General features: G+C 69.0%; 42 protein-coding genes and 5 pseudogenes. 35 read left to right on the top strand and 12 right to left on the bottom strand.

Translation table 11 applies throughout. The features are described 5' to 3' along the window. Positions 1-372: pseudogene (locus EAO75_RS23480) on the top strand (hypothetical protein); the annotation flags it as partial. A 58-nt stretch (positions 373-430) separates the two neighbouring features. Here EAO75_RS23480 and EAO75_RS23485 read toward each other — a convergent pair. Then, positions 431-736 (bottom strand): ferredoxin, encoded by a 306-nt coding sequence (locus EAO75_RS23485; RefSeq protein WP_147997025.1) that lies wholly within the window; start codon positions 734-736, stop codon positions 431-433. Between the two features lie 245 nt (positions 737-981). Between EAO75_RS23485 and arc the strand changes: the two genes are divergently transcribed. The 6 genes and pseudogenes from arc (at position 982) to prcA (ending at position 6,888) form a co-directional block, all read left to right on the top strand. Beyond that, on the top strand, positions 982-2,748 hold the full coding sequence (gene arc / locus EAO75_RS23495) for a proteasome ATPase (protein ID WP_147997027.1): 1,767 nt from the start codon (positions 982-984) through the stop codon (positions 2,746-2,748). Between the two features lie 245 nt (positions 2,749-2,993). Continuing rightward, complete coding sequence (gene dop / locus EAO75_RS23500; protein WP_410092472.1) at positions 2,994-4,505, top strand: depupylase/deamidase Dop; 1,512 nt, start codon at positions 2,994-2,996, stop codon at positions 4,503-4,505. Positions 4,506-4,703: 198 nt separating this feature from the next. Continuing rightward, positions 4,704-4,922, top strand: a complete 219-nt coding sequence (locus EAO75_RS23505) for a ubiquitin-like protein Pup (protein WP_019757212.1) — start codon at positions 4,704-4,706, stop codon at positions 4,920-4,922. 141 nt (positions 4,923-5,063) lie between these two features. After that, a pseudogene (locus tag EAO75_RS23510) lies at positions 5,064-5,261 on the top strand (endonuclease domain-containing protein); the annotation flags it as partial. Then, on the top strand, positions 5,213-6,058 hold the full coding sequence (prcB, locus tag EAO75_RS23515) for a proteasome subunit beta (RefSeq protein WP_147997028.1): 846 nt from the start codon (positions 5,213-5,215) through the stop codon (positions 6,056-6,058). The pseudogene EAO75_RS23510 and the gene prcB, both read left to right, overlap by 49 nt. A 59-nt stretch (positions 6,059-6,117) precedes the next feature. Beyond that, entirely contained in the window at positions 6,118-6,888 is a 771-nt protein-coding gene (prcA, locus tag EAO75_RS23520) for a proteasome subunit alpha (RefSeq protein ID WP_147997029.1), read from the top strand. An 80-nt stretch (positions 6,889-6,968) separates the two neighbouring features. On the opposite strand, the pseudogene EAO75_RS23525 reads toward prcA, so the two are convergent. Further along, positions 6,969-7,808: pseudogene (locus EAO75_RS23525) on the bottom strand (LacI family DNA-binding transcriptional regulator); the annotation flags it as partial. A gap of 154 nt (positions 7,809-7,962) precedes the next feature. After that, positions 7,963-8,136: pseudogene (locus EAO75_RS48650) on the bottom strand (LacI family DNA-binding transcriptional regulator); the annotation flags it as partial. 98 nt (positions 8,137-8,234) lie between these two features. Here EAO75_RS48650 and EAO75_RS23535 point away from each other — a divergent pair. The 11 genes from EAO75_RS23535 (at position 8,235) to EAO75_RS23585 (ending at position 19,655) form a co-directional block, all read left to right on the top strand. After that, entirely contained in the window at positions 8,235-9,494 is a 1,260-nt protein-coding gene (locus tag EAO75_RS23535; RefSeq protein ID WP_147997030.1) for an MFS transporter, read from the top strand. Between the two features lie 9 nt (positions 9,495-9,503). Continuing rightward, positions 9,504-10,865: a Pup--protein ligase gene (gene pafA, locus EAO75_RS23540; RefSeq protein WP_147997031.1), complete on the top strand. Its 1,362-nt coding sequence runs from the start codon at positions 9,504-9,506 to the stop codon at positions 10,863-10,865. Positions 10,866-11,017: 152 nt separating this feature from the next. After that, complete coding sequence (locus EAO75_RS23545) at positions 11,018-12,022, top strand: FKBP-type peptidyl-prolyl cis-trans isomerase (protein WP_147997032.1); 1,005 nt, start codon at positions 11,018-11,020, stop codon at positions 12,020-12,022. Between the two features lie 64 nt (positions 12,023-12,086). Beyond that, on the top strand, positions 12,087-12,458 hold the full coding sequence (locus EAO75_RS23550; protein WP_147997033.1) for an FKBP-type peptidyl-prolyl cis-trans isomerase: 372 nt from the start codon (positions 12,087-12,089) through the stop codon (positions 12,456-12,458). A 155-nt stretch (positions 12,459-12,613) separates the two neighbouring features. Further along, the gene (locus EAO75_RS23555; RefSeq protein ID WP_147997034.1) at positions 12,614-13,567 is read left to right on the top strand and encodes a helix-turn-helix transcriptional regulator; all 954 of its coding nucleotides are present in this window, start codon (positions 12,614-12,616) and stop codon (positions 13,565-13,567) included. A gap of 18 nt (positions 13,568-13,585) precedes the next feature. Then, positions 13,586-14,626: a helix-turn-helix transcriptional regulator gene (locus tag EAO75_RS23560; protein ID WP_147997035.1), complete on the top strand. Its 1,041-nt coding sequence runs from the start codon at positions 13,586-13,588 to the stop codon at positions 14,624-14,626. Next, positions 14,623-14,922: a hypothetical protein gene (locus tag EAO75_RS23565; protein ID WP_147997036.1), complete on the top strand. Its 300-nt coding sequence runs from the start codon at positions 14,623-14,625 to the stop codon at positions 14,920-14,922. Before EAO75_RS23560 ends, EAO75_RS23565 begins: the two co-directional genes overlap by 4 nt. A gap of 20 nt (positions 14,923-14,942) precedes the next feature. Beyond that, positions 14,943-15,137 carry a hypothetical protein gene (locus tag EAO75_RS23570; protein WP_147997037.1) on the top strand — a complete coding sequence of 65 codons (195 nt, stop codon included), beginning with the start codon at positions 14,943-14,945 and terminating at the stop codon, positions 15,135-15,137. A gap of 260 nt (positions 15,138-15,397) precedes the next feature. Then, a complete protein-coding gene (gene tatA, locus EAO75_RS23575) occupies positions 15,398-15,691 on the top strand; it encodes a Sec-independent protein translocase subunit TatA (protein ID WP_147997038.1) in 294 nt (97 codons plus the stop codon). A gap of 47 nt (positions 15,692-15,738) precedes the next feature. Further along, positions 15,739-16,689 carry a twin-arginine translocase subunit TatC gene (gene tatC, locus EAO75_RS23580; RefSeq protein ID WP_147997039.1) on the top strand — a complete coding sequence of 317 codons (951 nt, stop codon included), beginning with the start codon at positions 15,739-15,741 and terminating at the stop codon, positions 16,687-16,689. Between the two features lie 113 nt (positions 16,690-16,802). Further along, positions 16,803-19,655 (top strand): DEAD/DEAH box helicase, encoded by a 2,853-nt coding sequence (locus tag EAO75_RS23585; protein ID WP_147998036.1) that lies wholly within the window; start codon positions 16,803-16,805, stop codon positions 19,653-19,655. A 69-nt stretch (positions 19,656-19,724) separates the two neighbouring features. Here the strand turns inward: EAO75_RS23585 and helR are convergent, their stop codons facing one another. Then, positions 19,725-21,908 carry an RNA polymerase recycling motor ATPase HelR gene (helR, locus tag EAO75_RS23590; RefSeq protein ID WP_147997040.1) on the bottom strand — a complete coding sequence of 728 codons (2,184 nt, stop codon included), beginning with the start codon at positions 21,906-21,908 and terminating at the stop codon, positions 19,725-19,727. A 129-nt stretch (positions 21,909-22,037) separates the two neighbouring features. Beyond that, complete coding sequence (locus tag EAO75_RS23595) at positions 22,038-23,267, bottom strand: glycosyltransferase (RefSeq protein ID WP_222723989.1); 1,230 nt, start codon at positions 23,265-23,267, stop codon at positions 22,038-22,040. Between the two features lie 164 nt (positions 23,268-23,431). Here EAO75_RS23595 and EAO75_RS23600 point away from each other — a divergent pair. From EAO75_RS23600 to EAO75_RS23625, 6 genes and pseudogenes are all read left to right on the top strand, one after another. Further along, positions 23,432-23,595 (top strand): annotated as a pseudogene (locus EAO75_RS23600) (TetR/AcrR family transcriptional regulator); the annotation flags it as partial. A gap of 333 nt (positions 23,596-23,928) precedes the next feature. Beyond that, positions 23,929-25,527 (top strand): sensor histidine kinase, encoded by a 1,599-nt coding sequence (locus tag EAO75_RS23605; protein WP_147997042.1) that lies wholly within the window; start codon positions 23,929-23,931, stop codon positions 25,525-25,527. After that, a complete protein-coding gene (locus EAO75_RS23610; RefSeq protein ID WP_147997043.1) occupies positions 25,524-25,931 on the top strand; it encodes a roadblock/LC7 domain-containing protein in 408 nt (135 codons plus the stop codon). Before EAO75_RS23605 ends, EAO75_RS23610 begins: the two co-directional genes overlap by 4 nt. Continuing rightward, positions 25,928-26,329: a DUF742 domain-containing protein gene (locus tag EAO75_RS23615; protein WP_147997044.1), complete on the top strand. Its 402-nt coding sequence runs from the start codon at positions 25,928-25,930 to the stop codon at positions 26,327-26,329. Before EAO75_RS23610 ends, EAO75_RS23615 begins: the two co-directional genes overlap by 4 nt. Then, positions 26,310-26,930: a GTP-binding protein gene (locus EAO75_RS23620; protein WP_147997045.1), complete on the top strand. Its 621-nt coding sequence runs from the start codon at positions 26,310-26,312 to the stop codon at positions 26,928-26,930. Before EAO75_RS23615 ends, EAO75_RS23620 begins: the two co-directional genes overlap by 20 nt. Positions 26,931-26,991: 61 nt before the next feature. Beyond that, on the top strand, positions 26,992-28,476 hold the full coding sequence (locus tag EAO75_RS23625; RefSeq protein ID WP_147997046.1) for a cytochrome P450: 1,485 nt from the start codon (positions 26,992-26,994) through the stop codon (positions 28,474-28,476). Positions 28,477-28,495: 19 nt separating this feature from the next. Here EAO75_RS23625 and EAO75_RS23630 read toward each other — a convergent pair whose 3' ends face one another. Beyond that, positions 28,496-29,437: an RluA family pseudouridine synthase gene (locus tag EAO75_RS23630; protein WP_147997047.1), complete on the bottom strand. Its 942-nt coding sequence runs from the start codon at positions 29,435-29,437 to the stop codon at positions 28,496-28,498. Positions 29,438-29,907: 470 nt separating this feature from the next. Between EAO75_RS23630 and EAO75_RS23635 the strand changes: the two genes are divergently transcribed. Together EAO75_RS23635 and EAO75_RS23640 are read left to right on the top strand one after the other, a co-directional pair. Next, positions 29,908-30,780, top strand: coding sequence for a terpene synthase family protein (locus EAO75_RS23635; protein ID WP_147997048.1), 873 nt, complete (start codon positions 29,908-29,910; stop codon positions 30,778-30,780). 78 nt (positions 30,781-30,858) lie between these two features. Further along, on the top strand, positions 30,859-32,202 hold the full coding sequence (locus tag EAO75_RS23640) for a cytochrome P450 (RefSeq protein WP_147997049.1): 1,344 nt from the start codon (positions 30,859-30,861) through the stop codon (positions 32,200-32,202). 212 nt (positions 32,203-32,414) lie between these two features. Here the strand turns inward: EAO75_RS23640 and EAO75_RS23645 are convergent, their stop codons facing one another. After that, complete coding sequence (locus EAO75_RS23645) at positions 32,415-33,032, bottom strand: TetR/AcrR family transcriptional regulator (RefSeq protein WP_261989389.1); 618 nt, start codon at positions 33,030-33,032, stop codon at positions 32,415-32,417. A 58-nt stretch (positions 33,033-33,090) separates the two neighbouring features. Here EAO75_RS23645 and EAO75_RS23650 point away from each other — a divergent pair, with 58 nt between their 5' ends. Beyond that, the gene (locus tag EAO75_RS23650; RefSeq protein WP_261989390.1) at positions 33,091-33,582 is read left to right on the top strand and encodes a DUF1453 domain-containing protein; all 492 of its coding nucleotides are present in this window, start codon (positions 33,091-33,093) and stop codon (positions 33,580-33,582) included. A gap of 61 nt (positions 33,583-33,643) precedes the next feature. Here the strand turns inward: EAO75_RS23650 and EAO75_RS23655 are convergent, their stop codons facing one another. Continuing rightward, positions 33,644-34,525 (bottom strand): IS5 family transposase, encoded by an 882-nt coding sequence (locus EAO75_RS23655; RefSeq protein WP_147997050.1) that lies wholly within the window; start codon positions 34,523-34,525, stop codon positions 33,644-33,646. Positions 34,526-34,684: 159 nt separating this feature from the next. Next, a complete protein-coding gene (locus tag EAO75_RS23660; protein ID WP_410092473.1) occupies positions 34,685-35,242 on the bottom strand; it encodes a hypothetical protein in 558 nt (185 codons plus the stop codon). 86 nt (positions 35,243-35,328) lie between these two features. On the opposite strand from EAO75_RS23660, the gene EAO75_RS23665 reads away from it, so the two are divergent. From EAO75_RS23665 to EAO75_RS23675, 3 genes are all read left to right on the top strand, one after another. Continuing rightward, positions 35,329-35,952 carry a PadR family transcriptional regulator gene (locus EAO75_RS23665; RefSeq protein WP_187284556.1) on the top strand — a complete coding sequence of 208 codons (624 nt, stop codon included), beginning with the start codon at positions 35,329-35,331 and terminating at the stop codon, positions 35,950-35,952. A 166-nt stretch (positions 35,953-36,118) separates the two neighbouring features. After that, positions 36,119-37,168 carry an ATP-binding cassette domain-containing protein gene (locus EAO75_RS23670; RefSeq protein ID WP_147997051.1) on the top strand — a complete coding sequence of 350 codons (1,050 nt, stop codon included), beginning with the start codon at positions 36,119-36,121 and terminating at the stop codon, positions 37,166-37,168. Beyond that, complete coding sequence (locus tag EAO75_RS23675) at positions 37,165-37,941, top strand: ABC transporter permease (RefSeq protein ID WP_147997052.1); 777 nt, start codon at positions 37,165-37,167, stop codon at positions 37,939-37,941. The genes EAO75_RS23670 and EAO75_RS23675 overlap by 4 nt, the downstream gene beginning before the upstream one ends. Before the next feature lie 82 nt (positions 37,942-38,023). Here EAO75_RS23675 and EAO75_RS23680 read toward each other — a convergent pair whose 3' ends face one another. Both EAO75_RS23680 and EAO75_RS23685 read right to left on the bottom strand, forming a co-directional pair. Then, positions 38,024-38,869: a siderophore-interacting protein gene (locus EAO75_RS23680; protein WP_147997053.1), complete on the bottom strand. Its 846-nt coding sequence runs from the start codon at positions 38,867-38,869 to the stop codon at positions 38,024-38,026. Positions 38,870-39,039: 170 nt separating this feature from the next. Continuing rightward, positions 39,040-39,969 carry a 5'-3' exonuclease gene (locus EAO75_RS23685; protein ID WP_261989460.1) on the bottom strand — a complete coding sequence of 310 codons (930 nt, stop codon included), beginning with the start codon at positions 39,967-39,969 and terminating at the stop codon, positions 39,040-39,042. 188 nt (positions 39,970-40,157) lie between these two features. On the opposite strand from EAO75_RS23685, the gene EAO75_RS23690 reads away from it, so the two are divergent. The 4 genes from EAO75_RS23690 (at position 40,158) to EAO75_RS23705 (ending at position 44,872) form a co-directional block, all read left to right on the top strand. Then, complete coding sequence (locus tag EAO75_RS23690) at positions 40,158-41,234, top strand: glycine betaine/L-proline ABC transporter ATP-binding protein (RefSeq protein WP_187284557.1); 1,077 nt, start codon at positions 40,158-40,160, stop codon at positions 41,232-41,234. After that, complete coding sequence (locus EAO75_RS23695; RefSeq protein ID WP_147997056.1) at positions 41,227-43,053, top strand: ABC transporter permease/substrate binding protein; 1,827 nt, start codon at positions 41,227-41,229, stop codon at positions 43,051-43,053. Before EAO75_RS23690 ends, EAO75_RS23695 begins: the two co-directional genes overlap by 8 nt. Before the next feature lie 530 nt (positions 43,054-43,583). Beyond that, positions 43,584-44,153: a helix-turn-helix domain-containing protein gene (locus tag EAO75_RS23700; protein WP_147997057.1), complete on the top strand. Its 570-nt coding sequence runs from the start codon at positions 43,584-43,586 to the stop codon at positions 44,151-44,153. Next, positions 44,153-44,872: a helical backbone metal receptor gene (locus EAO75_RS23705; protein ID WP_147997058.1), complete on the top strand. Its 720-nt coding sequence runs from the start codon at positions 44,153-44,155 to the stop codon at positions 44,870-44,872. The genes EAO75_RS23700 and EAO75_RS23705 overlap by 1 nt, the downstream gene beginning before the upstream one ends. Here EAO75_RS23705 and EAO75_RS23710 read toward each other — a convergent pair. Further along, positions 44,784-45,944 carry a TDT family transporter gene (locus EAO75_RS23710; protein WP_147997059.1) on the bottom strand — a complete coding sequence of 387 codons (1,161 nt, stop codon included), beginning with the start codon at positions 45,942-45,944 and terminating at the stop codon, positions 44,784-44,786. The two genes, EAO75_RS23705 and EAO75_RS23710, sit on opposite strands and share 89 nt — an antisense overlap. A 71-nt stretch (positions 45,945-46,015) precedes the next feature. On the opposite strand from EAO75_RS23710, the gene EAO75_RS23715 reads away from it, so the two are divergent. Further along, positions 46,016-46,939, top strand: a complete 924-nt coding sequence (locus EAO75_RS23715; RefSeq protein WP_147997060.1) for a LysR family transcriptional regulator — start codon at positions 46,016-46,018, stop codon at positions 46,937-46,939. Positions 46,940-47,061: the final 122 nt, after the last annotated feature.

Genomic DNA, 47,061 nt, shown 5'->3' on the forward strand with positions numbered 1-47,061 from the left:
CTCGAATGCGGCCCCGTGAAAGCGGTCGTGGTGAAGAAGGCCACCGGAGACCTTGACGGCGACGGCAGCCCGGAGACCGTGGCCGTCGTGCACTGCGACTCCCCGATGGGCACCCCGCCCGACGGCGTCTACGTCCTCACCCACGCCAAGGCGAGCGCAACACCCCGCGTCGTCGCGACCCTCGTCGATCCCAAGGACAGCATCACCGTCAGTGACATCGCTGTCCGTGACGGAGGGGTTGAGGCCGAGCTGCTCGGCTACTCGTCGACCGACGTGCCCCGTTGCTGCCCCGACGTGAAGGACAGCGCGAAATGGCAGTGGCAGAACGGTACGTTCGTCCGCTCGACACCCGCCGGTGCCCACAGCGTCTGACCCGCGCCACAGAGTGTTGTGAGAAATCAGACAGTCGTAACACCCCGTGCACGCAAGGTCACTCGGCGTCCGGACCGAACACTTCGACCTTGTCCGAAACCCGACGCACATGGATGCAGTCGCCCGGGCACTCCTTCGCCGAGTCCACCACATCCGTGAGAAGCGGCAACGGCACTGGCGTTGTGGCTCCCTTGGCCTGCAGGAGCTCGTCCTGCGAGCTCTTCACGTAGGCCAGGCCGTCGATGTCCAGCTCGAACACCTCAGGCGCATACTGGGCACAGATCCCGTCGCCGGTACAGAGATCCTGATCGATCCAGACCTCCAGCGCCTCACCATCGACCCCGGCCGCCTGCTCCACGCTCATCTCTCCTACCGCTTCCTGCGCCGAGCCGAACGGGAATCCGGCCAGCTCTGACGGGTGTTGAACGCTTCGACCCTACCTCCGCCTGGGTTCCAATCATGTGCGGTGGGTATTCCCCTGGCGTGAGGGAGAGCGCAAGGGTGAAGATCGGACACACCCCGACCGTCTTTGTGATCTAGGGGTTTCAATCGACACCCACCCAGGTAGGGTCTGGAAGCGTCCAGCTCCCCTTGGAGGAGGTGAGGACCGTGGCAGCCCACGACGACGACATGAACCGCGGCATCCGCCCGGGACGAGGGTCCGACGACCCGGCCGGGCAGATCGCCTACCTTGAGCAGGAGATCGCCGTCCTGCGACGCAAGCTCGCCGACTCTCCGCGACACACGAGGATTCTCGAAGAGCGGATCGTCGAGTTGCAGACCAATCTGGCCGGCGTGTCCGCACAGAATGAGCGACTCGCCAACACGCTCCGTGAGGCCCGCGACCAGATCGTGGCCCTCAAGGAAGAAGTCGACCGGCTCGCACAGCCCCCGGCCGGCTTCGGAGTCTTCCTCACGGCGAACGAGGACGGCACCGCCGACATCTTCACCGGCGGCCGCAAACTCCGCGTGAACGTCAGCCCGAGCGTCGAACTCGACGAGCTCCGGCGCGGCCAGGAACTGATGCTCAACGAAGCGCTCAACGTGGTCGAAGCCATGGAATTCGAGCGCGTCGGGGACATCGTCACCCTCAAGGAGATCCTCGAGGACGGCGAACGCGCCCTGGTGCTCGGGCACACCGACGAGGAACGGGTGGTACGGCTCGCCGAGCCGCTGCTGGACGTCACCATCCGCCCCGGCGACGCCCTCCTGCTCGAACCCCGCTCCGGCTATGTCTATGAAATCGTCCCCAAGAGCGAGGTCGAGGAACTCGTCCTCGAAGAAGTGCCGGACATCGGCTACGAATCGATCGGCGGCCTCGGCAACCAGATCGAGATGATCCGCGACGCTGTCGAGCTCCCGTACCTTTACCCGGATCTGTTCAAGGAGCACGAACTGCGGCCGCCCAAGGGCGTCCTTCTGTACGGGCCCCCTGGATGCGGCAAGACGCTCATCGCCAAGGCTGTCGCCAACTCGCTGGCCAAGAAGGTCGCCGAGGTCACCGGCCAAGCCTCCGGCAAGAGCTTCTTCCTCAACATCAAGGGCCCCGAGCTCCTGAACAAGTACGTCGGTGAGACCGAGCGGCAGATCCGCCTCGTCTTCCAGCGTGCTCGTGAGAAGGCCAGCGAGGGCACACCCGTCATCGTCTTCTTCGACGAGATGGAGTCCCTGTTCCGCACCCGTGGCTCCGGTGTCAGCTCGGACGTGGAGAACACCATCGTCCCGCAGCTCCTCGCCGAGATCGACGGTGTCGAGGGCCTGCAGAACGTGGTCGTGATCGGCGCCTCCAACCGCGAGGACATGATCGACCCCGCCATCCTGCGCCCCGGCCGCCTGGACGTGAAGATCAAGATCGAGCGTCCCGACGCCGAGGCCGCCAAGGACATCTTCGGCAAGTACCTCACCCAGCGTCTTCCGCTCCACCCCGAGGACGTCGGCGAGCACAGCGGCGACAAGGCCATGACGGTCCAGAGCATGATCCAGACCGCCGTCGAGCAGATGTACGCCGAATCCGAGGAAAACCGCTTCCTGGAAGTCACCTACGCCAACGGCGACAAGGAAGTCCTCTACTTCAAGGACTTCAACTCCGGCGCCATGATCGAGAACATCGTGGGCCGCGCCAAGAAAATGGCGATCAAGGACTTCCTGGAGCACAAGCAAAAGGGCCTTCGCGTCTCCCACCTCCTCCAGGCATGCGTGGACGAGTTCAAGGAGAACGAGGACCTGCCCAACACCACCAACCCGGACGACTGGGCCCGGATCTCCGGAAAGAAGGGCGAGCGGATCGTCTACATCCGCACCCTCATCACCGGAAAGCAGGGCGCCGACACCGGACGCTCCATCGACACGGTGGCCAACACCGGACAGTACCTGTAAAACCCAGGGCGGCTGCGGGTGCCCTCACCGGGTACCCGCAGCCCACTGTTTTTCCGGCCATAACCGGACCACAAGGCGTGCAAGGCAATGACGCAAATGATCTCCCCACCAGGGCAAAGGCGCTCTAGGCTCTTCCGTACCGCCGAGTCGCGCAGTGCGGGGACGGGCACCGCACACGCAACCGAGCGCCAGCGGTACTTGTGCGGCGCCCACGACCGAGGGTGCCGCCGGGCAAGGAGGGCCGCATGACCGTACGGCGAGTAATGGGCATTGAGACGGAGTACGGGATCTCCGTCCCCGGCCACCCCAACGCCAATGCCATGCTCACCTCATCCCAGATCGTCAACGCCTACGCGGCGGCGATGCACCGGGCCCGCCGGGCCCGCTGGGACTTCGAGGAGGAGAATCCGCTGCGGGACGCGCGAGGCTTCGACCTCGCCCGCGAGGCCGCCGACGCCAGCCAGCTCACCGACGAGGACATCGGCCTCGCGAATGTGATCCTCACCAACGGAGCGCGGCTCTACGTCGACCATGCGCACCCCGAGTACAGCTCGCCCGAGGTCACCAATCCGCGCGACGCGGTCCTGTGGGACAAGGCCGGCGAGCGCATCATGGCCGAAGCCGCCGAGCGGGCCGCCCAGCTCCCCGGCGCCCAGCCCATCCACCTCTACAAGAACAACACCGACAACAAGGGTGCCTCCTACGGCACGCACGAGAACTACCTGATGAAGCGGGAAACCCCCTTCTCCGACATCGTGCGCCACCTCACCCCCTTCTTCGTCTCCCGCCAGGTCTTCGCCGGAGCGGGCCGCGTCGGCATCGGTCAGGACGGCCACGAACACGGCTTCCAGCTCAGCCAGCGCGCGGACTACTTCGAGGTCGAGGTAGGGCTCGAGACCACCCTCAAGCGCCCGATCATCAACACCCGCGACGAGCCGCACGCCGACGCCGAGAAGTACCGTCGCCTCCACGTGATCATCGGTGACGCCAACCTGTCCGAGATCTCGACCTACCTCAAGCTGGGCACGACGGCCCTGGTCCTGTCCATGATCGAGGACGGTTTCATCGCGGTCGATCTCGCCGTCGACCAGCCCGTACGCACCCTGCATCAGGTCTCCCACGACCCGTCCCTGAAGCGCCTGGTCACGCTGCGTAGCGGCCGCACGTTGACCGCGGTCCAGCTCCAGATGGAGTACTACGAGCTGTCGCGCAAATACGTCGAGGAACGCTTCGGCGCCGACGTCGACGAACAGACCAAGGACGTCCTCTCGCGCTGGGAAGACACCCTGAACCGCCTCGAGAACGATCCGATGAGCCTCTCCAAGGAACTGGACTGGGTCGCCAAGCGAGAGCTCATGGAGGGCTACCGCCGCCGCGACGACCTCGACTGGGACGCCGCCAGGCTCCACCTCGTCGACCTTCAGTACGCCGACGTGCGCCCCGAGAAGGGCCTCTACAACCGTCTGGCGGCCCGCGGCCGCATGAAGCGCCTCATGGKCGAGGAAACCGTGGAGCGGGCGAAGGCGAAGCCGCCGGAGGACACCAGGGCGTACTTCCGCGGCCGCTGCCTGGAGCAGTACGCCGACGACGTCGCCGCGGCGTCCTGGGACTCGGTCATTTTCGATCTCCCGGGCCGGGACTCCCTCCAGCGCGTTCCAACCCTCGAACCGCTTCGCGGAACGCGAAATCACGTCAAGGAGCTCCTGGACCGCTGTCGCACCGCAGAAGACCTGGTCAGGGTCCTGTCAGGCAGCTGAGAGCGCTCGGCAGGTGTCGGCCGGACGTCGGCCGGGCAGGGTGGAAAACCCGGCGTCCGGGAATCATCGAGATGGCCCCCGTACGTTGGAGAAACTGCGGGGCCGATGTCAGACCCGGCTTGTAGGGTCTGATCATCACCGATCGGCAGGAAAGCCGACCTGTCGACCATGTCGGGCGAACTGAGCGGGGTGAGGGATATGGCAACCAAGGACACCGGCGGCGGACAGCAGAAGGCCACGCGTTCCACTGAGGAGGTCGAGGAGCAGGCGGCGGAGACGCAGGCTTCCGAGGACCTGAAGGAGCGCCAGGAGAAGCTGAGCGATGACGTCGACTCGGTACTGGACGAGATCGACGATGTCCTCGAGGAGAACGCCGAGGACTTCGTGCGGTCCTTCGTTCAAAAGGGCGGCCAGTAGGCCGCTTGATCCTTCGATCTGAAGGTGAACGGGGTGGCGTGGTGGCCGGCGATTCGGAGATGAAGCGCTGCGCGCGGTGCGGTGGGTTCAAGCCGCGCGCAGCCTTCGCGTCCGGGCGCACGACCCCCGTCGGCCTGCGGTCTCAAGGCTCCGCCCGTTCATGTGGATCACTGCCCCAAGACGGGTAGGGTCCGTGGCGTAGTGTGCTTCAACTGCAATTCGGCCATCGGCAAGTTGGGAGAGAATCCCGACGCCGTCCGCCGGGCCGCCGCTTACTTGGAAGGAATCGCGTGGAAGCCAACACTCGTAGCACCGGGCGTCTACCGGCTGCCTTCCTGACGCCCGGGTCGTCCTCGTTCATGGACTTTCTCTCCGAGCATCAGCCGGAGATCCTGCCCGGCAATCGCCAACTGCCGCCCACACAGGGCGTGATCGAGGCGCCGCACGGCACGACCATCGTGGCCGTGACGTTCCCGGGCGGCGTCGTGCTCGCCGGTGACCGTCGCGCCACCATGGGGAACATCATCGCTCAGCGCGACATCGAGAAGGTGTTCCCGGCCGACGAGTATTCGGCGGTCGGCATCGCCGGCACCGCCGGTCTGGCCGTCGAGATGGTCAAGCTCTTCCAGCTGGAGCTGGAGCACTTCGAGAAGGTCGAGGGCGCTCAGCTGTCGCTGGAGGGCAAGGCGAACCGGCTGTCGACCATGATTCGGTCCAACCTGGGCATGGCGATGCAGGGGCTGGCCGTGGTTCCGCTCTTCGCGGGGTACGACGTGGACCGGGACAAGGGGCGGATCTTCTCCTACGACGTGACCGGTGGTCGTTCCGAGGAGCATGGCTTCGCCGCCACCGGCTCCGGTTCGATCTTCGCGCGTGGCGCCATGAAGAAGCTCTACCGTGACGATCTGAGCGAGGCCGATGCCACGACGCTCGTGGTGCAGGCCCTGTACGACGCGGCTGACGACGACTCGGCGACCGGTGGTCCCGATGTCGCCCGCCGGATCTACCCGATCGTCACCGTGATCACCGACGACGGTTTCCGTCGGCTGGGCGATGACGAGTCCTCCGAGATCGCCCGTTCGATCCTGGAGCGGCGTCTGGAGCAGCCCGACGGCCCGCGGGCCGCACTGCTGTAGCGGTCGTTCCGTCTTATCAAGGTGATCCTGTGACTTCGACAGAAAGGGACGGATAACCGGTGTCGACGCCGTTCTATGTCTCACCCCAGCAGGCCATGGCCGACCGGGCGGAGTACGCCCGCAAGGGCATCGCCCGTGGTCGCAGCCTGGTCGTGCTGCAGTATGCCGACGGCATCGTGTTCGTCGGCGAGAACCCGTCCCGTGCGCTGCACAAGTTCAGCGAGATCTATGACCGGATCGGCTTCGCGGCGGCCGGCAAGTACAACGAGTACGAGAACCTGCGGATCGGCGGCGTGCGATACGCCGATCTTCGTGGTTACACCTATGACCGTGATGATGTGACCGCCCGTGGTCTGGCCAACGTCTACGCCCAGACGCTGGGCACGATCTTCTCCTCCGCGGCCGAGAAGCCGTATGAGGTGGAGTTGGTCGTCGCCGAGGTCGGCGCGACGCCGGAGGGTGATCAGATCTACCGGCTCCCGCATGACGGGTCGATCGTGGACGAGCACGGTTCGGTCGCGGTCGGCGGCAATGCGGAGCTGATCAGCAACTATCTGGATCAGCGTCATCAGGACGGCATGAGCCTCGCCGAGGCCCTGGAGCTGGCCGTGCAGGCGCTGTCCCGTGAGTCGAACGGCACTCAGCGGGAGATTCCCGCGGAGCGCCTGGAGGTCGCGGTGCTGGACCGTACGCGTCCGCAGTCGCGCAAGTTCAGGCGCATCGTCGGCCGTCAGCTCGACCGGCTGCTGGAGGCCGGTGGGGCGACCACCGAGGCCGAGAGCGCCGCCGACGACGAGTCCTCCGAGGAGTCCGGCGCCTCCGAGGAGTAGTCCCAGGTTTCCGCTTCACCCCGCCCGTACTGTGCCCCGGCCGACCACTTGGCCGGGGCACAGGGCGTTCATGAGGGCCGTCAGGGGGTGCTGGGCGGCGCTGTGGAGCCTCGTACGACGAGCTGGACCGGAATGTCGCCCTCTTCGGGCTCGCGGCCTTCCAGGACGGCCAGGAGGGCCTGCATCCCGCGTTCACCGAAGAGCTCGGCGTCCAGTCGGACGGTGGTGAGCTCGGGGTCGATGGCGGTGGCGAGGGCGAGGTCGTCGAGGCCGGTGACGGAGATGTCGTCGGGGATGCGCAGCCCGAGGCGGCGCAGGGCCTTGTAGGCGCCGGCGGCGAGCTTGTCGTCGTCGCAGATGATCGCGGTGGGGCGGGGGCCCTGGGCGGCGAGCGCGGACTCGGCGGCGGTGCGGGCACCGTCGATGGAGATGGGGGCGCGGACGGTCCGCAGTGAGGTGCCGGGCGTCCGGGCGAGTCGGGTGTTCAGTTCGTGCGCGCGTACTTCGAAGGTCCAGGACGCGATGTCGGCCGCGAGGTGCAGGAAGCGGCGGTGACCGAGGCCCAGCAGGTGGTCGGTGACCTGGCGGACGCCGTCGGCGATGTCCAGGTTCACGGTGGCGGCGCCGAGGCTGCCGTCCGGGTCGCTGTCGAGCATGACGAGGGGGAGCTGGTCGCCCCGGATGGCGGTGAGGGCGTCGGCGGCGCATGGGCGGCTCGACTCCGTCGGCGAGTCGGCGGGCGGTGAGCAGGAAGCCCGTGTGTCGCCGATGCCTTCGGGGGAGGGGTAGAGGACCACGCCGAAGCCGCTGCTGGCGGCGACGCGGGCGGCGCCGGTGTAGACGCCGGCGAAGAATTCGGTGGTGAGCGCGGGCACCACCAGGAGTACGGTGCGGGTGTGGCCGAGGCGCAGGTTGCGGGCCGATGCCTTCGGGGGAGGGGTAGAGGACCACGCCGAAGCCGCTGCTGGCGGCGACGCGGGCGGCGCCGGTGTAGACGCCGGCGAAGAATTCGGTGGTGAGCGCGGGCACCACCAGGAGTACGGTGCGGGTGTGGCCGAGGCGCAGGTTGCGGGCGGCGAGGTTGGGCCGGTAGCCGAGCTCGCGCGCTGCCTGCCGTACGCGTTCGGCCGTGGCCTCGGCGACGCGGCCGCGCCACTTGTCGCCGAGGACGAGGGAAACCGCGGCCTGGGACACGCCCGCGGCCTGGGCGACGTCCCGGCTGGTGGGGCGGGTGCTGCCGTGTGCCACCTTCCGCCTCCTCCTCTGCCTGGACTCGTGAACAGCGCACATGGTACGTATGACGAAGGACGTTATACGTAAAACTTCAGCGGAGGGCGGCGCGGCCGATGACCGGCGCTTACGTGGAGATCCTCAGGGCGAGGCATGCCGCCCGGCTGCTCGTCGGCACGCTCATAGGGCGGCTGCCGAACGCCGTGGCAGCTCTCGCGATCCTGCTGTTCGTGCGCGCGGAGGGCGGTTCCTACACCTTGGCCGGCGGGCTGGCGGCCGTGTACGGGGTCGCCAACGCGGTGGGTCAGCCGCTCCTGGGGCGGCTGGTGGACCTGCACGGGCAGCCGCGGGTGCAGCTGCCGGCCGCGGTCGCCTCGGCGCTCGCGATGGCCGTGTTCGCCTTCGTGGGCATCGATCCGCTGGGCCTCGCCTATGCCTCGGTGGCGGCCGCCGGTCTGTTCACGCCGCCTCTGGAGGGTGGTCTGCGGGCGCTGTGGTCGTCGGTCCTGCACAAGGACGGCCAGGTGCACACGGCGTACGCGATGGACGCGGTGGCGCAGGAAGTCATGTTCACCCTGGGTCCGTTGCTGCTGACGCTGTGCGCGTCGCTGTGGTCGGCGCAGGCGGCCCTGCTCGTCCTGAACGTCATCGGAGTGCTGGGCGCCCTGTCCGTGGTCGTGTCGCCGCCCTCGCGCGCGTGGCGCTCGGCGCCGCGCGAGGCGCACTGGCTGGGGGCGCTGCGCTCGGCGGGGCTGCTGGCGCTGCTGGCGTCCTTCCTGTTCGTCGGCGTTGCGATGGGGTCCATCGCGGTGGCGGCGGTGTCGTACGCCGACGACCACGGTGGTGACGTGGTGTACGGCTGGCTGATGGCGGGCCTCGGGCTCGGCGCGCTGGTCGGTGGCACGGTGTACGGGGCGCGGCAGTGGAGCGGCGAGCCGGCGCGGCGACTGCGGCTGCTGGTGGCGCTTCTGGCGGTGTGTTACCTGCCGCTGATGCTGATGCCGGGAGCGGTCGCCATGACACTGCTGGCGGTGCTCGCCGGGGTGTTCCTCGCGCCGTGCATCGCATGTGCGTTCGTGCTGGTCGACCGGCATGCGCCGCGGGGGACGGTCACCGAGGCGTTCTCCTGGCTGGTGACGACGTTCACGGTGGGCGCGTCGGTCGGAACGGGCCTCGCGGGGCCGGTGGTCGAGGCGGGCGGTGCCTTCTGGGGGTTCGCCGTGCCGGGTGGCGCGGGGGCCGTGTCGTTGCTGGTCCTGATGGCCACGGGACGGGTCCTCGCAGCTCCCGGCAGGGGTGCGGTCGTTGCGGCTTCATCGGAAAATGATCCAAACCGTGCCGTCGAACCCCGTTTCAGCTCAGGGGATCGGGCGTAATGTTCAGTCATGGACCGCCGCATTTTCGGGCTGGAGAACGAGTACGGCGTCACGTGCACGTTCAGGGGACAGCGCCGCCTGTCGCCTGACGAGGTGGCGCGGTACCTCTTCCGCCGTGTCGTGTCATGGGGCCGTAGCAGCAATGTCTTTCTTCGAAACGGCGCCCGCCTCTATCTAGACGTGGGATCGCATCCGGAATACGCGACACCGGAATGTGACAACGTGACCGAACTGGTCACCCACGACAAAGCGGGCGAGCGCATTCTCGAAGGACTCCTGGTGGACGCCGAACGACGCCTGCACGAGGAAGGAATCGCGGGCGACGTCTACCTCTTCAAGAACAACACCGACTCGGCGGGCAACTCCTACGGTTGCCACGAGAACTATCTCGTGGCGCGTCACGGGGAGTTCTCCCGGCTCGCGGACATCCTCATTCCGTTCCTGGTCACCAGGCAGCTTCTCTGTGGCGCCGGCAAGGTGCTGCAGACCCCGCGGGGCGCGGTGTACTGCGTCAGCCAGCGGGCCGAGCACATCTGGGAGGGCGTCTCCTCGGCGACGACCCGCTCCCGGCCGATCATCAACACACGCGACGAGCCGCACGCCGACGCGGAGCGCTACCGCCGGCTGCACGTCATCGTGGGCGACTCGAACATGTCCGAGACGACGATGCTGCTGAAGGTCGGCGCCACCGATCTGGTGCTGCGCATGATCGAGGCGGGCACGGTGATGCGCGACCTGACCCTGGAGAACCCGATCCGGGCGATCCGCGAGGTCAGCCACGACATCACCGGCCGGCGCAAGGTGCGCCTGGCCAGCGGCCGCGAGGCCTCCGCCCTGGAGGTGCAGCGCGAGTACTACGAGAAGGCCGTGGACTTCTGCGAGCGCCGCGGGATTCGCACGGGCACCGTCGAGCAGGTCCTGGAGCTGTGGGGCCGCACGCTCGACTCGATCGAGGCCGAGGACCTCGACCGGATCGGCACCGAGATCGACTGGGTCATGAAGTACCAGCTCATCGAGCGGTACCGGGCCAAGCACAACATGACCATGTCGCATCCGCGGGTCGCGCAGATAGACCTCGCCTACCACGACATCCACCGGCGTCGTGGCCTGTACTACCTGCTGGAGAAGAAGGGTCAAGCGGCGCGTATCTGCAACGACTTGAAGATCTTCGAAGGCAAGTCCGTTCCGCCGCAGACCACTCGGGCCCGGCTGCGCGGTGATTTCATCCGCAGGGCCCAGGAACAGCGCCGTGACTTCACTGTCGACTGGGTGCACCTGAAGCTCAATGACCAGGCGCAGCGCACGGTTCTGTGCAAGGACCCGTTCCGTTCCGTGGACGACCGGGTGGAGAAACTCATCGCCGGTATGTGAGCGACGCGTTCCGATCGGTCCGACATCCGACGGCTGTCACATCCGTCCGGAACGCAACACGGGCGCCGTACGTTTCCCGTACGGCGCCCTTCTCACGTCGTAGAGTTGCGCGCACGCCATCCACAAGATCGACCGATTATGAGGCCCCCACCGTGCGCCGACGCTCACTTCTCATCGCCGTACCCGCCGGACTGGTCACGCTCGCCGGATGCGGGGACGACGACGGGACCGATTCGAGCCAGGGAAGCGACAGCGCGTCGCCGTCCAACCCCGAGACGTCGGCCGCGCCGTCGCCGAAGATCGTGGACGGTCCGCTGCCGGCGATCACCGCGGGCACGAAGTTCGACCAGAAGCCCACGGTCGCCAAGGGCAGCGGCGAGCCGTCGAAGGACCTCGCCGTGAAGACGGTCATCGCGGGCAACGGCAAGGCGGTCGCCGAGAACGACTACGTCCTGGCCAACTACCTCGGCCAGATCTGGGCCACCGCCAAGGTCTTCGACAACTCCTACGACCGGGGCGCGCCCGCGTTCTTCCAGCTCTCCCAGGGCCGCATCATCGACGGCTGGCGGTACGGGCTGACGGGCAAGAAGGTCAACAGCCGCGTGGAGATGGCCATCCCCCCGACCTGGGGCTACGGCAAGCAGGGCAACGAGCAGGCGGGGATCAAGGGCACCGACACGCTGGTGTTCGTGGTCGACATCCAGGACACGTTCAACGCCAAGAGCTCCGCCAAGGGCACCGAGGTCGCCCAGGACAACGTCGACCTGCCGAAGGTGGGCACCAACACCGACGGCAAGGCTCCCTCCATCGAGATCCCCAAGACGGACCCGCCGAAGAAGCTGGTGGCGAACTACGTCCTCGAGGGCGACGGCGACAAGCTCGCCGCCGAGAGCACGGTGCTGGTGCAGTACAAGGGCGTGCAGTGGGACACCGGCAAGGAGTTCGATTCGTCGTACGCCAACAAGCAGCTGGTGTCGTTCTCGCTCCAGCAGGTCGTCAAGGGCTGGTCGCAGGGGCTGACCGGCAAGAAGGTCGGCAGCCGCGTGCTGATCGTCATCCCGCCGGACCTGGGCTACGGCGACAACCCGCCGCAGGGCAGCGGCATCGCCAAGGGAGCCACGCTGGTCTTCACCGTGGACATCCTGGCCAAGATGTGAGCCCGGCCGAGGTGATGAAAGACTGAGTCCGTTGCCTTTCCACAACAAGCATGGAGCGTAAGACGTGAGCATCGACAAGCCCGAGATCGACTTCCCGGGCGGCGAGCCCCCGGCGGACCTCGAGATCAAGGACATCTGGGAGGGCGACGGCGCGGTTGCGCAGGCGGGCCAGACCGTCACCGTCCACTACGTGGGCGTGGCCTTCAGCTCCGGTGAGGAGTTCGACGCCAGCTGGAACCGCGGGACGCCGTTCCGCTTCCCGCTCGGTGGCGGCCGTGTCATCAAGGGCTGGGACCAGGGCGTGCAGGGCATGAAGGTCGGTGGCCGTCGCCAGCTGACCATCCCGGCGCACCTCGCCTACGGCAACCAGAGCCCCACCCCGGCGATCAAGCCCGGTGAGACGCTGATCTTCGTGGTCGACCTGCTCGGCGTCTGATCGTCGCCTCTGATCGTCGCGTCTGATCGGCGTACGACCGGACCCGACTACCTGGGGCCCATGCCTGTGCCGGCATGGGCCTCGGCTTTTGCCGGGCCACTTCGGAGCGGTACGGTCAACGCTCGTAAGCACCATAGGGAAGGCGAAGGGCGTCGATGGCCATTGCCAAGGCCGAGCGGCTCATGAACCTGGCGCTGTGTCTGCTCGGGACGCGGCGGCCGCTGAGCAAGCGCGAGCTGCGTGAGTCCATCGAGGCCTATCTCGAAGCGGGCAGCGACGACTCCTTCAACCGGATGTTCGAGCGCGACAAGGACGATCTGCGCGAGCTCGGCCTGGTCATCGAGACGGTGGAGAACCTCGACGGCGACGTCGGCTATCTGGCCCGCCGCGACAGCAACCGCCTCCCGCCGATCACCCTGGACGCCGAAGAGGCCGCGGCCCTGGGCCTGGCCGCCAAGGTGTGGCAGCAGGCCCGGCTCGCGGGCGCGGCCAGCGGCGCCCTGCAGAAGCTGCGCGCGGCAGGCCTGCCGGAGGACGTCGACCCGTACGAGGCGCACAGCGCGCTGGAGCCCCGTATCCCCGTGCACGAGGCGGCGTTCGAGCCGCTGATGCTGGCCTGTCGGGACCGCCGCCCGGTCGTCTTCGACTACCGCAAGGCCACCGCCGCCCGCCCCGAGACGCGGCATGTCGAGCCGTGGGCGCTGGAGTGCTGGCGCGGCCACTGGTATCTGGCGGGCTGGGACCGGGACCGCGGCGCCGAGCGGGTGTTCCGGCTGTCCCGGATCACCGGCAAGGTGCGCAGCCGCAGCGGCCGCTTCACCGCCGAGATCCCCGATGTCGTCACCGTGCGGGAGACCGTCGCGAGCTGGGCGGGGGAGAACGCCGACCGCTCCGCGCTGATCCGGCTGCGCACGGAGGCCGGGTACCCCCTTCGGGCGAAGGCCACGTCGGTGCGGGAACTCGGCGAAGGCTGGGACGAGTTGGAGATTCCGTACGGCCATGGGCTGGATGCCTGGCTGGTGGAATTCGGGCCGGACGTGGTGGTCCTGGAGCCCGCGGAGCTGCGGGCCGATGTGGTGGACCGGCTGCGTGCCGTGGCCAAGGGCTGAGGGGGAGCGGAGCGAGACGTGGCAGGCAAACCGGTCAGGCCCACGAGCGCCATCGACCAGACCCGGCGGATGCTCTCCCTGGTGACGTATCTGAAGGAGCGCCCCGGCGCCCGCGTCGAGGACGTCGCGCGCGCCTTCGGCATCTCCGAGGACGAGCTGGTCTCCGACCTGGATGTGCTGCCCATGTGCGGCACCAGCTTCCGCGGCGGCGATCTGCTCGACATCGACACCGACGGCGAGCGCATCTGGTGGCACAACCCCGACGACGTCGCCGAGCCGCTGCGGATCGCCGCCGACGAGGCGACGGCGCTGCTGGTCGCCGCCCGCGCCGTTTCCACCCTGCCCGGGCTGCGCGAGGGCGACCGGCAGGCGCTGCTGCGGGCGACCGCCAAGGTGGAGGCCGCTTCCGGTGAGGCGGCCGGCGCCAGCTCCCGGCTGTCGGTGACCTTCGAATCGGAGGGCGGCGTCTTCGCGGACGTCGACCGGGCGATCTCGGAGCGGCGCCGGCTGTGGATCCGCTACTACTCACCGGCCCGCGACGAGGTCACCGAGCGCGAGATCGACCCCATCCGCCTGGTCAGCGTCGGGCACACCTATGTCGAGGCCTGGTGCCGCCGCTCCGAGGCGCGCCGCACCTTCCGCCTCGACCGGGTCGCCGAGATCAGGATCCTCGACGAGCCGGCCGCGCCGCCCGAGGTCGAGCTGCGGGACCTGTCCGAGGGGCTGGTGCAGCCCGCGGCGGAGGATCCGGAGGTCGTCGTCGAGGTCGGTCCGGGCGGGCGCTGGGTCGCCGAGTACTACCCGCACGACAGCGCGGATGAGCTGGCGGACGGCGGGCTGCGTATCACCTTGCGCACCCCCGACCCGACGTCGCTGCGGCGCCTGGCGCTCCGGCTGGGCCGCGACGGCCACATAGTGTCGCCGCCCGAGCTGGCCGACAGCGCCCGGCAGGCGGCCCGCGAGGCCCTGGCGGCCTACGACGGGGTAGAGGTGCAGGAGTCCCACGGGGCAGGTGCGGTTCAGGAACGGCAGGGCGACAGGCAGGAGCGAGGGCTTTGAGCGAGTCGGCTACGTCCGGGTCCGGTGTGCGGGGTATCACGGTGGCGTCGGCGTTCGCCGGGATGAGAAGCGTGGCCCCGGTGATATTCAGAGCCGGCTGCCCGGACTGCCGGGGCCGTTTCGAGCTCGCCGCGAGCGCCCTGAGACTCGCCATCGGCGCGAGCAGCCGTACGACGTTCTACTCCTTCACCTGCCCCGAGTGCGGCGCATCCGTGCGCAAGCCGGCCGGCGAGCGGATCATCGAGCTGCTGACCGGCGGCGGGGTCAGCACCCTGCGGCTGCACTCCACGTTGTAGGACGGTCTAGGCTCGCCTTCATGTTCTGGCCGATGTTCGCGGTAGCTGTGGGTTTCCTGGGTCTCGCCGTCCTCGGTGTGCTCGCCGTGCGGGTCTTCCTGGAGGCGCAGCGGCTCGGTCGGCAGGTCACGGACTCCGCGCTGCGTATCAGCAGGGCCGCCGAGGACCTGGAGCGGGCCGGCACGAGCGCGGCCCGGGCTGTGGACTCCCTCTAGCCGCCCCAAGGAATGGGTGTGAGTCCTGAGCCCTATGCGTTTTGGGCCACTTCGCCCTGTCAACTTGCCGCCGTGGACAGGTACGCTGCTGGTCGCGGGACGGAGAACGAGGCCCGGTCCGCGGACAGGGAGTACGCCCGGGGATTGCCTGACGTTTACCCCTGAGCGTTACGATCGCTGTCAACGCGATCGTTCGGACACATGTCCGACCGGTCCGACAGCATCCCACCCCAGCCGCCTCGGTGAGAAGGTAAAGACTTATGTTCGGAAGGCTCGGAGCCCCCGAGATCATTCTCATCCTCGTCGTCATCATCCTGCTGTTCGGCGCGAAGAAGCTTCCGGACATGGCGCGCTCGCTCGGCAAGTCCGCCCGGATCCTGAAGAGCGAAGCCAAGGCGATGAAGGACGAGGGCAAGCCTGCCGCCCCGGCCGACCCGCCGAACARCGCCGGCGACGACCAGCAGCCCCCCGCCCAGCGCATCATCCAGGCCTCCCCCGGCGACGTGACCAGCTCGCGCCCGGTCAACGAGCCGACGGACACCAGCAAGCGCTGACGCAGGGCCGGTGATCTCCGGCCCGCCGCACGAGATGGGAACGTGGGTTGCTGAAGTCTGCCCGCAAAGAGGAGAAGGATCCCGAGGGGCGGATGCCCCTCGCGGAGCACCTTCGTGAGCTCCGCAACCGGCTCGCGAAAGCGCTCCTCGCGATCGTTGTCATCACGATCGTCGCCGCCTTCTTCTATCAGGACATCATCAACTTCTTCACCGAGCCGGTCCTCGATTCGGTCGGCTGCCCGAAGTCGTTCGAGGAGCTGGCCAAGACTGCGCGCGACGAGAACCCGTGCGCGCAGATCACGATCAACGGTCTGCTCGCGCCGTTCACGCTGGCGCTGAAGGTGTCCCTGACGGCCGGTGTCGTGCTGGCCGCACCGGTCTGGTTGTACCAGCTGTGGGGCTTCGTCGCCCCCGGCCTGCACAAGCACGAGAGGAAGTACGCCTACGCGTTCGTAGCCACGGGCTTCCCGCTCTTCCTCGCCGGCGCCTTCTTCGCCTACAAGGTGCTGCCGAAGACCGCCAACGTCCTGATCGAGTTCACGCCGTTCGGCGTCGACAACCTCCTGCCGCTCGACGACCTGCTCGACCTCGTCACGCGCATGGTGATCGTCTTCGGCCTCTCCTTCGAGCTGCCACTGCTGCTGGTGATGCTCAACTTCACCGGCGCGATCACCGGCAAGCGCATGCTCGGCTGGTGGCGCGGCATGATCATGGGCATCACGGTGTTCGCGGCGATCGCGACGCCGAGCACGGACCCGCTGACGATGATGGCCCTCGCCGGTCCGATCTGGATCCTGTACTTCGCCGCGGTCACCGTCTCCCTGGTGAACGACCGCCGCAAGCGTCGCCGGGACGCCATGGGCCCCGCCGACGACGAGGCATCCGACCTGGACCTGACCCCCGAGGACATCGGTGAGGTCGAGACCGTCTCCGCGAGCCGGGCGCTGCCCGAGCAGGCGAGCACCGAGCGGGTCAACGGATACGACGACGTCACCTGAGAGACGTATCTCGGGGGACAGCGGCCGGGGCGCCTACGGGGCGCACCCGGCCGCTTCCGCTTCGCGGTCGTGAGCTGCGCGGATCCCGGGTCCGCGGGGTGCCGATCCGGATAATGATCGTCCTGTTGTCAGTGGGGCCCGGTACGCTCGAAAGCACGATGACAGAGGACCTCTCACCGGCCGAGCGGTATGCGGCAGCACGCACGCGCGCTGCCGAGCAGGCCACCGCACTCGCCTCCTTCCGCGAGATGTACGACTTCGGCCTCGACCCCTTCCAGATCGAGGCGTGCCAGGCACTCGAAGCGGGGAAGGGCGTGCTGGTGGCCGCCCCCACCGGCTCCGGCAAGACGATCGTGGGCGAGTTCGCCGTCCACCTCGCCCTGATGCAGGGCAAGAAGTGCTTCTACACGACACCCATCAAGGCGCTGTCGAACCAGAAGTACGCCGACCTGTGCCGCCGTTACGGGGACGGCATGGTCGGTCTGCTCACCGGCGACAACAGCATCAACTCCGAGGCCCCGGTGGTCGTGATGACGACCGAGGTGCTGCGGAACATGCTGTACGCCGGGTCGCAGACCCTCCTCGGCCTCGGCTATGTGGTCATGGACGAGGTGCACTACCTCTCCGACCGCTTCCGTGGCGCCGTATGGGAAGAGGTGATCATCCACCTCCCCGAGTCGGTCACCCTCGTCTCGCTGTCGGCGACCGTGTCCAACGCAGAGGAGTTCGGCGACTGGCTCGACACCGTCCGCGGCGACACCGAGGTCATCGTCTCCGAGCACCGGCCCGTGCCGCTGTTCCAGCACGTGCTCGCCGGACGCCGGATGTACGACCTGTTCGAGGAGGGCGAGGGCAGCAAGAAGGCCGTCAACCCCGACCTCGCGCGGCTGGCCCGGATGGAGGCCCAGCGGCCGTCGTACCAGGACCGCAGACGCGGCCGCGCCATGCGCGAGGCCGACCGGGAGCGGGAGCGCAGACAGCGCTCGCGGGTGTGGACGCCGGGGCGGCCCGAAGTCATCGAACGGCTCGACGCCGAGGGGCTGCTGCCCGCCATCACCTTCATCTTCAGCCGCGCCGCGTGCGAGGCCGCCGTCCAGCAGTGCCTGCACGCGGGACTGCGGCTGAACGACGAGGAGGCGCGGGAGAAGGTCCGTGCCCTCGTCGAGGAGCGCACCGCGTCCATCCCGACCGAGGATCTGCACGTCCTCGGGTACTACGAGTGGCTGGAGGGCCTGGAGCGCGGCATAGCCGCCCACCACGCGGGCATGCTGCCGACCTTCAAGGAGGTCGTCGAGGAGCTGTTCGTCCGCGGCCTGGTGAAGGCCGTGTTCGCCACGGAGACGCTGGCGCTGGGCATCAACATGCCGGCCCGGTCGGTGGTGTTGGAGAAGCTCGTCAAGTGGAACGGCGAGCAGCACGCCGACATCACGCCGGGCGAGTACACCCAGCTGACCGGTCGGGCGGGCCGCCGAGGCATCGATGTCGAGGGCCACGCCGTGGTGCTGTGGCAGCGCGGCATGAGCCCCGAGCACCTCGCGGGCCTGGCCGGCACCCGCACCTATCCGCTGCGCTCCAGCTTCAAGCCGTCGTACAACATGGCGGTCAATCTGGTCGAGCAGTTCGGCCGGCACCGCTCGCGCGAGCTGCTGGAGACGTCGTTCGCGCAGTTCCAGGCCGACAAGTCGGTCGTCGGGATCTCCCGTCAGGTGCAGCGCAACGAGGAGGGGCTGGCCGGCTACAAGGAGTCCATGACCTGCCACCTCGGGGACTTCGAGGAGTACGCGGGCCTGCGCCGCGAACTGAAGGACCGCGAGAACGAGTTGGCCAAGCAGGGGGCAGTGGAGCGGCGCGCGGAGGCCGCGGTCGCTCTGGAGAAGCTCAAGCCGGGCGACGTCATCCATGTGCCGACCGGCAAGTACGCCGGGCTCGCGCTGGTGCTCGACCCGGGGCTGCCGGCCGGCCGCTCCAACGGCCACCGCGGCTTCGAGCACCACGACGGGCCGCGCCCGCTGGTCCTGACCGCCGAGCGGCAGGTCAAGCGGCTGGCGTCGATGGACTTCCCGGTGCCCGTCGAGGCGTTGGAGCGGATGCGGATCCCGAAGTCCTTCAATCCGCGCTCCCCGCAGTCCCGTCGGGACCTGGCGTCCGCGCTGCGCACCAAGGCCGGGCACATTTCGCCGGACCGGCACCGCAAGCGGCGTTCCCAGGCCGCGGACGACCGGGAGATCGACCGGCTGCGCAAGGCGATCCGGGCACACCCCTGCCACGGCTGCAACGACCGTGAGGACCACGCCCGTTGGGCCGAGCGCTATCACCGGCTGACGCGGGACACCTCGCAGCTGGAGCGCCGTATCGAAGGCCGTACGAACACGATCGCCCGCACCTTCGACCGCATCGTCGCGCTGCTGACCGAGCTGGACTATCTGCGTGGCGACGAGGTGACCGAGCACGGCAAGCGCCTCGCGCGGCTGTACGGCGAACTCGACCTGCTGGCCAGTGAGTGCGTGCGTGAGCGGGTGTGGGAGGGGCTCAGCCCGGCCGAACTGGCCGCCTGTGTCTCGGCGTTGGTGTTCGAGTCGCGGGCCGGGGACGATGCGATGGCCCCGAAGCTGCCGTCGGGCAAGGCCAAGGCCGCGCTGGGTGAGATGGTGCGGATCTGGGGCCGGCTGGACGCTCTGGAGGAGGACTTCCGGATCACCCAGACCGAGGGCGTCGGGCAGCGTGAACCCGATCTGGGCTTTGCCTGGGCTGCCTATATGTGGGCCAGCGGCAAGGGGCTGGATGAGGTGCTGCGGGAGGCGGAGATGCCTGCCGGGGACTTTGTGCGGTGGTGCAAGCAGGTGATTGATGTGCTGGGGCAGATCTCGGCGGCGTCTCCTGGGGAGGGCTCGACCGTGGGGAAGAGTGCGCGCAAGGCCGTTGACGGGTTGCTGCGGGGGGTTGTGGCCTACTCGTCGGTCGGGTGATCGTCGGACGGTGGGCGCGGGTGCGTTGCGGCTGGTCGCGCAGCTCCCCGCGCCCCTGCGGGCGTGCGCTCAGCTGAGGATGATCAGTTGCTGCGTCGCCCGTGTCATCGCCACATAGCGGTCCACCGCGCCCTCGATGCCCTCGCCGAAGGTCTCCGGGTTCACCAGCACGACCAAGTCGAACTCCAACCCCTTCGACAGCTCCGGGGTCAGGGACTGGACCCGGTCCGTCGGGCGGAACTCGGGGGCGCCGATGACGCAGGCGGTTCCCTCGGCGTGTGTCGCCAGCCAGCCGTCGAGGATCGGGTCGAGGTCTGACACCGGCCCGTGCAGGACGGGTACGCCGCCACTGCGGATGGACGTCGGCACGTTGGCGTCGGGGAGTGCGGCGCGGATGACCGGCTCGGCCTCCGTCATGATCTCTTCCGGCGTCCGGTAGTTGATGTTCAGAGAGGCAAGCTCGATCCGGTCGATCCCGATCCGTTCGAGCCGTTCCCGCCAGGACTCCGTGAAGCCGTGTCTGGCCTGGGCACGGTCCCCGACGATGGTGAAGCTCCGTGACGGGCATCGCAGGAGCAGCATCTGCCACTGCGCGTCGGTCAGTTCCTGGGCCTCGTCGACGACGATGTGCGCGAACGGGCCGGCCAGCCGGTCCGGGTCGATCACGGTCAGCTCGGACTCGTCGACCAGGCTGACCTGGGCGTCCTGGCCGCGCAGCATGATGACCAGGCCCTCGCCGTCGTCGAGGTCGGCGCCGGAGTTCGCCGTGGCCTCGATCAGGTTGTCGACGACCTGCGTCATACGCTCGCGCTGGGCGGCGAGGATGCCCTGGTGCCGGCGCCTGAGTCGGGCTGCATCCGGGTCGCCGAGCCGCTGCCGTGCCGCGTCCAGGACCGGCAGGTCGGACACCGTCCAGGCCTGCGCGTCCGCTCGCTGGAGCCGCTGGACCTCCTCGCGGCTGAGCCAGGGAGCGCACATCCGCAGATAGGCCGGGACCGTCCACAGGTCGCCGACCAGGTCGGCCGCCTCCAGCAGCGGCCACGACTTGTCGAAGGCCGTCAGCAGCTGCCGGTTCTGCGACAGCGACTTGCGGACCAGCTCGGGCGAGATCTCGCCGGCGTCGCCCGAGGCGTCCTCCTCGTGCTTGTCGACCAGGATCGTGAGCAGTTCCTCCCAGACCTGGTCGCGGGCCTCGTTGTGCGGCGTACCGGGCTCGGCCGCGTCGAACGCCACCGCCCAGTCCGCGGCGCTCAGCCGCACGTCGGACCAGTGGGTCGTGACCGTCATGCCCTTGGCCGGCGGCTCCTCGTAGAAGCGGACGGCCTTCTCGATCGCCTTCACGAGGTCCGCGGACGACTTCAGACGGGCCACCTCCGGGTCGGCCTCGACGGCCGCCGTGGCTCCCTCGGGGACGAGATCCCGCAGAATGCAGGTCTGCACGCCCTCCTCGCCCAGGCTCGGCAGCACGTCGGAGACATAGGCCAGATACGGCCGGTGCGGGCCGACGAACAGCACGCCGCCCCTGCGCTGATCGAGCCGTGGGTCGGAATACAGCAGGTAGGCGGAGCGGTGCAGGGCGACGACGGTCTTGCCCGTGCCCGGGCCGCCGTCGACGACGAGCGCCCCGCGGGATCCCGCGCGGATGATGGCGTCCTGGTCGGCCTGGATGGTTCCGAGCACGTCCCGCATCCTGGGGGAGCGGTTGCTGCCCAGGCTCGCGATGAACGCGGACTGGTCGTCGAGCGCGGCATGCCCGGCGAACCCGTCCGAGGCGAACATCTCGTCCCAGTAGTCGCTGATCCGGCCCTCGGTCCAGCGGTATCTGCGGCGGCTGGCCAGGCCCATCGGGTTGGCGTGGGTCGCGCCGAAGAACGGCTCGGCCGCGGGGGAGCGCCAGTCGACCAGCAGTCGACGGCCCGTGCTGTCGGTCAGGCCGAGCCGTCCGACGTACAGGGGCTCGGAGCTGTCCGCGCCGACCATGTGTCCGAGGCACAGGTCCAGGCCGAAGCGGCGCAGGGTGCGCAGGCGAGCGGTCAGTCGGTGGACCTCGTTGTCGCGGTCCATCGCCTCCCGGCCCAAGCCACCCGGTGCCTTGCGCGCGGCGGCGAGGCGGTCGGTCAGCTCGGCGATCGACTGCTGGAGGCACTCCGCTATCGCGGCGAACTGCCGCTCGTCGGCGGCGATCAGTGCCGGGTCGGCCTTGGGGGAGAGGCGTTCGGGAAGGTCGAAAGCGCTGGTGGTCAGGGGGTTCACGGCTTGGCTCCGTAGGTAGGTCATGGGCGGCCTTGGCGTGCGGCGAACCGTCCGCGTCCGCGTGGTTCAGGCGGACGCGGACGGCCCGCGCGGCTCACGTCGACGAGGACGGTCTCGTGCTCGCGTGGTTCACGCGGACACGGACGGTTCGCCTCGGCCGACCGCGTCGAGCAGCAGCCGTGCGGCGACCTCTGCCCCGTCGCCGCGGATCGTGGCCGCCGCGGCGGTCGCTCGCGCGTGGGTGTCGGGCGCCAGGGCCGTGCCGAGCGCGGCCGACAGGGACGCGAAGGTCGGGGTCGGGCCGTCGTGCGCCGCGCCGATGCCCAGTTCGGCCACGCGGCCGGCCCAGTACGGCTGATCCGCCAGCTGAGGCACCACCACCTGGGGCGCGCCGGCCAGGGCGGCCGTCGTGGTGGTGCCCGCGCCGCCGTGGTGGACGACGGCGGCCACCCGGCGGAACAGCGCCTGATGGTTGACCTCACCGACGACGAAGCAGTCGTCCCGGCCCTCCAGCAGGGCCAGGTCCGCCCAGCCGCGGGCCAGGACGGCACGGCGGCCCTGCGCGCGCACCGCCTCGACGGCCACCTCGGCGACGTCCGCCGACGCGTGCATGGGCATACTGCCGAAGCCCACGTACACCGGCGGCGCGCCGACGTCCAGGTACGCCACCAACTCGGCCGGGAGCGGACGTTCGTCCGGCACGGTCCAGGCGCCGGTCTGTACGACGTCGAAGTCCGCCGGCTCCTGCCACGGGTCCAGGAACGGGTCCGTCGCGAGCCACGGCCGGTCGCCGATGACGTAGTCGCGGAGGCTGTCGACCGGGGACAGGCCGATCGACGCCCGGTGGGTGTTGACCGCCTCGCCGAACAGCGCGTCGATACTGCGGGCGTCCAGGTCCCACAGCGCCCGGTTGTCGGTCACCTCCGGCGGGTGCGGCCGGCCCGGATAGGCCAGCGGCGGGCGGTGCGGTGAGGGCAGGGTGAGCTGCTGGAAGGTCACGGACTCGGCGTGGATGCCGAGCTTCTCCGCGATGGACAGCGCGCCGGCCGTTGCCGACGGCACGCCGGTCGCCACCAGCGCATCGCAGCCCTCGGCCGCCTCGGTGACCGCCTCGAACTGCGCGGCGACGATCTGGGCCGCGCGCTGCGGCAGGGTCGACGCGGGCGGCGCCGCCTTGGTCAGCGCACGCGCCGACGGGCCCACCGCCACCATCTCCACGCCGACGCCGGCCAGCCGACGCGCGAAGTCCTCGTCCGGTGGTGCGCACACCCGCACTTGAGCGCCGAGCGCCCGTAGCCGCAGCGCCAGCGCCACCAGTGGTTCGACGTCCCCCCGTGACCCGTAGGTCGACAACAACACACGCACTTCGTGACTCCTGTTTCCGCAGCTCCTGGCCTTATGACCGGAGATTCTGCGGCATGACGGGGGCCTTGCCGCAAGCCCCCCGGTGCGCTATAAGTTAAGAGTGGCGAGGAGCGGGTGAGCTCCTTGCCTTTCTTGTTTCTCCGGCCTCGACGGCGCGGGCCGTGCCGTGCGGCGGTTCGCACGATCCCGGCGGGCTGTGCCTGCTTCCCGAGGGCGCGCCGAGCGCTTGGCCGACTTCCACGCCGTCCGCGCCGAACTCAAGGACGCCGACCGCCAGTTGCCCGCCGCCACGGCCGCGGTCGGCGCGCTCGCCAAGAGCGAGCGGGGAGCGAGCCCCTGCGGGCGCTCGCCGGGATCCGATCTTCACCCGTCACGGTGAGTAGTCTTCGCACATTCATGCGCCGTAACGCACTGTGTGCGAATACAACCTGAGCGTATAAATGGAGCCGAGCGTACTCCTGTCGTACGCCCCATTTCAGGTGCTTGCTGAATATGACACAGCGATGATCCGGTCGGACTAAGCTCGCCCGCGGCGCACCGAGTTGAGACGTATTCGCGCGTTTGTTCCCGAACATGCAGAAGATTCCGACATACCCATGAAGTACCCCACTGCAAGCTCCCCCTACACCCACCCGATTCGTTTCAGAGGGCCCACATGGTGAGCGTTCAATCCCCGCCCAGTCGCCGTGAACTCCCGTACACACGTGTGCTGTTGCTGCCGGCCATAGTGATGGCCGCGGCGATCGGCTCCGCCCTCGCCCTGGTGGCGGGACCGGCCCGGACGGCCGTCGGTGTGTGCGGCGCCGTGGCCATGCTGCTGGTGCTGGCAGTCGCGGCCGAAGCCGCGCGCCGCGGCCGCGCCCTGCGCGACCTGCGGGCCGACCACGCCCGTCACACCGCGTATCTGGAACGGCGTGTCGCCGCCCACGGCGAGGAGATGACTCGCCTCGCCAGGGAGATCACGCCCGCCGCGATCCACCGGCTGCGCTGTGGCAGTTCCCCCTATGAGGTGATGCGCGACCTTGCCGAGCTCGACCCGTCGTACGCCCAACTTCCCCCGGCTCAGGTCGAGTTGGTGAAGTCGATGGTCGACATCGTCGACCACGAGGAAGCCCTGCGCGACTCCGCCCAACGTTCCTTCGTCAGCATTGCCCGCCGTGTGCAGGCGATCGTCCACCAACAGGCCGTGGAACTCCGGGAGATGGAGGAGGACCACGGCCGCAACCCCGAGGTCTTCGACGACCTGTTGCGCATCGACCACGGCACCATGCTGATCGGCCGCCTCGCCGACTCCATCTCCGTGCTCGGCGGCGGCCGCCCGGGCCGGCAGTGGCCCGAGCCCGTACCGCTGTACAGCGTGCTTCGGGGCGCCATGTCCCGGATCCTGGAGTACCGCCGCATCAGTCTGGACTCCATCGTCAAGGTCAACATCGCCGGTATCTCCGTGGAGCCGATCATCCACGCCGCCGCCGAACTCCTCGACAACGCCACGCGCTACTCGCCGCCGCAGACCAAGGTGCACGTGACCGCCACCGAGGTGCAGACCGGTGTCGCGATCGAGATCGAGGACGCCGGTGTCAGCCTCAGCGAGGAGGCCCGCGCCAGGGTCGAGGGCATGCTCGAGCGTGCCAAGCAGGGCACCGACCTCCAGGACCTCGTAGAGTCCCCGCGCCTGGGCCTGGCCGTCGTCGGTCGCCTGTGCACGGCGTTCAACATGCAGGTCTCGCTGCGGTCCTCCGCGTACGGCGGCGTCCGTGCCGTCCTCGTGGTGCCGCGCGACATGATGACCACCGACCCCGCGCCAGGACTCGCCCACGGCATCGGCGCCGGGGCGGCGCCCAAGGCCGACGACCCCGACGCGCTCGAAGGCCCCAAGCGCGCCCCCAAGAAGCGGCGCCCCACCAGCCCGAAGATCCCCGCCGGACTCTCCATGGAGGACGACGTCCCCGTCGTCACCGAATGGACCGCGGGCGGTCTGCCCCAGCGCCGCAGCCGGGTCAAGACCCCGCTCAGTAAGCGACTGGCGGAGCAGGCGGCCATCGAGCAGGCCGAACGGGAGGGCCGGCCGACCATCTGGTCGACGCACAAGCCCGATCCCGAGCCCGAACCCGAGCCGGCTGAGGACGAGCCCGCCCCCGGAGCGTGGGTCGAGGCGTTCTGGAACGGACTCAAGGACAAGCCCGACCCGCTCACACTCCAACCGCGAACCCAACCGGCCCGCGCCGAGGCCGACGACGAGGGGGACCTCAAGTGATCCAGCAGCGCGCCAACTTCGACTGGATGCTCAAGGAGCTCCACGACGGCGTACCGGGCATCCAGATGATCGTGGTGCTCTCCGCTGACGGTCTGCGCATCGCCCGCTACGGCGGCGACCCGGACACCGCGGACCGCGTCGCCGCTGCCTGCGCCGGCCTGCAGAGCCTGGCGAGCGCGGTCGCCTCGGAGATCCCGAAGAGCGACGGCAAGATGAAGATGGTCCTCATCGAGATCCACGGCGGCTACTTCTATCTGATGGCCGCCGGCGCCAACGCCTATCTCGCCGTCCTCTCCGACACGTTCGCCGAACCCGGCCGGATGAGCAACCGCATGTCCGACCTCGTCGCCCGCATCGGTGCCCATCTCACCAGTCCGCCCCGGCGCAACGGGCAGACCGTATGACTCCTCCGCAACGCCAGCGGCGATTCCCGAAGCAACAACCGCCTCCGCCGCCCGCCAAACCCGGAAATCAGAAGCACCCGGAACGGCTCTTCGTGGTGGCCGGCCCGGACAGCGGTGAGCGTGACGCGGACATCGACCTCGTCACCTTAATCGTGGCGCGCGCCGAACCCCCGCCCTCCGCCACACCGGAACAGTCGGCGCTGCTCCGGCTCTGTACCACCCCTCTGTCCGTGGTCGAGCTCTCGGCCTATCTCAACCTGCCGTTCAGCATGATGACGGTCGTGCTCACCGACATGCTGACGACCGGGCTGGTGACGGCGCGCGTCCCGATCGTGCGCCAGGCCGTCGCCGACCGTTCAATTCTCGAAGCGGTGATGCATGGACTTCAAAGGCTCTGAAATCATCCCCGGTCCACGGACCGAGGACCAGCTGCCGCACACGGCCGAGGCCGCGGTCAAGATCGTGATCGTGGGCGGGTTCGGCGTCGGCAAGACGACCATGGTCGGCTCGGTGAGCGAGATCAGGCCGCTGACCACCGAAGAGACCATGACGCAAGCGGGCGTCGGCGTCGACGACAACTTCGGCTCGGACACCAAGACGGCCACCACCGTCGCGATGGACTTCGGCCGCATCAGCATCACCGAGCAGCTTGTGCTGTACCTCTTCGGCACGCCCGGCCAGGAGCGCTTCTGGTTTCTGTGGAACGGGTTGTTCGACGGCGCCCTGGGCGCGGTCGTACTCATCGACACCCGCCGCCTCGAGGTCAGCTTCGATGTCATGGGGAGGCTGGAGGAGCGTGGCGTGCCCTTCGTGGTGGCCGTCAACACCTTCCCGGACGCGCCCCGTTACCCCGCCTCCGAACTCCGAACGGCGCTCGACCTGCCCGAGGAGATCCCCATCATCGAGTGCGACGTACGTCGCCGGGCCTCCAGCCGGGATGTCCTGATGACGCTGATGCACTTCTTGCATTCGCTGGCGACGGCGAAAGCGCCGGCGTGAGCCACCACCCCCATCACCTTCTCCTGTACACCGGATTCAATTCAGCTTCGGAGCGACCATCGTGACGCCTGAACCTCTTTCCCCGATCGGTACGGACGAGCCCACGGCCACCCCGCCCCCCGGCTGCCCCGCGCATGGCATCGGCCCAGGCGGGCTACGCCGGTTGTACGGCCCCGATGCGGAGGACCTGGGAGCCGTGTACGAGAAGCTCCGTGCCGAGCATGGTCCCGTGGCTCCCGCGCTACTGCATGAGGACGTGCCGATCTGGGTGGTGCTCGGCCACGCCGAGAACATGCACACCGTGCGCACCCCGTCGCAGTTCTCCCGTGACACCCGGTTGTGGACCGCTCTGCAGGACGGCTCGATCAAGCCCGATCACCCGCTCATGCCGATCCTCGCCTGGCAGCCCATCTGCTGCCACGCCGAGGGTGACGAGCACCTGCGGCTGCGCGGCGCGGTCACCGGCGCCATGTCGACCATCGACCACCGGGGCATCCGCCGCTACATCAACCGCGCGACCCAGGACCTCGTCAACAAGTTCTGCGAGCAGGGCGGGGCCGATCTGGTGAGCCAGTTCGCCGAGCATCTGCCGATGGCGGTGATGTGCGAGATCCTCGGCATGCCGGAGGAGTACAACGACCGGATCGTGCAGGCCGCCCGCGACATGCTCAAGGGCACTGAGACCGCCATCGCCAGCAACGCGTACATCATGGACGCCCTGATGCGGCTCACCGCCCGGCGCCGGGCCGAACCCATGGAGGACTTCACCAGCCACCTGATCAACCACCCGGCGCGGCTCACCGACGAGGAGGTCGGCCAGCACCTGCGCGTCGTCATGATCGTCTCGTACGAGGCCACCGCCAACCTGCTCGCCAACGTACTGCGAGTGGTACTCACCGACCCGCGGTTCCGCGCCCAGCTCAAGGGCGGTCAGATGACGGTGCCCGAGGCGGTCGAGCAGTCCCTGTGGGACGAGCCGCCGTTCAGCACCATTTTCCCCTACATCGCCAAGCAGGAGACCGAGCTGGGCGGCCAGCGCATCGGCAAGGGCGACGGCCTCATCTTCGGAATCGCGCCGGGGAATGTCGACCCGCGTGTCCGCCCGGACCTCAAGGCCAACATGCAGGGCAACCGCTCGCACCTCGCGTTCGGAGGCGGCCCTCACGAGTGCCCGGGCCAGGACATCGGCCGCGCCATCGCCGACGTCGGCGTCGACGCGCTGCTGGCCCGGCTCCCGGACGTCCAACTCGCTTGCGACGAACATGAGCTGCGCTGGCGGGCGTCCATCTCGAACCGGCACCTGGTGGAACTGCCAGTGAAGTTTGCGCCACAGCCCCAGCAGGACGTCATGCAGCAGCCCTCCGCCCATCCGGTGCCGCAGCAACGCGCGACCAACTGGCAGGCCGGCTCGCCGCAGCCGCAGCCGCAGCCGCAGCCCCAGCCCACGGCTGCGGAGCCCGCTGCTCCGACGCCGGTGGTGACGCCCGAACCGGCCCGCCGGCCAGGTATGTTCCGGCGCCTCCTGCGTTGGTGGCGCGGCGACTGAGCCGACCGGGCACCAGGGGTTACTCGGCCCACTCGTCGTAGGACGACCAGGCCCGCAGTCCTCGCGGGCTGACGAACCGGTGCTCGCGCCCCGTGAACGGATCGGTGAACTCCAGCGCCCGCGCCAGCAGTTGGAGCGGACGCCGGAAGTCACCCGCCGCCACGGGGTCGGTCACCACGGGATAGAGGGGATCGCCGAGGATCGGCACCCCCAAGGTGCTCATGTGCACCCGTAGTTGGTGCGTCTGCCCGGTACSSGGTGWCAGCCGGTACCGGGCACGTCCGTCGCGGTGGTCCAGCAACTCGACCTGGCTGACGGCGTTGGGCTCACCCTCGACCTCGCGGGCGGCAAGGACCCCGCGCTCCTTGACGATCCGGCTGCGCACAGTGATCGGCAGGGTCAGCTCCGGGTCGTACCGGGCCACCGCCTCGTACTCCTTCGCCACCTGCCTGTCGCTGAACAGCGACTGGTACGCGCCGCGCTCCTCGGGCCGCACGGTGAACAGCACCAGCCCGGCCGTCAGCCGGTCCAGACGATGTGCCGCGCCAAGTGCGGGGATTCCCAGCTCCCGCCGCAGCCGCGCCAGGGCCGTCTCGGTCAGGTGGCTGCCGCGTGGCGTGGTGGCCAGGAAGTGAGGCTTGTCGGCGACCACGACATGCTCGTCCCGGTAGACGATGTCGATCGCGAACGGCACCCGTTCCTCGTCGGGCAACTCGCGGTGGAACCACACGTACATCCCCGGCACGTACACCATGTCCCGCGGTACCGGACGCCCGGCRGCGTCCACGATCTGCCCCTCGTCGAGCATGCTGTCGATCACCCCGGCCCCGGCTGCCAGCCGCGCCACGAGATGATCCCGCACGGTCACCCATGCGTCCCCGGCCGGCAAGCGCACACGTACGGGATCCACCCCGTCGCGCTGCGGCAGGGGAGAGGGCGGGGGCGGAGTGCGGCGTCTCATCAGGATCAAGCGTACGAGGGGCACACCTGCGGGCTGCATGGGGAACCGTGCGCGCCGCGCTCACGGACAGGGGGGAACGGGTGGCGGGAATGTGGTACCGACACGGGGACCACGGGCGTGAAGGAACGAGTTACCCCACGCTGGTCATCACCTCTGCGCTCCGGCTCACTGCCACTGGCACCGGCGCACGAGCACGTTCAAGGGTGCATGCGGTAAACCGGCCATACTTGGTGCTTTCGCGATCGCCTTTGTACCTCTCCATACCCACGGACAATCGCCTGGTCCGGGTGAAACTCTCAATCCCTGGAGGAGTACCGCGGAACCGGTTCTCGGATTCCTCGGCAAATCCTTGGAAGAACAAGTCCAGGTGCCGGTTCAGCCGTCCGTGCAGCGCTGGTGAGAGCCTTTCCCTGACGCAGACACCGGGCGGCCGGAAGCGGCTGGATGCAGGCTACGGGCGCTTTGTTGCCTTGACCTACCCGGAAGCCTCATTCCGTGATCTCTGCCTGTGCGCGGAATGGCTCTTCTTCACCTTCATCCTGGACGACTTGCACACGTTGAGGGTCTATGACACTCCGGAAGCCTGGGCTCCGGTCCACCGACGCCTGATGGACATCATCAACACCGGCGAAGACCCTGCCCCTGTGCGAGAGCGAACGCCCTTCACCAAGGCGCTCACGGATCTTTCCATCCGTACTGGAGAAAGGCTCTCACCAGCGCTGCACGGACGGCTGAACCGGCACCTGGACTTGTTCTTCCAAGGATTTGCCGAGGAATCCGAGAACCGGTTCCGCGGTACTCCTCCAGGGATTGAGAGTTTCACCCGGACCAGGCGATTGTCCGTGGGTATGGAGTTCGGCTTCGACTTGGTCGAACTCAGTCTGAGCACGGAGGTGCCGGATGACATATACGAAACGGGCCTGKTCCGGGAGATGGTCGAAGCCGCGAGCGATGTGGTCGCCTGGCAGAACGATCTGCATTCTGTTCACCTCGACAACAAGCGTGGAGATTTCCACAACGTCGTCATCGTCATGCAGCATGCCGCGGGAATCTCGCTGCAGGAAGCCATCAAATCGTCCGTTGCCAAGGTGCAGAGGCGAGTGGAGGACTTCCTGGCCGCCGAAGAGCAGCTCTTGCCCTTCTTGGCGAGTCATGCGGTGCGGCCCGGAGACCGCGAAGACATTCTGAAGGTCACCGCCGGAATGCGACAGTGGACGAATGGATGTCTGGAGTGGTACAGGAACACCACCCGTTACGCCATCCCCACCACCGCGGGCGAGTCGGATCAACAGCATGACTACCTGCAGGTGCTGCTCCCGAGCCAGGAGCGTGCATGGGTCTAGACGCGGTTGACCGGTGAGTAATGGCTTGAAGCGCAGTCCCGCCAGCATCCTGGGATCGGCAAGAAGGGTCAACACATCATGGCAACSGACCATACGGGCATCACACACGCACCAGGGGCACTGCCGATCGTCGGGCATCTGTTTCCCCTGCTCCGTGACCCGCTGGGTTTCCTGAACACTCTCCCCTCGCACGGCGATCTGGTGCAAATCAGGTTAGGTCCACAAAGGGCCGTCGTTGTCTGCCGACCTGAACTCGTCCAGCAGGTCCTCCTGAATGACCGCATATACGACAAGGGCGGGCCCATCATCGACAGGGTCGGAAATGCGCTCGGGAACGGCATTGCCTCCTGCCCTCACAGTGCTCACCGACGGCAGCGGCGCAGCCTGCAGCCGGCCTTCTCTCGCACTTGCCTGCGTGAATACGCCACGATCATGGCCGAGGAAATAGATACGCTCAGAACCGCATGGAGCGACGGGCGGGCCATCGACGTAGCCACGCAGATGTACACGCTCGCGAGTGGCACCATTGGTCGAACGCTCTTCACGGCTGAAGCGGCACGACCCGCTATAGACACCGTCACGGAATGCCTTCCGGATATCTTCCGGGGCATCTACCAGCAGGCAGTCCTCCCGCCTTTGCTGCGCCGTCTGCCTCTTCCCTCGAACCGGCGCTACGAGCGGGCTCGCAATCGGGCATGGGCCGCGGTCAGCAAGACCATCGGCCTGTACCGGCAGGACAGTCAGACCCACGGCGATGTGCTGTCGATGCTCCTGGAGGCACGTGACGACGACGGAGGTAGCCTCAGCGATGCCGAGATCCACGCTCAGATCATGACCTTGCTCGTCGCCGGCATCGATACCACTGCAGTGGCCCTCACCTGGGCTGTCCATCTGCTGTGTCAGTACCCCGATGTCCAAGAGCGATTGCGTACCGAGACAGCCGAGGTTCTCGGTAGCAGAACCGCCACCTGGGATGATCTCCCGCGGCTCGACCTGGCGAGCARGGTCATCACCGAGACGCTGCGCCTCTACCCTCCTGGATGGATCTTCACTCGTACGACCACCGCCGAAGCCAGGCTGGCGGACGCCGTGATCCCCCCCGAAACCAACATCATCTACAGCCCGTATCTCATCCATCACGACGAGCGGTTCCATCCGCGCCCCGACTCCTTCGACCCCGACCGATGGCTACCGGAGCGTGAACCCGTGCGGGGCGCCCTCATCCCGTTCGGCGGAGGTGCACGCAAATGCATCGGCGACAACTATGCGATGACCCTGGCGACACTGGCCCTGTCCACGATCGTGACCCAGTGGCGACTCTCGCATGTCGACCATCAACTGCCGCACGTCGAACCTCGCATGACTCTGAGCCCTCACAAGATGCAGGCCCGAGTGGAGTGTCTGGTGCGAGCGTCCGACTAGGCCCTGTCCGGTGGGTCAGACCGTCGCGCGAGTGGCGATCGGCCGACCGGGACTTGACCCTCATGCCAGGCGGCTTGGACACATATGGTCGACGCCAAGCGCGCTGAGGCCGCGCTGCCCGTCCCTAGCGAGGGGAGAGCAAGGCTGGCGCGCTGCCGGGCAGCATCGCACCGCGATCCTGCGGCGTGCGGGCTGAACGCGTTGCCCGGAGGTCAGTTGCCGGCTTTGAGGGCGTCCAGGTGCCGCCGCAGTACCTGCCGGAGCCGCTTCGGCGGATAGCGGTCCGGCAGCAGTGTCGCCTGGAGGGTGAGTCCGTCGAGGAGGGCGGCCAGGCGCGTGCTTTCCAGCTCGACGTCCGTGTCAGCCGGCAGCCCGCCGGCGTACCAGGCTTCGTGCAGCACGCGCGACATCAGGGTTTGCAGGTCGGCCTGCATCTCGGCTGCGCAGGGCAGCAGTTCGGGGCGGGTGTGTGCTGCGGCGGTGAAGGCGAGCCAGAGCGCGGCCTCCTGGCGGCGGGCCTCGTCCAGCGGGAGGAACTCGGCCAGGAGCTCTTCTGTCGCGGCCCGGCGGTCGGTGCCCCTGTCGGGAGCCAGGAGTCGCTCGGCGTGGGTGCGGATGCGGTCGCCGATGCGCCGGCTCAGCTCCCTCATCGTGAAGGTCATCAACTCGTCGTGGTCGGCGAAGTAGTGGCGGACCGACCCGATGGCGAGTCCGGCTTCATCGGCGACGTTGCGCAGCGACGCATGCTCCAGTCCCTGCCGGGCGGCGACGGACAGGACAGCCTGCGCCACCGCCCTGCGGCGGGCTGCGGGATCGACGATCTTTGGCACATTGCCGTTATAGCACGACCGGGCTAACATCATTTTTTAGCTCAGTTGTGCCATAAAGATGGGTGGTATCTACGTGAACCCCTGGCTGCTCGCCGCGATCATCGCGGTGGTCGTGATCGCAGTCGTGATCAAACGGATGATCGGTGAACCGGTCAACACAAGGGACCTCTTCGTCGCCCCCGCGATCCTGACCGGGATCGGCGTCCTGTCCCTCGTCAAGATGACGGATCTGACCGGCACCGACCTCACCTGGGTCATCACGGGCGCCGCCCTCGGCGCGGCACTCGGCGCATTCCGCGGCGCCACCGTTCAACTCGTCGACAAGGGAGGCGTCCTGTGGCAGCGGTATACGGGCCGCACCTTCCTCGCCGTGATCGGCACCCTGGCGATCACGGCTGGCTTCAGCATCCTGGCGGTGAAGATGGGCATGCACGAGAACGCACGACCCGTTCAGCTCTCCATAGGCGTGAGCTTCCTAGGCGAGTCCCTCATCGTCGGCCGCCGCGGCATGGCTTCGGGAATCCCCTTCGCCCCGTCACGAACTCGCTGACGCATTGCCATATCCCGAGCTCGCACATGTCGGACTCGCTCGGCTGGCACCGTCCGACAGGTCATGAGCGGAGCCAGAGGCGAATGGCAGCGACGGTCACGGTGCCGTGGAAGATGTACGCCCGCTTGTCGAATCGGGTGGCTACAGCCCGGAAGCCCTTGAGCGCGTTGATCGTTCGCTCGACTTCGTTTCGACGCTTGTAGATCGTCTTGTTGAAGCCGGTGGGCCGGCCGCCCGCGCTACCACGGCGCCGGCGGTTGACCCGCTGATCCTTGCGCTCGGGAATCGTGTGCTTGATCTGCCGACGCCGCAGATACCGGCGATTCCGGCGGGACGAATACGCCTTGTCGCCACCCAGGTGATCGGGGCGCGTGCGCGGATGACCGCCGGCCGGACGTGGGACACGGATGCGTTCGAGGACCGGGATCAGCTGCGGAGCATCGCCCCACTGGCCTGGTGTGATGACGAACGCGAGAGGACGTCGACCGCCCTCACCGGCCAGATGGATCTTGCAGGTCAGCCCGCCACGGGAGCGGCCCAGGGCCTCATCTGAACGATGTTGAACAGGTCGTCCGCGTCGTCTAGGAATACGCGGCGCGGCCGTGCGGGCGCCCGCGGCATGCTGATGGGCGCGGCAGGAGGTCGAGTCCACGCTGACCATGCTCCAGTCGATCCGGCCTTCAGTATCGGCATCGGCTTGGACGGCCCGCAGGATCCTCTCCCACGTGCCGTCCGCCGACCACCTGCGATGCCTGTCGTGCACTGTCTTCCATCTGCCGAACCGTGCTGGCAGATCACGCCACGGGATACCGGTCCGCTGCCGGAAGAGAATGCCGTTGATCACCTTGCGATGGCTCTTCCAACGCCCGCCTCGTCCCGCGTTCTTCGGCAGGTGCGGCTCCAGCCGAGCCCACTCCAGATCCGACAGATCACCCCGCCCCATACCGGCCGGAACGATGTGAATGCTGGCCTGGTCACGCGACCCATCGGACAGTGCCTAGGCGCCTTCTGACGGCTCTGGTCGGGTGGGTGGTTCAGCATCGGCGCGGGGCAGGCGCGTCTCGTCCTGCCCCCGCCGCCCGTGGCCAGGCGAGGTTGACGGTCATGAAGAGGCCGTACAGGAGGCACCAGCAGGGGGCCGGTGACCATCGCGTACGTCGGCAGTAGCAGGGTGGCCGGCCGCGAGGACGCCGGCCGCCACGGCGGGCGCGCTGGGCATGCCGGTGCAGCCCGCCGAGCACGAGCAGGCCGTCGGCATGCCGGCGGCGCCCGATGCGGTGAGGATGGTGCGGGGTGCGGTGCGGCGTGGATGTCGCGTCTCCTCGCTCATCTCGCCGGCGCTGTCGAAGCCGATCATCACGTAGGCCGCCGTGAACGAGCCGACCAGCAGTGCGCCCAACCGGCTGGACTGGTCGGCGCCTTCGGTGTGGAGGGTGATACCGGGGGAGCGCTCGGAGTAGGTCGGCAGCAAGACGATGATCAGCGCCGCGTCGATGATCGCGGCGATCACATCGGCCCGGTTCATCAGCCAGAGCACGCGGTTGTCCATCGGGTTCACGAGCGTGGTGAGGGCCGGCAGGACCACGCCGGGAACGGCCGCGTCGGCGGCGCCGTCCGCCGAGGTCGGCGTGGCGTCGGTGTCCTCCTGCGAACGCCCCATCGGAACGCGATATGTCGTGTCTGTTGACGCGCCTGCTGCGCTCGCGATATATTCTGCCACGGATATTCGGAAGCGAGGTGTTCACCGTGGCGAGGAAGCGACGCAAGCTCACCAACCCCTTGGCGCTCGCCGTGATGACAACCCTCTGGCAGAAGCCCATGCATCCGTACGAGATCGCCCAGACCCTGCGCCAGCAGGGGAAGGACGCCAGTACGAAGATCAACTACGGGTCGCTGTACACCGTCGTGCAGAACCTCGAGAAGCACGGCTTCGTCGAGGTGACCGGTGTGGAGCGCCAGGGCAACCGCCCCGAGCGCACGATCTACGGCCTCACGGAGGCCGGGCGCGAGGAGATGGCCGAGTGGCTGTCCGACCTGCTCGCCGTCCCGGCGAAGGAGTACCCGATCTTCGAGACGGCGCTCTCGCTGATGGCGGCGCTGCCTCCCGACGAGGTGGTGCGGCTGCTGGAGATGCGCCTGAGTTCGCTGGAGGTGCAGGTGGCCGGCGGCCGGGGCGCCCTGGAGAAGCTCTGCGAAACGCTGCCGAGGCTGTTCCTCGTCGAGGTCGAATATCAACTGCACATGGTCGAGGCGCAGGCGGAGTGGGTCGGAGGTCTCCTCGAGGAGATCAAGAAGGGCTCTCTGCCGGGCGTCGAGGCGTGGCGGCATTTCCATGAAACGGGGGAGTTGCCGGCCGAGTTCACATCATGAGAAGGACCCCGGCAGGGCTGTTGCAGCAGCTCCGCCGGGGTCGCGAACCCCGAAAACGGATCCACCGTGGGGCAGAACCGGGCGATCGAGGTGCGGCACACCCAGGATAGCCCGGCGCTCCTCACGCGGAACGATCACGTATCCGCTCACCAGGAGAGCAGTCGTCATGAGCAGTACCAGCCCTGACACCCGTGCGCCCGCAGTCGAGGCGCGCCAACTGATCAAGACCTACGGCGAGGTCACCGCCCTCAACGGCATGGACATCACCGTCGAACCCGGCACCGTCTTCGGCCTCCTCGGCCCCAACGGCGCCGGAAAGTCCACCACCGTCAAGATCCTCACCACCCTGGCCCGCCCCGACTCGGGCTCGGCCACGGTCGCCGGCCACGACGTGCTGCGCCACCCGGACCGGGTACGCCGCGCGATCGGAGTCGTCGCCCAGAACTCCGGTGCCGACCCGGTCGCCACCGGCCGTGAGAACCTCCGACTCCAGGGCCGGCTCTACGGCTTGAGCCGCGCCGACCTCGGCCGTCGCGTCGCCGAACTGCTCGACCGCTTCCGGCTCACCGACGCCGCCGACCGCCCGGTCAAGGGCTACTCCGGCGGCATGCGCCGCCGCCTCGACGTCGCCCTCGGCCTGGTACACCGGCCCGAGGTGCTCTTCCTGGACGAGCCCACCACCGGCCTCGACCCCGAGACCCGCGCCGCGATGTGGGACGAGATCGGGCGGCTGGCCGGCGAGGACGGCATGACCGTCCTGCTCACCACGCACTATCTGGAGGAGGCCGACCGGCTCGCCGAGCGCATCGCGATCGTCGACCGCGGCCGGATCGTCGTCACAGGCACCCCGGACGCCCTCAAGGGTGAACTCCGCGGCGACGCCGTCCATGTGGAACTGCGCAACGCGGTCGGGGAAGCAGGCCGCAAGATCCTCCGGGACGCTCTCGGCGGGCTGCCGGGTGTGCACGACGTGCTGGTCGACGGGCGTCGCGTCAGCGTCCGTGCCGACGAAGGCGCCGCCGCGATGCCCGCGCTCCTCGCCGCGCTCGAACGCGCCGGGGTCGGCGTAGCCACCGCGACCGTCGCCCGCCCGTCCCTCGACGACGTCTACCTCCGCTACGCCGGTCGCCGGTACTCCGAGGCGGAAGCCGAGGTCGAGGCCGACCTCGACAGGGGTGGGGACCTCGTCCTCGCCGCGGACGGAGGTGCGCGATGAGCACCGCGATCACCCAGACCTGGTACATGACGCAGCGTCAACTCATGGTCTTCGTACGGCAGCCGGCGTACGCGATCATCACGCTGATCCAACCGGTGATCTGGCTCTTCCTCTTCGGCAGCCTCTTCAAGAGGGTCGTCGAGCTCGGCGGCTTCGGCACCACCTCCTACCTCGACTACCTGGTGCCGGGCGTCGTCGTGATGAGCGCCCTCAGCTCCAACATGTGGGCGGGGATGACCACGCTCGACGAGATCCAGCGGGGCACCCTCAACCGGTTCCTGACCACCCCGGTCAGCCGGGCCGCGCTGATGAACGGCAACGTCGTCAACAACGGCCTGGTCACCGCCCTCCAGTCGGTCGTCATCGTGCTGCTCGGCCTGCTGGGCGGCGCCGACTACCCGGGCGGCATCGGCGGCATCGCCGTCCTGGTCATTGCCTCGGTCCTGCTCGGGACGATCTTCGGGGCGCTGTCCAACGCGCTGGGCATGCTGGTGCAGGAGCGCGAGTCGATCATCGGCATCAACACCTTCCTGCTGCTGCCGCTGACCTTCCTGTCCTCCGCCTTCATGGCACCGTCGCAGATGCCGGGCTGGATGCGGCACGTCGCCGACTTCAACCCGCTCAACTGGGCGATGGTCGCGGGCCGTTCGGCGATGTCCGACCACCCCGACTGGGGTGACGTGCTCACCCGGGGCGGTGGGCTGCTCGCGCTGGCGATCGCCGCCGTGTGGCTGTCCATACGGACGTTCCGGTCGTATCAGCGGTCGGTGTGAGGTCAGTTCGGACCATGAGTAAAGGGCGGCACCCGCAAGGTGCCGCCCCTACCGCCGTGCCGCGCCTACCGCCGTCCTTGGGCTACGCCGCCGGCGCCGCCCCCTCCTGCTCCGCCTCGATCCGCGCGTTCCAGTCCCGCTTGGACGCCTGCCAGCCGTCCTCGTTGTGGCCGAGCCGCCAGTAGCCGGAGATGGACAGGTCCTCCCGGGCGACGCTCCGTTCGACGCGCAGCAGTTGGCGCAGTTCCTTCACGAAGTGGGCCTCGCCGTGCACGAACGCGTGCACCCGGCCTTCGGGGAACTCCAGCGCCCGCACGGCCTCGACCAGCGCCTCGCCGACCGGGCGGGAGCCGCGGTGCAGCCAGATCACCTCCACGTCGGAGTCGATCTTCTGCTCCTCCTCGGGGCCGGCGATCTCCACAAAGGCGTACGCCGTGGCGCCGTCCGGCAGCGATTCCAGGGAGCGGGCGATCGCGGGCAGGGCGCTCTCGTCGCCGACGAGCAGATGCCAGTCGGCGTCCGGGTCGGGGGCGTAGGCGCCGCCGGGGCCCATGAAACGCACGATGTCGCCGGGCTCGGCGCGCATCGCCCACGGGCCGGCCAGACCCTCGTCGCCGTGCAGCACGAAGTCCAGTGTCAGTTCGCGGTGTTCGGGATCCCACGCCCGCACGGTGTACGTCCGCGTCACCGGCCACTGCTCGCGCGGCAGTTCCTCGCGGATGCGCTCCAGGTCGAAGGGCTCGGGATAGCTCACACCCGTGGGGGAGAACAGCATCTTCACGTAATGATCCGTGCAGGTGTCCGCCGCGAACTCGGCGAGCCCCTCACCGCCCAGCACCACACGCTGCATGTGCGGGGTCAGCCGTTCGGTACGGATGACCTGCGCGGAGTGGGGCTTCCGCGGCTTGCGGGCAGGGCGTAGTGCCATCACTGGCCTCCCTCGTTCCAAGCTTAGGTTTACCTAAGTTAGCACCTCCGCCTGGCGAACGCCGCTATGAACGTTCATGAAGTGGTGCATGTCGCGCACGCACGTAACGAATTCCCCATGTCACGAGCCCCATGCGCACGATCGGAACGCCCTTCACGCCCCCTGTACCGTCACGCGCCCAGCGTCACGAGCAGCCGCTGGAGTGACCCGCCCAGCCCCCAGCGCACCGCCAGTTCGTCCAGCCCTGCCGGATCCCGGGGCGTGTGCGGCAGTGCCGTGTCCACGTCGGGCAGCGGGACGTCCTGCGCGACCCGCACGACCTTCGGCGCGACGGCGACATACGGCCGTGCCTCGTCCAGTCGCTTGCGCTGCGAGGGGGTGAGCTTCGCCTTCGGATCGTCGACCGCGGCCATGATCCCGGCCAGGTCGCCGAACTCGGTGAGCAGCTTCGCCGCCGTCTTCTCGCCGATCCCGGGCACGCCCGGCAGGCCGTCGCTCGGGTCGCCGCGCAGCAGCGCCAGATCCACGTACCCACCGCCGTCGACGCCGTACTTCTCGCGCAGCCACGCCTCGTCGGTGAGCTGGAGGGTGCCGACGCCCTTGAGCGGGTACAGCACCCGCACCCCGCGCTCGTCGTCCACCAGCTGGTACAGGTCGCGGTCGCCGGTGACGATGTCGACCGGGCCCTTCGCCCGCGCGGTGAACGTGCCGATCACGTCGTCCGCCTCGTACCCCTCGACGCCCACGCGTGCGATGCCGAGCGCGTCGAGGACGGCCTCGATGACCGGCACCTGCGGCGACAGCGTGTCGGGCACCTCCTCCTCGTCCGGCCCCGCCGCGCGCTCCTCGGCGACCCGGTGTGCCTTGTAGGAGGGGATCAGCTCGACCCGCCACTGGGGCCGCCAGTCGGCGTCCATGCAGGCCACCAGTGCGTCGGGGCGGTGGTCCTTGACCAGGCGGTCGATGAAGTCGAGGAGCCCGCGCACGGCGTTCACCGGGGACCCGTCCGGGGCCTTCACGGAGTCCGGGACGCCGAAGTAGGCGCGGAAGTACAGCGAGGCGGTGTCGAGGAGCATCAGTCGTCCGGTCACGCCACGCATCATGCCGTACGGCACCGACAACGGCCCCTGTGTGAGCGTGCGGTCGCGATGTGTGGCGGGCCTGTGGCCTGGACCACTTGTGCGTTTGTGGGCGGGGAACCCGGGCAGGCGCGCAGCCGGAGCGACTCCCCATGCGCAACTGTTGCGCCAGTCGCTCCCTTCATTTGCCGTCGAGACAAGAGGTACCCGTGTCATCCAGGCTTGAGGCCGACCAGCTCTACAAGGTGTTCGGCAGACGACCGGGCGAGGCCGTCGAGCGGCTGCGCCAGGGAGTCAACCGGGAGGAGCTGCGCGCCGGCGGGACCACCGCCGCCGTGATCGACGCCTCCTTCACCGTCGAACCCGGCCAGATCTTCGTCGTCATGGGTCTGTCCGGGTCCGGCAAGTCCACCCTGCTGCGCATGCTCAACGGGCTTCTGGAGCCGACCGCGGGTCACGTCCGCTTCGACGGCCAGGACCTGACCGCGATCGGTGACCGCGAGCTGCGCGAGGTCCGCGCCAGGAAGATCAGCATGGTCTTCCAGCACTTCGCGCTGTTCCCGCACCGCAGCGTCCTGGAGAACGCCGCCTACGGTCTGGCCGTGCAGGGCGTGCCCCGCGCCGAGCGCGAGAAGCGCGCCGGCGAGGCGCTGGCCCTGTGCGGACTGGCCGGCTGGGAGAAGTCCTGGCCCGACGAGCTGTCCGGCGGCATGCAGCAGCGCGTGGGTCTCGCCCGCGCGCTGGCCACCGACGCCGACCTGCTCCTGATGGACGAGTCCTTCAGCGCGCTCGACCCGCTGATCCGCCGTGACATGCAGGATCAGCTGCTCCAGCTCCAGAAGAGCCTGAAGAAGACGATCGTCTTCATCACCCACGACCTGAACGAGGCCATGCGCCTCGGCGACCGCATCGCCGTCATGCGCGACGGCCGCATCGTGCAGACCGGCACCGCCGAGGACATCCTCCTGCGCCCGGCCAACGACTACGTCGCCTCCTTCATCCAGGACGTCGACCGCTCCCGCGTGCTGACCGCGGGCGCCCTCATGGACACCTCCGTCACCGCCGACGCCCCGCTGTGCGCCTGCGAGACCGCGACCAGCGAGACGCCGTTCGTGGAACTGTGCGCGATCAGCGCCCGCCTGTCCCACCGGGTCAGCGTCGTGGACGAGGAAAACCGGGTCATCGGCGTCGTTCAGCGTCAGCGGCTGGTCGGGTTCCTCGGGGACGAGAGCGCCGATCCGTCGCCCTGCGACACCCCGGAGGGGAAGGTGACCGCCCGTGCCTAGGCTGCATCTCGGTGACTGGGTCGACTCCGGCGTGGACTGGCTGGTCGCCCACATGGGCTGGCTCTTCGACGCGATCAAGGCAGTCGTCGAAGGCATGTACGACGGCGTCAACGCCGTCCTGACCGCCCCCGAGCCCCTGCTCCTCGCGGGCATCTTCGCCGTGCTCGCCTGGTGGCTGCGCGGCGTCGTCGCGGGCGTCCTCGCCTTCGGCGGGTTCGCGCTGATCGACTCGCTCGAACTGTGGGACCGGGCCATGTCCACGCTGGCCCTCGTCCTGGTCGCCACCGCCATCGCCCTGGYGCTCTCGATCCCGCTGGGCATCTGGGCGGCCCGCTCCAAGACGGTCAGCGCCACCGTCCGGCCCGTCCTGGACCTGCTCCAGACCATGCCGTCGATGGTGCTGCTGATCCCGGCCATCCTCTTCTTCGGCCTGGGCACCGCCGCCGGCGTGATCGCCACCCTGATCTTCGCGCTCGCCCCCGGCGTCCGCATGACCGAGCTCGGTATCCGCCAGGTCGACGCCGAGCTGGTCGAGGCCGCCGAGGCCTTCGGCACCACGCCACGCGACACCCTGCTGCGCGTCCAGCTGCCGCTGGCCCTGCCGACGATCATGGCGGGCATCAACCAGGTGATCATGCTGAGCCTGTCCATGGTCGTCATCGCCGGCATGGTCGGCACCGGCGGCCTCGGCGGCGCCGTCAACGAGGCCATCGGCCAGCTCGACATCGGCTTCGGCTTCGAGGCGGGCGTCGGCATCGTCGTCCTCGCGATCTACCTGGACCGCATCACCGGCGCGCTCGGCGAGCAGATCTCCCCGCTGGGCCGTCGCGCCGCCGCCAAGGTCCGCGCCGCCGGCCGCGTCAAGGTCTGGAACCACCGGCCGCGCCCGGTCGTCGCCGTCGCCGGCGTCGCCGCCCTGGCCCTCGTCGCGGGCGGCATGGGCGTCTTCGGCCCGACCTCCGCCGACACCGAGGCCTCCGCCACGAACGTCGGCAAGGGCAAGGAGGTCAAGATCGGCTACATCCCGTGGGACGAGGGCATCGCCTCCACGTACCTCTGGAAGGAACTGCTGGAGCAGCGCGGCTTCAAGGTCACCACCACCCAGTACACCGCGGGCCCCCTCTACACGGGCCTCGCCACCGGCCAGATCGACTTCGAGACGGACTCCTGGCTGCCCACCACTCACGCCGAGTACTGGAAGAAGTACGGGAAGCAGCTCGACGACCTCGGCTCCTGGTACGGCCCCACCTCCCTGGAGCTCAGCGTCCCCTCGTACGTCAAGGGCGTGAACTCCCTGGAGGACCTCAAGAACAACGCCTCCAAGTTCAACGGCAGGATCATCGGCATCGAGCCGAGCGCCGGAATGATGGGCATGCTCAAGGACAAGGTCCTCAAGGAGTACGGCCTGGAGGGCAGCTACGAGGTCGTGGACGGCTCGACGCCCGCGATGCTCGCCGAGCTCAAGCGCGCGTACGCCAAGAAGGAGCCGGTCGTCGTCACGCTCTGGTCGCCGCACTGGGCGTACAGCGACTACGACCTGACGAAGCTCAAGGACCCCAAGGGCGCCTGGGGCAAGGGCGACGGCGTGCACACGCTCTCCCGCAAGGGCTTCGCCGACGACAACCCCGAGGTCGGCGAGTGGCTGAAGAACTTCGCCATGACGGAGAAGCAGCTCACCGGCCTGGAGTCGCAGATCACCAAGGCCGGCAAGGGCAAGGAGCAGGACGCCGTGCGCAGCTGGCTGAAGCAGAACCCGGGCCTGCTGGACAAGTGGGCCCCGGTCGCCGGCGCGCAGCACAAGAGCCAGGCGGCCGGGTGACCTGACAGTCCCGGACCGCCTCCCGAGGGGTGGGTCACGCCGTACGTTTTTCCCCTCCGTACGGCTGACCCACCCCTCGCGGCATGTCCGCATAGTCGTCCGGCATGCCTACGAAAAGGATCCGGCCAACCACGCAGCGCTATCCCACCACCCGAGCCGGGCCCAGCGAACTCCCCACGGACGACCCCGACTTCCCGCCCTCGCGCGCCCCCTTTCACCTCAGCGCTGACCAGGCCCGCCCGTCGGCGCGGACGAGGGAACACGGAGGAGCGGCGAAGCATTGAACCAAACAGCGGCGCTCGCGTGCTGAACGGCAGTCAGCGGCGCCACGGGGGCGCTCGGCAGGTCGCGGGAGCCGATGCGCTGGCGCGAACCAGTGGGTCGTACTCCCCCCGATGTGTCGTCGATGTGACGGGCGCATGAAACGGTTTGCCGAACATGCGTAGGGTGCAGAGAACTCAACAGAAGGTGTGCGCCGGAAACCGGGCGCGAGGACAGTGGACCTACGAGCGAAGGAGGGAGCCGGAGCGATGGGCGACCACAAAGAACAGCCCCTTCGGGTGGGCGCGGCCGTGCGGCGGCGACGCCGTGCGCTCGACCTCACGCTCGCCGTCGTGGCCGAGCGCAGCGGCCTGTCGGTGCCCTTCCTGAGCCAGGTCGAGAACGACCGGGCGCGGCCCAGCAGAAGCTCCCTGGAGAAGGTCGCCGACGCACTGCGGACGACCGCCGTCGAACTCCTCGCCGCCGCCGACCCCGCGTGCAGCGTCGACGTGGTGCGCGCCGACACCACGGAACTCGCGCCGCAGCCTCGGACACGGTCCCTGGTGCGCGGTCACCACCAGATGCACGCCTCGGAGTTCACCGGCGACCATGACGCGGGCCGTGAATTCCAGTACCGCAACGACCAGTTGATGTACGTCGCCGACGGCGCCGTGGAGATCGAGGCGGAGGGCCGCGCCTACCGCCTGGGCCGCGGCGACACCCTGTACCTGACCGGCGGGGTGCGCCACCGCTGGCGGGCGACCGTGCCGGACACGCGCGTGGTCGTCGTCGCCGTGGCGGAGCACATCGAGGCGGTCCGGGACCGGCCGGGGCGCTGATGCGCACAGTCTCTCTGGTCCCGTCCCTGACGGAGGCCGTGGCCGTCTCGGCCCCCGGTTGCCTCGTCGGCGCCACGGACTGGTGCAGCCACCCCGCCGGCCTCGACGTCACCCGCGTAGGCGGCACCAAGAACCCCGACATGGACCGGATCGTCGCCCTCGCCCCCGACCTGGTGATCGCCAACGAGGAGGAGAACCGCGCCCCCGACCTCGCCGCCCTGCGCGCGGCCGGTGTCGAGGTCCTGGTGACCGAGGTGCGGGACGTATCGCAGGCCTTCCGTGAGCTGGCCCGCGTGCTGGACGCCTGCGGGGTGGGCTCACGCCCGCGGTGGCTGGACGAGGCGGAGGCGGCATGGTCGTCGCCTCCGCTCCCCGAACGCCGTACGACGGCCGTGGTGCCGATCTGGCGGCGCCCCTGGATGGTCCTCGGCCGCGACACCTTCGCAGGCGACGTCCTGGCCCGCCTCGGCGTGGACCACCTGTACGCCACGCACGAGGACCGCTACCCGCGCATCGGGCTGGACGACCTGCGGGCGGCGGCCCCCGACGTCGTGGTCCTCCCCGACGAGCCCTACCGCTTCACGGCCGACGACGGCCCGGAGGCATTCCCCGATCTGCCCTGCGCACTGGTCAGTGGACGGCACCTGACGTGGTACGGCCCGTCACTGGCCGAGGCACCACGGGTGCTGTCCGAGGCGCTGCGAGCAGCGCACCGCTGAGCAGCCCGCGCGTGGTGCTGACGGCCGCCACGGCCCAGGCGCCGACGAGCACGGCGTACAGCCCGACGGCCAGCCCGTCGTAGACGACGAGCCCGGTGTGCCGGGCCAGCGCCTCGGCGCCGGTGACACAGGTGCCGACCGGGAAGGTGAACGCCCACCAGGTCATCGTGAACCCCATGCCGTGCCGCCGGGCGCGTACGACATGGGCGCCTGCCAGCCCGAACCACAGCAGCGCGAAACCCATGACCGGCACGCCGTACAGAACGGCGAGCATCCCGAAGCCTTCGCCGTACGGCGCCGGGACCACGCCCGGGGCGACGTCCGCGAACGCGCCGACGGCGGTGGTGGACTGCCCGAGCGGACCCAGCACCAGGAAAAGGGTCGGGGTGAGGGCGAGGGGCAGGGGCCCGCCGGTGATGAGCCGGGCGAAGACGAGCGGCAGCATCAGCAGCGTGCCGAGCAGGCTGAGCCCGAACATCGCGACGCACGCCAGCAGCAGCGTCTCCTGGGCCTGCCCGGGCGGCAGATGCGGCACGAGCAGCGGCCCGAGCGCGGCGGACACCATCGGAGCGACGAGCGGCAACAGCCATACCGGCGTGGCCTGCGACGGTTCGACGCGATGGCGTACGGCCATGAGGTACGGGACGGCGACCGCGGCCGCCAGGCCTGTCGCCGTACCGGCGACGAACAGCACGGCGTCGAGGGCCACCGCCGCCCCGACCCCGATCCAGTCCCGGCCGACCGTGACCGCCCCGCCGCCGACCGCGAGCAGGGCCATGGACAGGCAGCCGTAGAAGGGCGCCATGGCCGGGTCGAGCAGGTGGGCGCGGGCCTGGTCGCGGTGGTGGGTCCAGTGCCGGACGCGGGCGCCGAGCAGGACGAGCAGCAGGACGAGGGAGAGGGCCCAGACGGCCGTGCAGAGGGTGCGCAGGCCGGGCAGGTGAAGCGGCAGTCGGGCTCCGGCGGTGGCGACGGCGGCGGTGCCCATGACCGCGCCGTACCAGTTCGGTCCGAGGTGACGGACGCTGCCGAGGCGAGGGAGGGGCCCGAGGTGACGGGCGACGGTGACCATGACATTCAGGGTCTTCGCGCGGATCCACTCCCACCAGGGAGTTCGGGTCTATGGCGACATAAACTGGGTTTATGACTCAGGCGGCGGAGGGGCAGTTTCGCGCGGGATCCCTGGCGCATCGCGTCCCGGAGCTCGGCGCGCTGGAGCTGTTGCTGGCGGTGGCGCGGCTCGGCAGTCTCGGTGGGGCGGCGCGTGAGCTGGGGATCACCCAGCCCGCGGCGAGCAGCCGGATCCGGTCGATGGAACGCCAGCTGGGGGTGGCGCTGGTGGACCGGTCACCGCGGGGTTCCCGGCTGACGGACGCCGGGGCGCTGGTGACGGACTGGGCGCGGCGGATCGTGGAGGCGGCGGAGGCGTTCGACGTGGGGGCGCAGGCGTTGCGGGACCGGCGGGACTCGCGGTTGCGGGTGGCGGCCAGCATGACGATCGCGGAGTATCTGCTGCCGGGCTGGCTGCTCGCCCTGCGGGCGCAGCGACCGGACACGGCGGTGTCACTGCTCGCCGGGAACTCCGCGGCCGTCGCCGAGCGGTTGCTGGCGGACGAGGCGGACCTTGGGTTCGTGGAGGGGCTGACGGTGCCGACGGGGCTGGACTCCGTCGTCATCGCCCACGACCACCTGATCGTGGTGACCGCGCCGGGGCATCTGTGGTCGCGTCGGCGGCGGGCGCTTCAGGCGTCGGAGCTGGCGGCCACGCCGTTGATCCTGCGGGAGAAGGGGTCGGGGACGCGGCAGGTGCTGGATGCGGCGCTGGGGGGTCTGGCCCGTCCGCTGATCGAGCTGTCCTCGACGACCGCGGTCAAGGCGGCCGCGGTGAGTGGGGCGGGGCCGGCGGTGCTGAGTGAGTTGGCCGTGGGGGAGGAGCTGTCGATGCGGCGGTTGGTGAGTGTGCCGGTGGCGGGCGTGTCGCTGGCGCGGGACCTGCGGGCGGTGTGGCCGACGGGGCACCGGCCGGTGGGCCCGGCGCGGGACCTGCTGTCGCTGACCCGCGGCTAGCGTTCCTCGCGCCGCCGGAGGGGCTGAGATCAGCCCCTCCGGGGGCCCCTGCTCGAAGAGCTTGGGGGAGTTCGAGGAGCGGGGTCCGGGGCGGAGCCCCAGAAGGATGGGACGGGTAGGGG

The sequence above is a fragment of the Streptomyces sp. UW30 genome, from assembly GCF_008042075.1.
Taxonomy (GTDB): Bacteria; Actinomycetota; Actinomycetes; order Streptomycetales; family Streptomycetaceae; genus Streptomyces.

What these genes read in the sequence shown, in the direction of transcription:
- EAO75_RS23555 (WP_147997034.1), top strand. Translation starts at nt 12,614, where the DNA reads ATGGCCATTGCCAAGGCCGAGCGGCTCATGAACCTGGCGCTGTGTCTG.
- EAO75_RS23615 (WP_147997044.1), top strand. Translation starts at nt 25,928, where the DNA reads ATGACTCCTCCGCAACGCCAGCGGCGATTCCCGAAGCAACAACCGCCT.
- EAO75_RS23700 (WP_147997057.1), top strand. Translation starts at nt 43,584, where the DNA reads ATGGGCGACCACAAAGAACAGCCCCTTCGGGTGGGCGCGGCCGTGCGG.
- EAO75_RS23715 (WP_147997060.1), top strand. Translation starts at nt 46,016, where the DNA reads ATGACTCAGGCGGCGGAGGGGCAGTTTCGCGCGGGATCCCTGGCGCAT.
- EAO75_RS23670 (WP_147997051.1), top strand. Translation starts at nt 36,119, where the DNA reads ATGAGCAGTACCAGCCCTGACACCCGTGCGCCCGCAGTCGAGGCGCGC.
- EAO75_RS23620 (WP_147997045.1), top strand. Translation starts at nt 26,310, where the DNA reads ATGGACTTCAAAGGCTCTGAAATCATCCCCGGTCCACGGACCGAGGAC.
- EAO75_RS23605 (WP_147997042.1), top strand. Translation starts at nt 23,929, where the DNA reads ATGGTGAGCGTTCAATCCCCGCCCAGTCGCCGTGAACTCCCGTACACA.
- EAO75_RS23485 (WP_147997025.1), bottom strand. Translation starts at nt 736, where the DNA reads ATGAGCGTGGAGCAGGCGGCCGGGGTCGATGGTGAGGCGCTGGAGGTC.
- EAO75_RS23710 (WP_147997059.1), bottom strand. Translation starts at nt 45,944, where the DNA reads ATGGTCACCGTCGCCCGTCACCTCGGGCCCCTCCCTCGCCTCGGCAGC.
- EAO75_RS23505 (WP_019757212.1), top strand. Translation starts at nt 4,704, where the DNA reads ATGGCAACCAAGGACACCGGCGGCGGACAGCAGAAGGCCACGCGTTCC.
- pafA (WP_147997031.1), top strand. Translation starts at nt 9,504, where the DNA reads ATGGACCGCCGCATTTTCGGGCTGGAGAACGAGTACGGCGTCACGTGC.
- EAO75_RS23660 (WP_410092473.1), bottom strand. Translation starts at nt 35,242, where the DNA reads ATGGGGCGTTCGCAGGAGGACACCGACGCCACGCCGACCTCGGCGGAC.
- EAO75_RS23705 (WP_147997058.1), top strand. Translation starts at nt 44,153, where the DNA reads ATGCGCACAGTCTCTCTGGTCCCGTCCCTGACGGAGGCCGTGGCCGTC.
- EAO75_RS23685 (WP_261989460.1), bottom strand. Translation starts at nt 39,969, where the DNA reads ATGCGTGGCGTGACCGGACGACTGATGCTCCTCGACACCGCCTCGCTG.
- EAO75_RS23675 (WP_147997052.1), top strand. Translation starts at nt 37,165, where the DNA reads ATGAGCACCGCGATCACCCAGACCTGGTACATGACGCAGCGTCAACTC.
- EAO75_RS23655 (WP_147997050.1), bottom strand. Translation starts at nt 34,525, where the DNA reads ATGGGGCGGGGTGATCTGTCGGATCTGGAGTGGGCTCGGCTGGAGCCG.
- EAO75_RS23585 (WP_147998036.1), top strand. Translation starts at nt 16,803, where the DNA reads ATGATCGTCCTGTTGTCAGTGGGGCCCGGTACGCTCGAAAGCACGATG.
- EAO75_RS23570 (WP_147997037.1), top strand. Translation starts at nt 14,943, where the DNA reads ATGTTCTGGCCGATGTTCGCGGTAGCTGTGGGTTTCCTGGGTCTCGCC.
- EAO75_RS23680 (WP_147997053.1), bottom strand. Translation starts at nt 38,869, where the DNA reads ATGGCACTACGCCCTGCCCGCAAGCCGCGGAAGCCCCACTCCGCGCAG.
- EAO75_RS23535 (WP_147997030.1), top strand. Translation starts at nt 8,235, where the DNA reads ATGACCGGCGCTTACGTGGAGATCCTCAGGGCGAGGCATGCCGCCCGG.
- EAO75_RS23650 (WP_261989390.1), top strand. Translation starts at nt 33,091, where the DNA reads ATGGGTGGTATCTACGTGAACCCCTGGCTGCTCGCCGCGATCATCGCG.